The 56,399-nt window shown below is 65.8% G+C and carries 57 protein-coding genes, 3 tRNA genes and 1 pseudogene (1 of these 61 running past the window's edge); 30 read left to right on the top strand and 31 right to left on the bottom strand.

Going from position 1 to position 56,399, the window contains the following annotated elements:
- Window positions 1-71 precede the first annotated feature (71 nt).
- Window positions 72-3,572, top strand: a complete 3,501-nt coding sequence (locus tag AB0269_RS00585) for a DNA-directed RNA polymerase subunit beta (protein ID WP_366209256.1) — start codon at window positions 72-74, stop codon at window positions 3,570-3,572.
- Window positions 3,573-3,613: 41 nt separating this feature from the next.
- Complete coding sequence (gene rpoC, locus AB0269_RS00590; RefSeq protein WP_366209257.1) at window positions 3,614-7,489, top strand: DNA-directed RNA polymerase subunit beta'; 3,876 nt, start codon at window positions 3,614-3,616, stop codon at window positions 7,487-7,489.
- Between the two features lie 69 nt (window positions 7,490-7,558).
- Here rpoC and AB0269_RS00595 read toward each other — a convergent pair whose 3' ends face one another.
- On the bottom strand, window positions 7,559-8,152 hold the full coding sequence (locus tag AB0269_RS00595) for a hypothetical protein (RefSeq protein ID WP_366209258.1): 594 nt from the start codon (window positions 8,150-8,152) through the stop codon (window positions 7,559-7,561).
- Window positions 8,153-8,189: 37 nt separating this feature from the next.
- Here AB0269_RS00595 and AB0269_RS00600 point away from each other — a divergent pair, with 37 nt between their 5' ends.
- The 10 genes from AB0269_RS00600 (at window position 8,190) to AB0269_RS00645 (ending at window position 15,202) form a co-directional block, all read left to right on the top strand.
- A complete protein-coding gene (locus AB0269_RS00600; RefSeq protein ID WP_366209259.1) occupies window positions 8,190-9,107 on the top strand; it encodes a PfkB family carbohydrate kinase in 918 nt (305 codons plus the stop codon).
- 87 nt (window positions 9,108-9,194) lie between these two features.
- A tRNA-Tyr gene (locus AB0269_RS00605) sits at window positions 9,195-9,276 on the top strand.
- Between the two features lie 121 nt (window positions 9,277-9,397).
- Window positions 9,398-10,270 (top strand): bile acid:sodium symporter family protein, encoded by an 873-nt coding sequence (locus AB0269_RS00610; RefSeq protein ID WP_366209260.1) that lies wholly within the window; start codon window positions 9,398-9,400, stop codon window positions 10,268-10,270.
- A gap of 9 nt (window positions 10,271-10,279) precedes the next feature.
- Complete coding sequence (locus AB0269_RS00615; RefSeq protein WP_366209261.1) at window positions 10,280-10,774, top strand: FBP domain-containing protein; 495 nt, start codon at window positions 10,280-10,282, stop codon at window positions 10,772-10,774.
- A 50-nt stretch (window positions 10,775-10,824) separates the two neighbouring features.
- Window positions 10,825-11,622, top strand: coding sequence for an enoyl-CoA hydratase/isomerase family protein (locus tag AB0269_RS00620; protein WP_366209262.1), 798 nt, complete (start codon window positions 10,825-10,827; stop codon window positions 11,620-11,622).
- 100 nt (window positions 11,623-11,722) lie between these two features.
- Complete coding sequence (locus AB0269_RS00625) at window positions 11,723-12,919, top strand: hypothetical protein (protein ID WP_366209263.1); 1,197 nt, start codon at window positions 11,723-11,725, stop codon at window positions 12,917-12,919.
- Window positions 12,920-12,927: 8 nt separating this feature from the next.
- The gene (locus tag AB0269_RS00630; protein WP_366210468.1) at window positions 12,928-13,716 is read left to right on the top strand and encodes an inositol monophosphatase family protein; all 789 of its coding nucleotides are present in this window, start codon (window positions 12,928-12,930) and stop codon (window positions 13,714-13,716) included.
- Between the two features lie 201 nt (window positions 13,717-13,917).
- Entirely contained in the window at window positions 13,918-14,973 is a 1,056-nt protein-coding gene (locus AB0269_RS00635; RefSeq protein ID WP_366209264.1) for a M23 family metallopeptidase, read from the top strand.
- Between the two features lie 50 nt (window positions 14,974-15,023).
- Window positions 15,024-15,095, top strand: a tRNA-Thr gene (locus AB0269_RS00640).
- Between the two features lie 33 nt (window positions 15,096-15,128).
- Window positions 15,129-15,202, top strand: a tRNA-Met gene (locus AB0269_RS00645).
- Here AB0269_RS00645 and AB0269_RS00650 read toward each other — a convergent pair.
- From AB0269_RS00650 to AB0269_RS00660, 3 genes are all read right to left on the bottom strand, one after another.
- On the bottom strand, window positions 15,200-16,195 hold the full coding sequence (locus AB0269_RS00650) for a site-specific integrase (protein WP_366209265.1): 996 nt from the start codon (window positions 16,193-16,195) through the stop codon (window positions 15,200-15,202). The genes AB0269_RS00645 and AB0269_RS00650 overlap by 3 nt on opposite strands.
- A gap of 64 nt (window positions 16,196-16,259) precedes the next feature.
- On the bottom strand, window positions 16,260-16,637 hold the full coding sequence (locus tag AB0269_RS00655) for a hypothetical protein (protein WP_366209266.1): 378 nt from the start codon (window positions 16,635-16,637) through the stop codon (window positions 16,260-16,262).
- An 87-nt stretch (window positions 16,638-16,724) separates the two neighbouring features.
- Complete coding sequence (locus tag AB0269_RS00660; protein ID WP_366209267.1) at window positions 16,725-17,003, bottom strand: hypothetical protein; 279 nt, start codon at window positions 17,001-17,003, stop codon at window positions 16,725-16,727.
- A 30-nt stretch (window positions 17,004-17,033) separates the two neighbouring features.
- On the opposite strand from AB0269_RS00660, the gene AB0269_RS00665 reads away from it, so the two are divergent.
- Window positions 17,034-17,435, top strand: a complete 402-nt coding sequence (locus AB0269_RS00665) for a hypothetical protein (RefSeq protein ID WP_366209268.1) — start codon at window positions 17,034-17,036, stop codon at window positions 17,433-17,435.
- 399 nt (window positions 17,436-17,834) lie between these two features.
- Here the strand turns inward: AB0269_RS00665 and AB0269_RS00670 are convergent, their stop codons facing one another.
- Window positions 17,835-18,899: a replication initiator gene (locus AB0269_RS00670; protein ID WP_366209269.1), complete on the bottom strand. Its 1,065-nt coding sequence runs from the start codon at window positions 18,897-18,899 to the stop codon at window positions 17,835-17,837.
- 271 nt (window positions 18,900-19,170) lie between these two features.
- On the opposite strand from AB0269_RS00670, the gene AB0269_RS00675 reads away from it, so the two are divergent.
- The 6 genes from AB0269_RS00675 (at window position 19,171) to AB0269_RS00700 (ending at window position 22,618) form a co-directional block, all read left to right on the top strand.
- Window positions 19,171-19,386 carry a helix-turn-helix domain-containing protein gene (locus AB0269_RS00675; protein ID WP_366209270.1) on the top strand — a complete coding sequence of 72 codons (216 nt, stop codon included), beginning with the start codon at window positions 19,171-19,173 and terminating at the stop codon, window positions 19,384-19,386.
- 149 nt (window positions 19,387-19,535) lie between these two features.
- Window positions 19,536-20,633, top strand: a complete 1,098-nt coding sequence (locus tag AB0269_RS00680) for a tyrosine-type recombinase/integrase (RefSeq protein ID WP_366210469.1) — start codon at window positions 19,536-19,538, stop codon at window positions 20,631-20,633.
- The gene (locus AB0269_RS00685) at window positions 20,633-21,121 is read left to right on the top strand and encodes a helicase associated domain-containing protein (RefSeq protein ID WP_366209271.1); all 489 of its coding nucleotides are present in this window, start codon (window positions 20,633-20,635) and stop codon (window positions 21,119-21,121) included. Before AB0269_RS00680 ends, AB0269_RS00685 begins: the two co-directional genes overlap by 1 nt.
- Window positions 21,114-21,383, top strand: a complete 270-nt coding sequence (locus AB0269_RS00690) for a helix-turn-helix transcriptional regulator (RefSeq protein ID WP_366209272.1) — start codon at window positions 21,114-21,116, stop codon at window positions 21,381-21,383. The genes AB0269_RS00685 and AB0269_RS00690 overlap by 8 nt, the downstream gene beginning before the upstream one ends.
- A 345-nt stretch (window positions 21,384-21,728) precedes the next feature.
- Window positions 21,729-22,397 (top strand): DNA-processing protein DprA, encoded by a 669-nt coding sequence (locus AB0269_RS00695; RefSeq protein ID WP_366209273.1) that lies wholly within the window; start codon window positions 21,729-21,731, stop codon window positions 22,395-22,397.
- Window positions 22,394-22,618 carry a hypothetical protein gene (locus AB0269_RS00700; protein ID WP_366209274.1) on the top strand — a complete coding sequence of 75 codons (225 nt, stop codon included), beginning with the start codon at window positions 22,394-22,396 and terminating at the stop codon, window positions 22,616-22,618. Before AB0269_RS00695 ends, AB0269_RS00700 begins: the two co-directional genes overlap by 4 nt.
- Here the strand turns inward: AB0269_RS00700 and AB0269_RS00705 are convergent.
- On the bottom strand, window positions 22,609-22,908 hold the full coding sequence (locus AB0269_RS00705; protein ID WP_366209275.1) for a hypothetical protein: 300 nt from the start codon (window positions 22,906-22,908) through the stop codon (window positions 22,609-22,611). The two genes, AB0269_RS00700 and AB0269_RS00705, sit on opposite strands and share 10 nt — an antisense overlap.
- Here AB0269_RS00705 and AB0269_RS00710 point away from each other — a divergent pair.
- Genes AB0269_RS00710 through AB0269_RS00725 form a run of 4 tightly spaced genes read left to right on the top strand, consistent with a single transcriptional unit; the run spans window position 22,901 to window position 25,215 of the window.
- A complete protein-coding gene (locus AB0269_RS00710; RefSeq protein ID WP_366209276.1) occupies window positions 22,901-23,392 on the top strand; it encodes a hypothetical protein in 492 nt (163 codons plus the stop codon). The two genes, AB0269_RS00705 and AB0269_RS00710, sit on opposite strands and share 8 nt — an antisense overlap.
- Window positions 23,393-23,409: 17 nt before the next feature.
- Complete coding sequence (locus AB0269_RS00715; protein WP_366209277.1) at window positions 23,410-24,528, top strand: alpha/beta fold hydrolase; 1,119 nt, start codon at window positions 23,410-23,412, stop codon at window positions 24,526-24,528.
- A gap of 40 nt (window positions 24,529-24,568) precedes the next feature.
- Window positions 24,569-24,850, top strand: coding sequence for a hypothetical protein (locus AB0269_RS00720; RefSeq protein WP_366209278.1), 282 nt, complete (start codon window positions 24,569-24,571; stop codon window positions 24,848-24,850).
- Window positions 24,847-25,215 (top strand): hypothetical protein, encoded by a 369-nt coding sequence (locus tag AB0269_RS00725; RefSeq protein ID WP_366209279.1) that lies wholly within the window; start codon window positions 24,847-24,849, stop codon window positions 25,213-25,215. The genes AB0269_RS00720 and AB0269_RS00725 overlap by 4 nt, the downstream gene beginning before the upstream one ends.
- Window positions 25,216-25,439: 224 nt before the next feature.
- On the opposite strand, the gene AB0269_RS00730 is transcribed toward AB0269_RS00725, so the two are convergent.
- Genes AB0269_RS00730 through AB0269_RS00750 form a run of 5 tightly spaced genes read right to left on the bottom strand, consistent with a single transcriptional unit; the run spans window position 25,440 to window position 29,002 of the window.
- Window positions 25,440-25,751: a hypothetical protein gene (locus tag AB0269_RS00730; RefSeq protein WP_366209280.1), complete on the bottom strand. Its 312-nt coding sequence runs from the start codon at window positions 25,749-25,751 to the stop codon at window positions 25,440-25,442.
- Complete coding sequence (lspA, locus tag AB0269_RS00735; RefSeq protein ID WP_366209281.1) at window positions 25,748-26,308, bottom strand: signal peptidase II; 561 nt, start codon at window positions 26,306-26,308, stop codon at window positions 25,748-25,750. The genes AB0269_RS00730 and lspA (AB0269_RS00735) overlap by 4 nt, the downstream gene beginning before the upstream one ends.
- Window positions 26,305-28,218 carry a cation-translocating P-type ATPase gene (locus tag AB0269_RS00740; RefSeq protein ID WP_366209282.1) on the bottom strand — a complete coding sequence of 638 codons (1,914 nt, stop codon included), beginning with the start codon at window positions 28,216-28,218 and terminating at the stop codon, window positions 26,305-26,307. The genes lspA (AB0269_RS00735) and AB0269_RS00740 overlap by 4 nt, the downstream gene beginning before the upstream one ends.
- Window positions 28,215-28,574, bottom strand: a complete 360-nt coding sequence (locus tag AB0269_RS00745) for a metalloregulator ArsR/SmtB family transcription factor (RefSeq protein ID WP_366209283.1) — start codon at window positions 28,572-28,574, stop codon at window positions 28,215-28,217. Before AB0269_RS00745 ends, AB0269_RS00740 begins: the two co-directional genes overlap by 4 nt.
- A gap of 56 nt (window positions 28,575-28,630) precedes the next feature.
- On the bottom strand, window positions 28,631-29,002 hold the full coding sequence (locus tag AB0269_RS00750) for a metalloregulator ArsR/SmtB family transcription factor (RefSeq protein WP_366209284.1): 372 nt from the start codon (window positions 29,000-29,002) through the stop codon (window positions 28,631-28,633).
- A 40-nt stretch (window positions 29,003-29,042) separates the two neighbouring features.
- On the opposite strand from AB0269_RS00750, the gene AB0269_RS00755 reads away from it, so the two are divergent.
- The 3 genes from AB0269_RS00755 (at window position 29,043) to AB0269_RS00765 (ending at window position 33,710) form a co-directional block, all read left to right on the top strand.
- Window positions 29,043-31,076, top strand: coding sequence for a heavy metal translocating P-type ATPase (locus AB0269_RS00755; protein WP_366209285.1), 2,034 nt, complete (start codon window positions 29,043-29,045; stop codon window positions 31,074-31,076).
- A gap of 246 nt (window positions 31,077-31,322) precedes the next feature.
- Entirely contained in the window at window positions 31,323-32,189 is an 867-nt protein-coding gene (locus tag AB0269_RS00760) for a cytochrome c oxidase assembly protein (RefSeq protein WP_366210470.1), read from the top strand.
- Window positions 32,190-32,351: 162 nt separating this feature from the next.
- Window positions 32,352-33,710, top strand: a complete 1,359-nt coding sequence (locus AB0269_RS00765) for a M23 family metallopeptidase (protein ID WP_366209286.1) — start codon at window positions 32,352-32,354, stop codon at window positions 33,708-33,710.
- A 110-nt stretch (window positions 33,711-33,820) separates the two neighbouring features.
- Here AB0269_RS00765 and ccsB read toward each other — a convergent pair whose 3' ends face one another.
- The 10 genes from ccsB to lspA (AB0269_RS00815) all read right to left on the bottom strand — a co-directional run bounded on the left by ccsB (window position 33,821) and on the right by lspA (AB0269_RS00815) (window position 44,520).
- Entirely contained in the window at window positions 33,821-34,849 is a 1,029-nt protein-coding gene (ccsB, locus tag AB0269_RS00770) for a c-type cytochrome biogenesis protein CcsB (RefSeq protein ID WP_366209287.1), read from the bottom strand.
- Between the two features lie 68 nt (window positions 34,850-34,917).
- A complete protein-coding gene (locus AB0269_RS00775; protein ID WP_366209288.1) occupies window positions 34,918-35,544 on the bottom strand; it encodes a M23 family metallopeptidase in 627 nt (208 codons plus the stop codon).
- A 260-nt stretch (window positions 35,545-35,804) separates the two neighbouring features.
- On the bottom strand, window positions 35,805-37,484 hold the full coding sequence (locus AB0269_RS00780) for a cytochrome c biogenesis protein ResB (RefSeq protein ID WP_366209289.1): 1,680 nt from the start codon (window positions 37,482-37,484) through the stop codon (window positions 35,805-35,807).
- The gene (locus tag AB0269_RS00785; RefSeq protein WP_366209290.1) at window positions 37,465-38,229 is read right to left on the bottom strand and encodes a cytochrome c biogenesis CcdA family protein; all 765 of its coding nucleotides are present in this window, start codon (window positions 38,227-38,229) and stop codon (window positions 37,465-37,467) included. Before AB0269_RS00785 ends, AB0269_RS00780 begins: the two co-directional genes overlap by 20 nt.
- Window positions 38,226-38,885: a TlpA disulfide reductase family protein gene (locus tag AB0269_RS00790; RefSeq protein WP_366209291.1), complete on the bottom strand. Its 660-nt coding sequence runs from the start codon at window positions 38,883-38,885 to the stop codon at window positions 38,226-38,228. The genes AB0269_RS00785 and AB0269_RS00790 overlap by 4 nt, the downstream gene beginning before the upstream one ends.
- An 845-nt stretch (window positions 38,886-39,730) precedes the next feature.
- On the bottom strand, window positions 39,731-40,306 hold the full coding sequence (locus tag AB0269_RS00795) for a M23 family metallopeptidase (protein WP_175988809.1): 576 nt from the start codon (window positions 40,304-40,306) through the stop codon (window positions 39,731-39,733).
- A gap of 433 nt (window positions 40,307-40,739) precedes the next feature.
- The gene (lnt, locus tag AB0269_RS00800; RefSeq protein WP_175988807.1) at window positions 40,740-42,362 is read right to left on the bottom strand and encodes an apolipoprotein N-acyltransferase; all 1,623 of its coding nucleotides are present in this window, start codon (window positions 42,360-42,362) and stop codon (window positions 40,740-40,742) included.
- On the bottom strand, window positions 42,363-43,301 hold the full coding sequence (locus AB0269_RS00805; protein ID WP_175988805.1) for a cytochrome c oxidase assembly protein: 939 nt from the start codon (window positions 43,299-43,301) through the stop codon (window positions 42,363-42,365).
- Between the two features lie 206 nt (window positions 43,302-43,507).
- The gene (locus AB0269_RS00810; protein WP_175988803.1) at window positions 43,508-43,843 is read right to left on the bottom strand and encodes a DUF6804 family protein; all 336 of its coding nucleotides are present in this window, start codon (window positions 43,841-43,843) and stop codon (window positions 43,508-43,510) included.
- A complete protein-coding gene (lspA, locus tag AB0269_RS00815) occupies window positions 43,840-44,520 on the bottom strand; it encodes a signal peptidase II (protein ID WP_250646272.1) in 681 nt (226 codons plus the stop codon). Before lspA (AB0269_RS00815) ends, AB0269_RS00810 begins: the two co-directional genes overlap by 4 nt.
- Window positions 44,521-44,618: 98 nt before the next feature.
- Between lspA (AB0269_RS00815) and AB0269_RS00820 the strand changes: the two genes are divergently transcribed.
- A complete protein-coding gene (locus AB0269_RS00820; RefSeq protein WP_366210520.1) occupies window positions 44,619-44,924 on the top strand; it encodes a hypothetical protein in 306 nt (101 codons plus the stop codon).
- 21 nt (window positions 44,925-44,945) lie between these two features.
- Here the strand turns inward: AB0269_RS00820 and AB0269_RS00825 are convergent.
- The 9 genes and pseudogenes from AB0269_RS00825 to AB0269_RS00865 all read right to left on the bottom strand — a co-directional run.
- Window positions 44,946-45,017, bottom strand: a pseudogene (locus AB0269_RS00825) (zf-TFIIB domain-containing protein); the annotation flags it as partial.
- Between the two features lie 45 nt (window positions 45,018-45,062).
- Window positions 45,063-45,971, bottom strand: coding sequence for a cation diffusion facilitator family transporter (locus AB0269_RS00830; RefSeq protein WP_175988797.1), 909 nt, complete (start codon window positions 45,969-45,971; stop codon window positions 45,063-45,065).
- A gap of 16 nt (window positions 45,972-45,987) precedes the next feature.
- The gene (locus tag AB0269_RS00835; RefSeq protein WP_366209292.1) at window positions 45,988-47,001 is read right to left on the bottom strand and encodes an NAD(P)/FAD-dependent oxidoreductase; all 1,014 of its coding nucleotides are present in this window, start codon (window positions 46,999-47,001) and stop codon (window positions 45,988-45,990) included.
- Entirely contained in the window at window positions 46,998-47,663 is a 666-nt protein-coding gene (locus AB0269_RS00840; RefSeq protein ID WP_227531181.1) for a thioredoxin domain-containing protein, read from the bottom strand. The genes AB0269_RS00835 and AB0269_RS00840 overlap by 4 nt, the downstream gene beginning before the upstream one ends.
- Before the next feature lie 86 nt (window positions 47,664-47,749).
- Window positions 47,750-48,187, bottom strand: coding sequence for a hypothetical protein (locus AB0269_RS00845; protein WP_175988795.1), 438 nt, complete (start codon window positions 48,185-48,187; stop codon window positions 47,750-47,752).
- A 155-nt stretch (window positions 48,188-48,342) separates the two neighbouring features.
- Window positions 48,343-49,005 (bottom strand): copper resistance CopC family protein, encoded by a 663-nt coding sequence (locus AB0269_RS00850; RefSeq protein WP_175988793.1) that lies wholly within the window; start codon window positions 49,003-49,005, stop codon window positions 48,343-48,345.
- Between the two features lie 165 nt (window positions 49,006-49,170).
- On the bottom strand, window positions 49,171-51,015 hold the full coding sequence (locus tag AB0269_RS00855) for a cytochrome c oxidase assembly protein (protein ID WP_366209293.1): 1,845 nt from the start codon (window positions 51,013-51,015) through the stop codon (window positions 49,171-49,173).
- Window positions 51,012-51,581, bottom strand: a complete 570-nt coding sequence (locus AB0269_RS00860; protein WP_175988789.1) for a DUF3515 family protein — start codon at window positions 51,579-51,581, stop codon at window positions 51,012-51,014. Before AB0269_RS00860 ends, AB0269_RS00855 begins: the two co-directional genes overlap by 4 nt.
- 83 nt (window positions 51,582-51,664) lie before the next feature.
- A complete protein-coding gene (locus AB0269_RS00865; protein WP_366209294.1) occupies window positions 51,665-52,033 on the bottom strand; it encodes a hypothetical protein in 369 nt (122 codons plus the stop codon).
- A 743-nt stretch (window positions 52,034-52,776) separates the two neighbouring features.
- Between AB0269_RS00865 and AB0269_RS00870 the strand changes: the two genes are divergently transcribed.
- The 3 genes from AB0269_RS00870 to AB0269_RS00880 are packed head-to-tail and all read left to right on the top strand — an operon-like array spanning window position 52,777 to window position 55,206.
- Complete coding sequence (locus tag AB0269_RS00870; protein ID WP_366209295.1) at window positions 52,777-53,934, top strand: serine/threonine-protein kinase; 1,158 nt, start codon at window positions 52,777-52,779, stop codon at window positions 53,932-53,934.
- Window positions 53,931-54,404 carry a hypothetical protein gene (locus AB0269_RS00875; RefSeq protein WP_366209296.1) on the top strand — a complete coding sequence of 158 codons (474 nt, stop codon included), beginning with the start codon at window positions 53,931-53,933 and terminating at the stop codon, window positions 54,402-54,404. The genes AB0269_RS00870 and AB0269_RS00875 overlap by 4 nt, the downstream gene beginning before the upstream one ends.
- Window positions 54,397-55,206, top strand: a complete 810-nt coding sequence (locus AB0269_RS00880; RefSeq protein WP_366209297.1) for a DUF1206 domain-containing protein — start codon at window positions 54,397-54,399, stop codon at window positions 55,204-55,206. Before AB0269_RS00875 ends, AB0269_RS00880 begins: the two co-directional genes overlap by 8 nt.
- Window positions 55,207-55,222: 16 nt before the next feature.
- Here the strand turns inward: AB0269_RS00880 and AB0269_RS00885 are convergent, their stop codons facing one another.
- On the bottom strand, window positions 55,223-56,399 hold the 3' portion of the coding sequence (locus tag AB0269_RS00885) for a heavy metal translocating P-type ATPase (RefSeq protein ID WP_366209298.1). The gene runs 1,019 nt beyond the window's last position; the window shows 1,177 of its 2,196 coding nt (coding positions 1,020-2,196); the start codon falls outside the window, past its right edge — the gene reads right to left on this strand; the stop codon is at window positions 55,223-55,225.

The following is a 56,399-nucleotide window of genomic DNA, read 5'->3' on the forward strand; positions in this document are numbered from 1 at the left end:
ATCGTGAGCGCGCACTCCACCTGACGACAAAGGAATCGAGAAGCCCTGCGGGGCTCACGGAGGTTATTCCCTTGGCTGCTGCTCGCAACGCATCCACATCCACCACCAACAAGAACGGACGCGGAGCATCCCGCCTCTCGTTCGCCAAGATCTCCGACACGCTGACGGTCCCCGACCTTCTCGCGCTGCAGACCGAGTCCTTCGATTGGCTCGTCGGCAACGACACGTGGAAGGCACGCGTCGCCGACGCCAAGAAGGCCGGCCTCAAGGACGTCAACGAGGTCTCCGGTCTCGAGGAGATCTTCGAGGAGATCTCTCCGATCGAAGATCTCAGCGAGACGATGCAGCTGAGCTTCACGAACCCGTACCTCGAGCCCGAGAAGTACTCGATCGACGAATGCAAGGAGCGCGGCAAGACCTACGCCGCCCCGCTGTACGTCGAGGCCGAGTTCATGAACCACCAGACCGGTGAGATCAAGACGCAGACCGTCTTCATGGGCGACTTCCCGCTGCAGACCAGCAAGGGCACGTTCATCATCAACGGCACCGAGCGCGTCGTCGTCTCGCAGCTCGTCCGTTCGCCCGGCGTCTACTTCGACAAGACCCCCGACAAGACGTCCGACAAGGACATCGTCTCGGCCCGCGTCATCCCGAGCCGCGGTGCATGGCTCGAGTTCGAGATCGACAAGCGCGACCAGGTCGGGGTCCGCATCGACCGCAAGCGCAAGCAGTCGGTCACCGTGTTCCTCAAGGCCCTCGGCATGACCAGTGAGGAGATCCTCGCCGAGTTCGCCGGCTTCCCCTCCATCGAGGAGACCCTGGCCAAGGACACCATCCTCACCAAGGAAGACGCGCTGCGCGACATCTACCGCAAGCTCCGTCCGGGCGAGCAGGTCGCCGCCGAGGCCGCCCGCGCGCTGCTGGACAACTTCTACTTCAACGCCAAGCGCTACGACCTCGCCAAGGTCGGCCGCTACAAGATCAACCAGAAGCTGGGCCTGAACCAGCCGCTCGACTCCTCGGTGCTCACCGTCGAGGACATCGTGGCGACCATCAAGTACCTGGTGCGCCTGCACCGCGGCGACGAGACCTTCGAGGGCCTCCGCAGCGGCAAGAAGGCCGAGATCCGCATCGCGACCGACGACATCGACAACTTCGGCAACCGTCGTATCCGCGCCGTCGGCGAGCTCATCCAGAACCAGGTCCGCACGGGTCTGTCCCGCATGGAGCGCGTCGTCCGCGAGCGCATGACCACGCAGGACATCGAGGCCATCACGCCGCAGACCCTGATCAACGTGCGCCCCGTCGTCGCCGCGATCAAGGAGTTCTTCGGAACCTCGCAGCTGTCGCAGTTCATGGATCAGAACAACCCGCTCGCGGGCCTGACCCACAAGCGCCGCCTCTCGGCCCTCGGCCCCGGTGGTCTCTCCCGCGACCGCGCCGGCGTCGAGGTCCGCGACGTCCACCCGTCGCACTACGGCCGCATGTGCCCCATCGAGACGCCTGAAGGCCCGAACATCGGTCTGATCGGCTCGCTCGCGACGTTCGCGCGCATCAACTCGTTCGGCTTCATCGAGACCCCGTACCGTCGCGTCGTCGACGGCGTCGTCACCGATGACATCGACTACCTGACCGCCGCCGAGGAGAACGACTTCAACATCGCGCAGGCCAACGCGCCGCTCGACGAGAAGAAGCGCTTCGTCGACAGCCACGTGCTTGCGCGCCCGAAGGGCGGCAGCGGCGAGGTCGACATGTTCGAGCCCGCCGAGATCGGCTACATGGACGTCTCGCCGCGCCAGATGGTCTCGGTCGCGACCTCGCTCGTGCCGTTCCTCGAGCACGACGACGCTCAGCGCGCGCTCATGGGCGCCAACATGCAGCGTCAGGCCGTGCCGCTGCTGCGCAGCGACTCGCCGCTGGTCGGAACCGGTATGGAGGGCTACGCGGCCATCGACGCCGGTGACGTGCTCACCGCCGACAAGGCCGGTGTCGTCACCGAGGTCTCGGCAGACCGCGTGGTCGTGCAGCTCGACGAGGGCGGCACGCAGGAGTACCACCTGCGCAAGTTCGACCGCTCGAACCAGGGCACGTCCTACAACCAGAAGGTCGTCGTCTCGGCCGGTGAGCGCGTCGAGGCCGGCGAGGTCATCGCCGACGGCCCCGCCACCGAGAACGGCGAGCTCGCGCTCGGCAAGAACCTGCTCGTCGCGTTCATGACGTGGGAGGGCTACAACTTCGAGGACGCGATCATCCTCAGCCAGGACCTGGTGAAGGACGACACCCTCTCCTCGATCCACATCGAGGAGTACGAGGTCGACGCCCGCGACACCAAGCTCGGCAAGGAGGAGATCACCCGTGACCTCCCCAACGTCAGCCCTGAGCTGCTGAAGGACCTCGACGAGCGCGGCATCATCCGCATCGGCGCCGAGGTCCGCCCTGGCGACATCCTCGTCGGCAAGGTCACGCCGAAGGGCGAGACCGAGCTGTCGGCCGAGGAGCGCCTGCTCCGCGCGATCTTCAACGAGAAGAGCCGCGAGGTCCGCGACACCTCGCTGAAGGTTCCGCACGGCGAGCAGGGCACGATCATCGCCGTCAAGGAGTTCAACGCCGAAGAGGGCGACGACGAGCTCGGCTCGGGCGTCAACCGCCGCGTCGTGGTCTACATCGCCCAGAAGCGCAAGATCACCGAGGGCGACAAGCTCGCCGGCCGTCACGGCAACAAGGGCGTCATCGCCAAGATCCTTCCGGTCGAGGACATGCCGTTCCTCGCTGACGGAACTCCGGTCGACATCGTCCTGAACCCGCTCGGCATCCCGGGTCGAATGAACTTCGGCCAGGTGCTGGAGACCCACCTCGGGTGGATCGCCAAGCAGGGCTGGAAGGTCGAGGGCACCCCGGAGTGGGCCGTGCACCTGCCCGACGCCGCTCGCGAGGCAGCACCCGGCACGAAGGTCGCCACCCCCGTGTTCGACGGCGCAGAGGAGCAGGAGATCGCCGGTCTCCTCGACTCGACGCTGCCGACCCGCGACGGCGACCGCCTCATCGACCGCTCGGGCAAGACCCAGCTGTTCGATGGCCGCTCGGGTGAGCCGTTCCCGGCACCGATCTCGGTCGGCTACATGTACATCCTGAAGCTGCACCACCTGGTCGACGACAAGATCCACGCCCGTTCGACCGGTCCGTACTCGATGATCACCCAGCAGCCGCTCGGTGGTAAGGCGCAGTTCGGTGGACAGCGCTTCGGTGAGATGGAGGTGTGGGCCCTCGAGGCCTACGGTGCGGCATACGCGCTCCAGGAGCTCCTCACGATCAAGTCCGACGACATCCTCGGCCGCGTCAAGGTGTACGAGGCCATCGTCAAGGGCGAGAACATCCAGGAGCCCGGCATCCCCGAGTCGTTCAAGGTGCTCATGAAGGAGATGCAGTCGCTCTGCCTGAACGTCGAGGTCCTCTCGGCCGATGGCACGGCGGTCAACCTCCGCGACACCGACGATGAGGCGTTCCGCGCCGCCGAGGAGCTCGGTATCAACATCTCCAGCCGATTCGAGTCCGCCTCGATCGACGAGATCTGATCCGGCCGATAACGAATTCTTATTGAGACACAGGAGAACTAGTGCTCGAGTCAAACACCTTCGACGAGCTTCGCATCGGCCTGGCCACCGCAGAGGACATCCGCGGATGGTCCTACGGTGAGGTGAAGAAGCCCGAAACCATCAACTACCGCACCCTCAAGCCCGAGAAGGACGGTCTGTTCGGTGAGCAGATCTTCGGACCTTCCCGCGACTGGGAGTGCGCGTGCGGCAAGTACAAGCGCGTCCGCTTCAAGGGCATCGTCTGCGAGCGCTGCGGCGTGGAGGTCACCAAGAGCTCCGTCCGTCGTGAGCGCATGGGCCACATCGAGCTCGCCGCACCCGTCACCCACATCTGGTACTTCAAGGGCGTCCCGTCGCGCCTCGGGTACCTGCTCGACATGGCGCCGAAGGACCTCGAGAAGGTCATCTACTTCGCCGCGTACATGGTCATCTCGGTCGACGAGGATGCTCGTCACCGCGATCTGGCCACGCAGGAGAACAACATCCGCCTCGAGCTGAAGACGCTCGCGGACCGTCGCGACGCGAAGATCGCCGAGCGCATGTCCAAGCTGGAGGAGGAGCTCGCGGCGCTCGAGGCCGAGGGCGCCAAGGCTGACGCCAAGAAGAAGGTCAAGGACGCCGCCGAGAAGGAGATGTCGCAGCTGCGCAAGGGCGCAGACGACGCCATCGCCAAGCTCGAGCGCGTGTGGGAGGATTTCCGCACGCTCGAGGTCGGCGCCCTGCGCCCGGAGGACGACGTCTTCCACGAGCTGCAGGACCGCTTCGGTCAGTACTTCGAGGCTTACATGGGTGCGGAGTCGATCCAGCGCCGCCTGGCCGCGTTCGACCTGCAGGCTGAGGCCGAGAGCCTGCACCTGCAGATCTCCGAGGGCAAGGGCCAGCGCAAGATCCGTGCGATCAAGCGCCTCAAGGTCGTCAACTCGTTCCTCGAGACCGGCATGTCGCCGGCGTCCATGGTCCTCGACGTCGTCCCGGTGATCCCGCCGGAGCTGCGCCCGATGGTCCAGCTCGACGGTGGACGCTTCGCGACCAGTGACCTGAACGACCTGTACCGCCGCGTCATCAACCGGAACAACCGTCTTCGTCGCCTGATCGACCTCGGTGCGCCCGAGATCATCGTGAACAACGAGAAGCGGATGCTGCAGGAGGCCGTCGACGCACTGTTCGACAACGGCCGCCGCGGTCGCCCCGTCACCGGCACCGGAAACCGTGCTCTGAAGTCGCTCAGCGACATGCTCAAGGGCAAGCAGGGCCGCTTCCGTCAGAACCTGCTCGGAAAGCGTGTCGACTACTCGGGCCGTTCGGTCATCGTCGTCGGCCCGCAGCTGCAGCTGCACCAGTGCGGTCTTCCCAAGACCATGGCGATCGAGCTGTTCAAGCCGTTCGTGATCAAGCGTCTGATCGACCTGGGTCACTCGCAGAACATCAAGGCCGCGAAGCGCTCCGTCGAGCGCATGCGCCCTGAGGTCTGGGACGTGCTCGAGGAGATCATCCGCGAGCGCCCCGTGCTGCTCAACCGTGCACCCACCCTGCACCGCCTCGGCATCCAGGCGTTCGAGCCGCAGCTCGTCGAGGGCAAGGCCATCCAGCTGCACCCGCTCGTCTGCGCGGCGTTCAACGCCGACTTCGACGGCGACCAGATGGCCGTTCACCTGCCGCTGTCGGTCGAGGCTCAGGCCGAGGCTCGCGTGCTGATGCTCGCGTCGAACAACATCCTCAAGCCGTCGGACGGCCGCCCGGTCACCCTGCCCTCGCAGGACATGATCATCGGTCTCCACCACCTGACCACGGTCAAGGAGGGCGCTGCCGGTGAGGGTCGCGCGTTCGGCTCGGTCTCCGAGGCGATCCTGGCCAAGGACGAGGGAACCCTCGACCTGCAGGCGAAGATCCGCATCCGCATCCCGGGTCTGACCTTCCTCGAGGGTCAGGGTCCCGAGGGCTACGAGAAGCACGGCCTCGTCGATGCTTCGCTGGGTCAGGCGATCTTCAACGCCACGCTGCCGAAGGGCTACCCGTTCGTGCGCGAGCCCGCCGACAAGGGCAAGCTCTCGCAGATCGTCAACAAGCTGGCCGAGGAGTACCCGAAGGTCGAGACGGCTGCGACGCTGGACCGCATCAAGGACGCCGGTTTCTACTGGGCCACGCGCTCGGGTGTGACCGTCGCCCTGAGCGACATCCTCACTCCTCCGAACAAGAAGGAGATCGTCGCCGGCTACGAGAAGCAGGCCGCGAAGGTCCAGTCGCAGTACGAGAAGGGTCTCACCACCGACGCCGAGCGTCGTCAGGAGCTCATCAAGATCTGGACCGAGGCGACCGACGAGGTCCAGGCCGCGATGCGCGAGAACTTCCCGGCCGACAACACCATCAACCGCATGGTGTCCTCGGGTGCTCGTGGTAACTGGCTGCAGATCCGCAACATCGCGGGTATGCGAGGCCTGGTGAACAACCCCAAGGGTGAGATCATCCCCCGTCCGATCATCTCCTCGTACCGCGAGGGTCTGTCGGTGGCGGAGTACTTCATCGCGACGCACGGTACCCGTAAGGGTCTGGCTGACACCGCTCTGCGCACCGCCGACTCGGGTTACCTGACCCGTCGTCTGGTGGATGTCTCGCAGGACGTCATCATCCGTGAAGAGGACTGCGGCACGTCGAAGGGCCTCGCGCTCCCGATCGCCGCTCCGAACTCGCAGGGCGAGCTGGTGCGCGACGCGAACGTCGAGAACTCGGTGTTCGCCCGTACCCTGGCCGCTGACGTCGTCAGCGAGTCGGGCGAGGTCCTGGCTGCTGCCGGTGACGACGTGGGCGACGTGCTCATCGACAAGCTCGTCGAGCTCGGTGTCGAGGAGATCAAGGTTCGCTCCGTGCTGACCTGCGACTCGGCTGTCGGCGTCTGCGCGCAGTGCTACGGCCGCTCTCTTGCGACCGGCAAGACCGTGGACATCGGCGAGGCCGTCGGCATCATCGCCGCGCAGTCGATCGGTGAGCCCGGTACCCAGCTGACGATGCGTACCTTCCACACCGGTGGTTCGGCCTCGGCTGATGACATCACCCAGGGTCTGCCCCGTGTGCAGGAGCTCTTCGAGGCGCGTACCCCCAAGGGCGCGTCGCCGATCGCCGAGGCCGATGGCCGCATCACGATCGACGAGACCGAGAAGGCCAAGAAGGTCATCCTCACGCCCGACAACGGTGATGAAGAGGTCGTCTACCCGGTGCTGAAGCGTGCGACGCTCCTCGTCGAGGACGGCCAGCACGTCACGGTCGGTCAGCCCCTGCAGGTCGGCACGCTCGACCCCAAGGAGGTCATGCGCGTCATGGGTGCCCGCGAGGTGCAGAAGTACCTCGTCGGCGGCGTCCAGGGCGTCTACCGCTCGCAGGGTGTGCCGATCCACGACAAGCACATCGAGGTCATCGTCCGTCAGATGCTCCGCAAGGTCACCGTCGTCGACCACGCCGACACGACCCTGCTGCCGGGTGAGATGGTCGACCTCAAGCGCTACCAGCAGATCAACCGCGAGGCTGTGGCCGAGGGCAAGCGCCCTGCGTCCGGCCGCTCGGAGCTGATGGGTATCACCAAGGCGTCTCTGGCGACCGAGTCGTGGCTGTCGGCCGCCTCGTTCCAGGAGACGACCCGCGTGCTCACCGAGGCTGCGATGCAGGGCAAGCGCGACCCGCTGGTCGGTCTCAAGGAGAACGTCATCATCGGTAAGCTCATCCCCGCCGGAACCGGTCTGTCGAAGTACCGCAACGTCACGGTCGAGGCCACGGAAGAGGCCAAGAGCGAGCGCTACCCGAACCGGATCTTCGCATCCGACGGCGCGTACGCCGAGGGCGAGTTCGGCTACGTCGACTTCGACGCGTTCTCGACGGATGACGTGACTCCGGGAACCTATAACTGATCCCCCACGCCACGAAGGCCCCGCACCTCTTCGGAGGGGCGGGGCCTTCGCCGTACGTCGGCACCTCGGCTAGTCGAACAGGTGCGCGACGATGCTCGCGGTGTATCCGCTGGGGGCGAGGTTCGAGTACCGGGTGTCGATCATGACGTCCTCGCGCCAGAAGAGGGTGCGCCCGTCGGTGACCGGGTAGTTCTCATTGGGCCAGGTCTTCTCGCAGCGGGTGCCCTCGTCCGGGGTGAAGCAGACGAACCCCTCGTCGTCGGCGAGCTCGTTGAGCAGATCGAGCGCCGGACCCCGGTTCATGTGCGAGATGGTCGTCGTCAGCCCCGTGGTGTCGGCGGCCGGATCGCCCCAGGCGCAGATCAGCGAGCCGTCGGGCTGGATGCCCGTGGAGCCGAACGCCGGGTCGTTCAACGGGATGCCGTCGAGCTGGGCGAGCGCGTCGTCGGAGAGGATCGCACGGCAGTCATCGGGAATCGGGATCGCTTCGGCCGCCGGGGTCGCGGTCGGATCCGGGGTGGCGGATGCCGCAGGCGCAGGAGTCTCGGACGCGGGCGACTCCGATGGCGACGAGGACTCGCCGGAGGGCGTTCCGCCGCATCCGGCGAGGCCGGCGGCGAGCAGGAGCGCGGCGGCTGCGGTGACGATGCGTGTGGCGTCCATGGGTCACAAGGTAGCGCGGGTGCGACACAATGATGGGATGCCGCACGCATCCTCCGTCGTCGTCATCGGCGACGCGCTCATCGACGAGATCCACGACGCCGGGGGAGTGCGCGAGCTCGTCGGCGGGGCCGCGCTCAACGTCGCGGTCGGACTCCGGCGTCTCGGCATCCCGACGACGCTCATCGCGATGGTCGGCGACGACGAGCCCGGCGCGCACATCCGCGAGTACCTCGCCGACCACGGTGTGACTCTGGTGAGCAGCCCGTCTCCGCTCGGATCGTCGCGTGCGATCGTGCGCCGCAACCGCGACGGCGAGCCGACCTATGCGTTCAACGATGCGGCGCAGCAGCGCAGCATCCGATACGGCGAGGAGGCGCTGCAGGCGATCGGAACCGCTGATCTCGCCGTGATCAGCTGCTTCCCGTTCGACCGCGTCGCCGAGGTGGATGCTCTCGCGGATGCGCTCGCAGGGGTGCAGGTCGCCATCGATCCGAACCCGCGGGCCGGCATGCTCGCCGACCGGGCGGAGTTCGTGCGCGGGTTCGAGCGGATCGCCGCCGGCGCCGCGGTCGTCAAGGTCGGTGCCGATGACGCCCACCTTCTGTACGACGGCGATCTCGACGCGCTGCGGGCGCGACTGCGCGGGCTCGGCGCCGGGGCCGTGCTTGCCACGGCAGGCCGCGAGGGCGCGGTGCTCGAGGCGGATGCCGGGGCGTTCGCGGCCCCGATCTCAGTGCTGCCCGGACCCGTCGTCGACACGGTCGGAGCCGGTGATGCGACGCTCGCAGCCGTGGCCGCAGGCATCGTCGCCGCCCGCCCGGAGCATGCCGTCGAGTGGCAGCGGCTGCTCGAGAGGGCGATGGATGTGGCGGCCGCGACGTGCCGCGCCGAGGGCGGCCTGCTGCGGACTCCCGAGTCGCTCGACGGCGGGGAACGCGGCGTCCGCGGCAGCTGATCGTTCGATTTCTTCCACCTGCGTCGCGCAGGTATGATGGATACTCGCGCCCCCGGTTGGCTGTACAAGCTGGACGGGTGTGCACTCGGCAAGTTACCCAAGCGGCCAAAGGGAGCTGACTGTAAATCAGCCTGCATTGCATTCGGGGGTTCGAATCCCTCACTTGCCACCGAACGAATCGAGCGTCGCCCCGTACGGGGTGGCGCTCAATTCGTTTATCGAGCCGTGCGGGATTCGGGGCATGACACCGGGCTCCGGCGTCCGCCATACTCGGTCTCATGGGATCAGCGTTGACCACCATCGGATTGCCCGTCGCTCTCGGGATCATCATGCTCGGACTCGGCCTGAGTCTCACACCGGCGGATTTCGCGCGGGTGCTCAAGCAGCCGAAGGCGGTGCTCATCGCCCTGGTCTGCCAGCTCATCCTGCTGCCGGCGATCTGCTTCGGCCTCGTGCTGCTTTTCCAGCTCCCTCCGGTGCTCGCGGTGGGCATGATGATGCTCGCGGCATCCCCCGGCGGCACCACGGCGAACCTGTACAGCCACCTGTTCCGCGGTGACATCGCGTTGAACATCTCGCTCACGGCCGTGAACTCGGTCATCGCGGTGATCACGCTGCCGCTGATCACGAACTTCGCGATCGCGTTCTTCGAACCGTTCGACGATCAACTCGGGCTGCAGTGGTCGAAGGCGCTCGAGGTGTTCGCCATCGTGCTGCTCCCCGTCGCCGCGGGGATGATCATCCGCCGCTTCTGGCCGAAGTTCGCCGACCGGATGGATCGCCCGGTCCGGATCGCCAGCGTGATCATCCTCGTCGTCGTGATCGCGGGAGCGGTGGCGTCGAACTGGTCGCTGCTCGTCGACAACGTCGCCCGGCTCGCCCTGATCACGGTCCTCTTCTGCGTGATCAGTCTCACCGTCGGGTATCTCGTGCCACGGGCGATGAGGGTCGCGAGCAGGCAGGCGGTCGCGACGTCGTTCGAGATCGGCATCCACAACGCCACCCTGGCGATCGTGATCGCGCAGAGCGTTCTCGGCTCGGACGAGCTGAGCCTGCCGGCCGCCGTCTACGGCGTGTTGATGTTCTTCGTCGCATTCGGATTCGGCTTCCTCATCCGAGGACGCAGCGGAGAGCGCGAGCCGGAGGCTGTCGCGAGTTCATAGACTGGGACGATGCGAGCGCTCACCGAGTCCGACGTCCGCGCGGCGTTCATCAACGCGACCGACGACGAGCTGCGGATGATCGAGATGCCGCACGACTTCCTGCTCGTCGACTGGGACTTCCACGATTTCCTCGCCTGGCGGGATCCGGCATCCAGCAAGCGCGGCTGCATCCTCGTGCAATCCGGTGACGAGGTGATCGGCGTCGTCGTTCGCGCGAGCGACCCGGGTCGCAGCCGCAACGGCATGTGCAACATCTGCCACACGATGCAGCCGGGCAGCCAGGTCGCCCTGTTCACCGCGCGTAAGACCGGTGAGGCAGGTCGCCGAGGTGACGGCGTCGGCACCTACATCTGCGCCGACCTGTCCTGCCACGACAACGTGCGGCTGGCGCATCCGCTCGCCCCGAACGAGATCCGCGCCGCCGGTCAGGTGGACATGCGACTGGACGGAACCCGTCGGCGCATGGAGGGCTTTGTCGCGCGGGTACAACAGGAAACGGACTGAGTGCACGTTCTGGCTAGGCTGGCGAAGTCCGCGCTTCGAAGGAGATGCCCATGAGCGATGCCATCCAGTTCTCGGTCGATGAGGGGCTCGCCCGCCTCACGCTCAACCGTCCGACCCGCCTCAATGCCTTCGGGTCGGAGCTCGCCCACGCGTGGCGGGATGCCACAGCCGAGGCGACGTCCCGTGACGACGTGCGGGCGATCATCCTGGATGCCGCCGGCCCCGCCTTCTGCGCCGGCGGCGACGTGATCGAGATGGCCTCCACCATGGGAGACGGTTCGCCGCTGACCGAGTTGGCGGGTGTCATCAACGAGGGGATCCGATCGCTCACCGAGTCGGCGATCCCCGTGGTCGCCGCAGCTCACGGCACGACCGCAGGCGGCGGCCTCGGCATCCTGCTGAGCACCGACTACGCGGTCGTCGGCAGCCGGTCGAAGATCGGCAGCCTGTACGCGAACATCGGCCTCACCCCCGACCTGTCGGTGTCGGCCCAGCTCGCGGATGCCGTCGGCTCACGTCGCGCCCTGCAGCTCGTGCTGCAGGATCGCCTGCTCAGCGCCGAAGAAGCCCTCGAGTGGGGCCTGGTCGCCGAGATCGTGACCGGTGAGGATGCCGAGGACGAGGCGAGCCGCGTCCGCGCCCGTGCGGAGGAGATCGCACGGTTCTGGCTCGCCGGGGCCGCAGCCGCGTACGGCGAGGCCAAGCGCCTGGTGCGCTCGCAGCCTTCGCGCTCGTTCGCCGAGCAGCTCGCCGAGGAGGCGCGCTCGATCGGTGCCGCGTTCGACACCCCGGATGCCAGGGCGCGGGTCGCGGCATTCGCCGCGGCATCCGCGAAACGCGCACGCTGAGTCCGCACGAGGACTTACCCACAGAACCCGCGGCACCCCCGCACGAGACGGTCCTCACGTGCGAGGATGATTCCAACGTCGGCCGAAGAGGGGGACCACCATGTCAGAGGTCAAGGAGTCCGGGGCGAAGCCGAACGCTTCGCTGCTGATCCGCGGGGCGATCTGGATCGCCATCGGAGCACTGATCGCGGCGGCACTGGTGTGCGTCGTGTGGGTTCTGATCGGTGATCAGGACGGCATCATCGGCCGCGCGTTCCTGACGATCCTACTGCTCGCGGCGTTCGCCGGCATCGCGATCCTCGAGGCAGGGCTCGCCCCCCGGCGCCCCGACTGGCTGGCGCTGGCGAGCATGATCACCTGGATCGTGGCCCTCATCGCCGGCGCCATCAAGATCTGGCTTCCCGATGAGCCCGACGAGTACACCGGCGGCGTCGGAAGGTTCTTCCTGCTGCTCGTCATCGTCGGCGTCCTGCAGCTGGGGCTCCTGCATGTGCGGCTGTTCACGCCGGCCGCTCAGCGCTACGTGACCACCTTCACCCGCGTGATCTATTACGTCACGATCGCGATGCTCGTGCTGCTCGTCGCGATGCTCGTGATCTTCCTGACGTTCCCCGACACGTTCGAGTACTCCGACCTCTACTGGCGCATCGTCGTCGCACTCGCCATCCTCACCGCGGTGGGCACGACGCTCATCCCGCTGCTGAACGCTCTGTTCGCTCCGAAGAAGCAGGTGGGCCCGCTGGCGGCACAGCCGTACGGCGCCTTCGCCGGCTCGGCCGCCGCCCTGCCCGCAGCGCCGACCGACCAGGGCGCCCAGCAGTGGCCGACCTACGCCGACGGCAGGACCCCGCTTCCGGTGCTGCCCGACGGCTCGCCGGATTGGAACGCGTATTACACCGGCCATCCGACGCAGCAGACGCCAGTGCAGACCTACTACCCGACCCCCGAGACGACTCCGTCGTTCCCCACCGTTCCCGCGGACGGGCATGCGCAGCTGCTGGTCTCCTCTCCTGACGCGCCGATCGGAGCGGATGGATACCCGGTGCCGCCGGCCGGGGCGCCGGCCGCGCACGACGGCATCGCCGGTGAGGGGGCTGCAACGCCTGTTCCTGAGAAGTCACCTGCTCCCGAGCACGCACCAGTGCCCGAGCAGGCACCAGCGCCCGAGCAGGTGCAAGAGCCTGAGGAGCCGCCGGTGCCGGAGCAGCCGCAGGTTCCGCCGCACTCGGCGGAGCCGCCGACGCCTCCGGCCGCGCCCGGCGCATTCCCGCCTCCGCCTCCGGCGCCCCTCCGGTGAACGGCGACCTGCCCATCGAGGTCGAGCTGCAGGAACTCGCAGCCGGCATCGCCCGCGAGGCCGGCGAACTGGCTCGCGAGCGCCGGGCTGTCGGCGTCGCACTCGCGGCGACGAAGTCGACCCTCGCCGACATCGTCACCGAAGCGGACCGCGAGGTCGAGCAGCTCATCCGCGACCGGCTCAGCGCCGATCGGCCCGGCGACGGGTTCCTCGGCGAGGAGTCGGGCGCGGCGGACAGCGAGACGGGCATCACATGGGTCGTCGACCCGATCGACGGCACTGTGAACTACGCGTACGGCATCCCCTCCTACAACGTCAGCATCGCCGCCGTGCGGGGCGGTGACGCCCCTGACGCGTGGGAGGCGCTCGCCGCCGCAGTCTACGCGCCCGCCGTGGATGAGCTGTTCACGGCGGCCAGGGGCGGGGGAGCGTGGCTCGGCGGGCGGCGGCTCGGTGTGACGGGGCCCAACCCCGCCGGTGCGCTTCTGGCGACCGGGTTCGGATACGATCCGGCGACGCATGACGGTGACCTGGCGACCGTCCGCCGGGTGATGCCGCTCGCCCGCGATCTCCGGCGTATGGGCTCGGCGGCCCTCGACCTCGCGTACGTCGCGGCGGGGCGGCTCGATGGCTACTTCGAGCGCGGGCTGAAGCCGTGGGACTTCGCTGCGGGAGCGCTCCTCGTCGAAGAGGCGGGCGGGCTGGTCACGCGCATCGACACGGCATCCGCCCGTCCCATGATCATCGCTGCGGGGCCCGAGCTGCACGCCCGTCTGTCGGCTGTGCTCGAAATATGAATTTAACCGCGGCGCGCATGACTTTCCCAGTGGCGCCACGGTAGGGTTTTTCTGTTTGTTACCGGCGCAACCCGAATGCGCAGGTCCCCCCGAGTTCGACGAGTCACCCGAGAGACTGCATTGCCCTTCGACACCTCCCCGGCTGAGTCTGTGCCCACGCGCCGCTCCAGCCGTCACCGGAACGCGGATTCCGCGACCTCGGTGACCATCGAAGAGGCGTCGCCGGCAGCTCCCTCCGATGTTCCGGTTTCGCCGCTGTCCCGCCGCGCGCTGCGCGAGCGCATGCGCGCCGCCGAGACCGAGATCGTCGTCGAAACGCTCATCGAGGAGCCGGCCCAGATCGCGTCCGACTCCGTCGACGACCCAGCGCTCGCGGAGGACGCCTTCGTCGCGGCATCCAGGGCTTTCGCGGCCGTCACCAGCAGCCTCCCCGTCGCGCAGACGCCGTCGGCGCAGCGACTGCCTACCGCAGCCACCGCGATCCACACGGCCTCGCGTCGCGCCGGACGCCGCCGCAAGGTCTTCGCGGCCGGAGCCACCGTCGGCATCATGGGGATCGCGGGGATGCTCGCCGTCTCGATGACCCTTCCGGCCGAGGCGCTCGCCGCCGCTCAGGGCGGTCAGACCTCCGCCGCGATGTCGTTGGTCGCGGCATCCCAGAGCGTTTCCTCCTCCGAGACCGACGAGATCCAGGCGTACGTCGCATCGTCCGACGTCCAGAACGAGGCCATGCAGCGTTCGGAGGGCTTCTCAGCAGCATCGCTGATCGACCTCGCCGCCGAGCAGGGCATCTCGTACTCCAACCGGATCTACACCAACGACCCGACGGCGGCGATCCAGTGGCCGTTCATCGTCGGTGTCGGCATGAGCTACGGGTACGGCATGCGCAACGGCACGCTGCACGAGGGGCTCGATCTGCTCCCCGGCGACGGCGCCCCTGTGCAGTCGATCGCCGACGGCAAGGTCCGCATCGCGACCGAATCCGGCGGCAACTACGGCGTCACGGTCTACATCGATCACATGATCGACGGGAAGCTCATCACGAGCCACTACGCGCACATGCAGTACGGCTCGCTGCAGGTCGTGGCCGGTCAGACGGTCGAGGTCGGCGACATCATCGGCAAGGTCGGCAACACCGGCCGCTCGTACGGTGCGCACATGCATTTCGAGCTCATCGTCGACGGCTCGACGATCGATCCGCTTCCCTGGTTCAGCGAGAACGCCGGGAGGAACGATGGGGTCTCCCCGGTTTCGTGAGAACGCCGAAGTGATGGTATTCTCGTGTGGTTGCCTTCACGGGTGACAACGCCCCGATAGCTCAGTGGCAGAGCACTTCCATGGTAAGGAAGGGGTCGTCAGTTCAATCCTGACTCGGGGCTCGCAGCTTCCGCCTCACCGGCGGAAAGCCGTGCGGCAGGGTAGCTCAGTTGGTGAGAGCGCACGACTCATAATCGTGAGGTCGCGGGTTCAAGCCCCGCTCCTGCTACTGACCAGGACCCCCGGATTTCCGGGGGTTTTGTCGTATGTACCCGACGTCAGCCGCGTTCTCACCCCCTCGAAAAGTGACCTCACGATTCGCGCCGCTTACCGCTTCCCGTATTGCGAGGGCGGCTTCGGTGCCCGATACGTGCGTGTATCGCTCGGTCGTCGTGATGGATGAGTGGCCCGCGACCTTCTGAATGTGCGCCGGGGCGATGCCGTGGCGTGCGAGCCGGGATAGGAAGGTGTGCCGCAAGTCGTGAAACCGAAGCGGGTTTCCGTCGGCGAACGTGGCGATGTCATCACGTATCGCGTGCCAGCGGACGGCCCGCGCGAGGTTGCCGCTGTCGAACGGGCCGCCGAGCTTGCCGGTGAAGATGTGGGCGCGCCCGTATCGACGCGCGCCGTCGAGCCAGGGAGCGAGTTCCTCAAGGATCGGCACTTGTCGCGACTTGCCACTCTTTGGTGCGCGCTCAACCAGGCGACCATGCCCATCTGGCGAGAACGTGCGACGCACTGTTAGGAAGCCGCGCTCGTCGAGATCCTCCCACCGGAGCCCCACGAGCTCGCCGAGTCTAAGGCCCGTGAACGCCAGGCCAGCGAGTGCGCGTTGCCCGAACGGGTGGGAAGCCGTCAGGGCGAGCATGCGGCGCACCTGAAGCTCGTTCAATGCGCGAGAAGTCCACTCGGCCTCGCGTGCCTTACCACGCGCCCGCGGGAGTGATCGGCAGGGGTTGGACGGGAGAAGGTCGTCCATGACGGCGAGCCCGAGCAGTTTGGACAGCAGCGCGATCGCGTCGGCCTTGGTCGAATCCGCGCCCGACCACGTTGCACGAGCTTTAGCGATCGTGAGCGGGCGAATATCGGCGAGGGGGAGCGAGCCGAGGGAGGGCTCGAGGCGAAGCTTCCACGCGCGGGCATACGACTGTTGTGCGTTCGACGTCAGACCGTCCTCGACGAGCGCGCGGTACTCGCCGAGGAACTCGGCGAGCGTCGTCACGGTCGGATCTAGTCTCACATTTGGAGACTACATGGACCCGAGCGTCTAGTGCAACAATATGCGACTAGCTGTTCGGCTGTGGGGGATTTCTCTCCGACATGCCGACGGCGAACGCTGCGGGATCGATGGTGATGCCGGGGAACTCGTACACGTCCGGGTGTTCCCCGAACACTCGCCGGAAAAGCGCGATTCGACGGTAGAGCGACGAGCGGCTCATGCCGAACTGTTGCTGCATCCCGTCGAAGCCACCGACGAGTCGCCACGTGACCCAGAAGCCGAAAAGGTCGAACAGGTTCGAGGTCGTGTAGCCGCGCAGGGCGGACTTCACGAACGGTAGTGCGGCGTAGATCGCCTTATTAGCCTTCGCGTTCGTGTCGTAGTACGCGCCCCAGGCTTGTTCGAGCGCTTGCTTTGCCCGCCCCTCGCCTTCGGGGGATGGCATCCGTTCTGATCGGAAGTCCGTCACGATGACACGTCCTAGTCTCGAATCTTGGACTATCAGCGTAGCCGCAGCGTGCGACTTCAGCGCTCAGGGTTGCACGTCCACCACGACCCCTGATCCAACGACGCGGGTCCCGCCCTCCACAATGTCGAAGGCGACGCCTGGTTGCAGTTCGCCGTAGTTCACGGGGAAGACCGCGTGCAGGCTCACCTGGGTCGGCTCTCCCGGCGCAAGAATCGCTATGTCATCGTGCCGGAGAGTCACTCCTAGTAGTTCGCCGTCGCCGACGCGCACGTGGGGCCTGTACTCGCCGCGAAGTCCGGCTGGGTTCGACCTACCGCCCTGATCCGCTCGAAGCATCGTCACGGTGGCGCCTATCAGTAACACTTGCCCAGTATGGCTCTCGCCGGGGCATGCTCCCGAAATCTTCTACACAAGATCAAGTTCATGGTTGGGTCTCGTGATGAGATCAATGCCACCGCGACCCCGAACGGAGACGAGGGGCCCGCAGTCGCGTTGACCTTCCTCAACGAGTGGCTGGTTGAGTCTGTGGGGCGGTGGAACGGCATCTACACCGTGATCGGTCAAGTGGAAGCAGTATTGCCAGAAGGCGAGAGCTGGCAGGTGCTCAGGTTCATCGAAGACGCTCCGCTCACCCCACTCGAGAAGACGACTCTTCTAGGCGCGATTGAACCGTTCCGTGGCGCAATAAGCAACTTCGGGATTGACCTGGACGAGTCGCCGACTGAGCTTTCAGGCCCAGCGCTAGTGGTTCGGCCAATCGCGATGTTTAGATAGGCGGAAAACTGCTGCCGCCCTACGCGCTGCGCGCTTCGGTTGCCATCAAGCACGACTCTTCGGTCCTGAATGCGATGCCCCCAGGCGGCAGGGCCATGCTCGCCCGCGCCGGTCGGCGCTGGGCTGCGCCTGGCCCACGCCGCCTCACGAGCGCACGTACTCAGACCACGTCGGGAGGGCGCGAGATCGCACAGCGATCACCGAGGCCGATGCGTGCCATGGGCACTCGTGACGGAAGAACACCTCGGCGTCGCTTGCCGTGTCGCACAAGCCCGCGACTACGCCGAGCAATCGTCCGGGGCTGCCGAACGCGTTGCGTTCGTGCAGGTCCCAGTCCGGGCGCATTGCCGCTGCCTGGTTGTAGGAAGCTCCAAGGAAGTCCATTTCGATTCCAATCAATTAGGGCGCGGACGGTCCGCGCGTGACGACCTCACGACGCGCTCGCGCCGCGACGTTTTCGAGTGCGGTTGGAGCGGGCGCCGGCTTCGGCGCATCCGGGGTGTGTGACCGCATCTCCCACCAGGCCCGGCGCATCTGCCGCTGCACAGTGCGCGTGAGGCCCGTGAACGACCAGCCCACGCGGCTCCTGGTGCGCCGCGACGCCGACACCACCTGCGATCGTGAGCCGTATCGCTGGTGTACCAGGCCTGAACAGTTCTGCGGCTCGCACGTCACGCCGCACCGCATCCGGCGCGCGGCATCGTCGAGTGCGACCTGATGGTGCCACACCGCGACCGGCACGTCGTCGGCATCTGTCGCGACGTCCTTGAGGACGTAGTTCAGCGCCTTGGACAAGTACCAGATCGTCTTCGCGCCGTCGCCATCCGCTCGGAACGCATCGCATTTGGCTTGAGTGCCCCATTCAACGAGCGAACCGTCGACCCGCGATATTGCCGTTGCGGTGCGTGCCGCGTCACGTACTGAGGTCGCTGAGGGAGCTTCTCGGCGCGCGATTCGGATAATCGCATGAATGTGCAGCACACCGCGGTCCTGCCACTCTCGGACGATGAAGTACTCGAGCGTTGACCAACGATCCCGCAACCGTCGCCGAGTGCGATCCCAAAGCACACCGGCGTCCCGATTCCACGCGACCTGCCCGACGTAGTCGTATGTCGCAGCATTGAGAGGGACACCGCGCAGCCCCGCGTCTCGGGCGGAGTGTCGGCTGCCGCATCCGCAGCGCACGGGAACGCCCGAGCGGGGTACGCGGTGCACCTGTCCGAACGACGGCGCCGTCAGCGTCAGCAGGTAGAAGCTGAACTGTTCGACGGGTCCGTCGAAAACCCCTGATCTAGCGATCGCAGCCCAGTCGCCGCGATAGAGCTCAGCGCAGGACGCGCAACGCGACTTGATGCGCGAGCCGCACCGCACCCACACGCCGGTAGCCGTCTTGACGGGGGAGGAGCACCCGCGAGCGAGCACTTCGGCTGCGCCAGGGTCGATTGTTTCGGAGTCTGCTCGCATGGCGAGCGGCTACGGGTACAGGACTCATAATCGTGAGGTCGCGGGTTCAAGCCCCGCTCCTGCTACCAAGTTCCACCTTGATACACGCGGAATTCCGCGGAAATCGAGGACGTGTATGTGGAACACAGACGGGCCCCGACAAGGGGCCCGATCCGTTTTTGGTCCGTTTATCGCCGAGAACGAGGTCGATCGCGAACCTGCTGCGCAGGTGCTACCGGTTCGCACGAGAATCCCCGAACACGATCCGGTTGACACCGGGTATGTGCTCGTCATGACGGACATCACGATCGCTCGACTGCTCACCACCGATGAAGTCGCCGAGATCCTGCAGGTCTCGAAGCGCACGCTCGAAGCCTGGCGGATGACCGGAGACGGGCCTGCTTGCATCAAGGTCGGCAAGCACGCGCGGTACCGCGAGGCTGACGTCGCCGACTGGATCAACGCGCAAACCCCGATCTCTCCGATGGCGAACAAGGGCGCAGCCTGATGGGGCGCCGGCCGCTGAAGGTCGGTGAGCTCGGGAGCGTGACCTTCACCCCCGTTCGCGTCGGGTTTCGGGCGCGTTGCCGAACTCGAGACGCCGGTGGGAACGATCGTCGGCCGTCTGCGATCGGTGAGACCGAGGCCGTCGCCTTGATGGCGCTCAAGGCCGAGGTCCTCCGCATGGTGTTCGGGGCGGAGACCCTGAGCGAGGACACGCCCCTCTCCGTCCTCTTCGGGCTCTGGATCGAAGACCGCGACGGCGCGATCCGCAAGCAGTCCGTCCGGATCTACAAGAGCACGATCACATGGCTTGACCCCCTCATCGGCGCCATCCCGATCGGCGAAGCGCGGCAGCCTCTGCGAGTGAAGCGCATGCTGAAGGCCGTCGAGGAGGCGCGAGGAGAAGCCGCGCTGCAGCAGGCCCGAGTGGCGCTCAACGGAGCCTTCGTCATGGCGATCGAGAACGGAGTCATCGAGCACAACCCTATGAGGTCCCTTCGCCGTCAGCAGAAGAAGCGGAAGGTACCGAAGAGCCTCACGGTCGCGCAGGTGAAGGTGCTCCGTGAAGCGGTGGTGCGACGAGAAGCCCGTATCGCCAAGTGGTCCCGCGAGTCCCTGCACGTGCTCGGGTGGGTCATCGAGATCATGCTCGGCTCCGGACTGCGCATCAACGAGGTCCTCGGGCTACGCCACTGCGACATCTCCTGGGAACGCGGGCGCCTCGAGGTGACGGGAACGCTGATCGATGACCCGGACGACTGGCACCTGGTCCGGCAGGAAGAGCTCAAGGGCCGCGGGCAGGCGCGGATCATCGAACTGCCGAAGTACGCATTGAAGGCGCTTGCCGCGGCCAGACTCAACGCGAGCACGATTCCCGCGCGTCTACCGCACATGCCGGCCATCCAAGGACAGGCAACAGGGAAGTGGGTCTCCGCACGCAACGTGCGCCGATCCCTGCGCGACCTTCGCCAGGACGAGGAGTTCGTTAAAGCCCTCGCAGCTACAGGTCTTGTCCCGGACGACATCACACCGCACATCATCCGGAAGACGGCCGCGACGCTCATCGCGAAGGAGACCGGCGACATCCGAGACGCGCAGCATCTACTGGGTCACGCCGATCCCAGGACGACCTCTAACGACTACGTCGGCGAGGCCTACCGTGCAGTCGGCAATGCCGCGCTGCTGGATGCCCTGCTCGGCGACCCGACAGATGGCGGGCCGGCCGAGCCACCGCGCTCCATCGGATTCTGATGCCACGCACCGGGTATGTGGTGAGCGTGTCGACGACCGATGACCGATTCGAGCAGACCGTGGCGGAGTGCGCGCAATACGCCTCGAAGCACGGCCGGATGCCGACCCGGCATACTCCGGATGCGGAAGACCGTTCCCTCGGCCTCTTCCTCCAGCGGATCCGCCAGGCCGACCGCGGGACGACGAAGGACATCATCCTGACTCCAGACCGCGTCGCTGTGCTCGATGAGGTGCTTCCGGGCTGGCGCGGCCGCGGCGCACGCCGCGACGTCGACGAGCAGATTCGCGAGATCGCAGCGTTCGTCAAGAGGCACAAGCAGTACCCACACAACCGTGCCGTGATCGACGAGGCCGAACCGAGGCTCTACCGAATCCTCAACCACCTCCGACGCGCAGCCGACGGCAAAGGGAACGTCGCCCTGACCCCCGAGCGCCGTCAGCTGCTCGATACTCTGCTCCCCGACTGGAACCGGAAGACCGATGCCTGAGACCGCCTCGCCCATCACCGACGCCCTCCGACTCCCTGCCTCAGATAGAACGGGCCTCGGGAAAGCACTGGCTGCCGAGCGGCAGGCGCAGGGCATCACGCAGCGGCAGATGGAAGCCGCGACGACCGTCCCACAGGGACGGATCAGTCGGATCGAACGCGGAACAGCTCACGCAGCCCTCTGGGAGATCGCCGCGATCGGCGCCGTCCTGGGACTCGACGCCGAGATCGTCATCACCCGCAGGGAGGGACGAACGCCGTGAGCGGGAATCTAGATGCGGGCGAACTGCATCGGCCTTAGGCCATCGCAACAGGAGGAGTCGGTGTGCCCGCCAGAGACCCACTGGCGTGCGATGTCGGTATTGCGGGTCAGAGGATACATGGATCGAGGTGCGGCACGAAGTACTCGAGGGGAGCACTGCATACGCACTTGCCGGTGTGCAGGTGAAAGCCGCGATCCGCAGGTGGCCATCCGCGGTCTGCGACGGGTATGGGCACGAGAGCGGTGGCCGGAGGGACGAGACGCGGGCGTCCACGGCGTTGGAGTTCGACAGTGAGAACGCTGACGGCACCTTCGGTGAACGAGCATCGCAGGGTATGTGGAGGGCATGGACACAATCAACGAGATCACTCCTCAGCATCCGCACTGGCCCGCCGGTCTTCGCGACCTGAACGAGCGGATGCCGCAGAGGCTGTGGGTGCGCGGCGCGACCGCCGTGCTGGCTCTTCCTGGCGTTGCTCTTGTCGGCGCGCGTGCCAGTACATCGGTCGGGAATGTCAACGCACGCCAGATCGCAGACGAGTGCGGCGACGCGGGATTCGCGATCGTCTCCGGTCTCGCGTACGGAGTCGACGCGGCCGCGCACAGCGCCGCTGTCTCCCGACGGATGCCCACCGTCGCCTACCTCGCCGCTGGGGTCGACCGGGTCTATCCCGCCGCCCACCACGACCTCGCGCAGTCCATCGTCGACTCCGGAGGCGCGCTGGTTTCGGCATACTCGCCCGGGTCGACACCAACGCGTGAGCGATTTCTGGAACGGAACGGCCTCATCGTCACCCACTCGCGCGCCATCGCCGTCGTCGAAGCAGGGTTCCGGTCGGGCACGCTGAACGCCGCCCGCCAAGCGAGGGAAGCCGGACGTCCGGTTGGAGCGGTTCCTTGCTCTGAAGAGGTGGCTCAGCACGCAGGGTGCAACGCCCTGATCCGAGACGGGCATGCCACGCCGATCAGCTCCGGAGCCGAGCTGCTTGCTCTGATCCCACAGGAACGTGGATGAGCGCCGAGCGTCGGTGGAGGCAACGGATCACGGGCACACATGATCGCGGCCAGCGGATCCATGTCAGCATCGCCGCCTGGGGACGTCTGGTCGAGACGTCCGAGATCGTCTCGCTGATCTCGGCCGCGGAATCCGGTGATCTCACAGAGAGCGGCGGCGAGTATGCGGCCGGTCCGCGGCGGATCGCTTTCGCACCGATGACGGGCAGCGATCAGACGTAGTACGAGCCTTTCTCCCCCTGAGCTCGAGCCTGCTCGGCGCCTTCGGTGTCTCCGGTGGCTTCGAGGTGCTGAGCGAGCTCTTCAGCGCGCTGGCGGCGCTCCTGCCGGTACTGCTCTTCACGCTCCTGGTGGGCAGCGTTACGCCGAGCGGCCTCCTCGCGTGCGTCGCGCGCGAGCTGCTCACGAGCCTCGGGAGTCGGCTGAAGCTTCGCCCGGGTCAGGACGGTCTCCCAATCGCCGTCGTAGTCAGAGACCCGGTTCTCCTTCACCGTGCCGGAGGCGATGACCACGCGACTACCTGCATCGGGCGGGCACACCGCTCCCGGCCATCGTCTATTCCGCACCGGTGGAGCCGCGATCATCGCGGGTTGCCTCGTCGAGGCCATCACCATGACGCTGGATCATCTTCAACTCGGGAATCCGGCACTGGTGCAGATGGCGTATTGGGGCTTCGACGCCCTGTTCTACCCAGGGGTGACACTCATCGCCAGTGGAATGCTCTATTTCTCGATCAGACGTATCTCACGGGCGCGCCGGATTCGGCGGCGAGCAGACGGTCTCCGCAAGATCATCACTCGGAATGGGCTGCCATCGCTCGATGACGAGGTGGGACACCCGGCAGACACGTACACGGTCTACTCCCTGCTGATCCGCATCAATGACCACCGGATCCTCGGCAACCTCACCTTGAGTCCCATTGAGGCCACGTTGGTAGGCGATTCAGAAGTCTGGGTCGAAGCTGACCTCCCACAGATGATCGAGGCAGCCGGGTGATTGCGAAAGGGAAGCACATGGGATCAGGACTCCTCGTTTGGCTGACGGCAGTCACCTCTCTGATCGTGGCAGTCGGATTGCTCCTGGTGCTGGGCGTTGTATTGGCACGCAAGGCCGCTTCCTGGAAGATTCGACGGAACGAGGATGTTCTGGCATACGACGACACCACGATCACATTCAAGCGCACGCCCGAGAGCGCGCATCCGGGAACGTTTGTAGTGCACTATCCGAACGGTGCCGCTCAAGTCGGCGACATCGTTGATGCAGACCATTGTCGCGTCACTCGCACCATCATCCGTCAGCGAGGCAGCCTCGCAGGCGTTCGGGCGGTTAGGTGGGAAGGAGAGACGCACTTCAGCCCAGACGAAATCGGAGAGCACTCCGAGATCACAATCCATGGGCCGCTTGCGCCATGTCCTGCGTGGCAGTTCGGGCCGGACGGCGGCGACACGTGGTCAATCCACATCCACGGTATTCGGGCGGATCGGCACAACGCGGTGCGGAGCGTCCCCGCGGCGGCAGCCGCAGGCCATACAAGCCTGGTCGTTTCTTACAGAGGTGACGCCGACACTGGGGCAACCCGCGGTCGTGCGGCATCACTTGGAACATCGGAATGGGCTGACATAGATGCTGCCGTCAAGTACGCGGCCGCCCACGGTGCCAAGCGAGTCTTCCTCTTTGGCTGGTCAATGGGCGCATCCATCGCGCTCCTAGTCGCCGAGCGCAGTGCGGTCCGCGACGCGGTTGCGGGTCTCGTTCTCATCTCCCCGGCATCGGATTGGCGTGGGATCATCGCGCATGGCGCGGCGCGGCGACGACTCCCCGCCACGGCGGGACTTCTAGGGCACCTGATGCTTTCCAACCGGCCACTCAGCCAATTAGTCGGCCTCACGACTCCGGCCAACTTCCAGGATCTGGACTGGACCATCCCCGGACGCCTATCGATTCCGACCCTGGTCATTCACTCACCTGGGGACCGAACCGTGCCGTTCTCCATCACGAAGAAGTTCGTTGAGGCTGGTGGTGACAAGGTGACGCTCTACACGGCACCTGACGCGGACCATTCCTGGGAATACAACGTCGATCCAGAGGGCTTCGACGCTGCGATCGCGAGTTGGCTGACTACCGTCGCATAGTTCACTGGGGCTTCGGCGGCGCGCCGGGTATGTGACCGGCATGAACTGCAACGGCATGTGCTTGACCGGCAGCGACCTCGGCGAGCCAGGTGACCTTGTCGCGTATCCGCACCCGGAGTGTCCAGTTCACAACCGCATCTTTTCGGCGTTCATCGAATCCGGCGGTGACGCGGGCCTGTGGGCTGGAGAGCTCGAGCGATGGCAGCTCGGCCTTCCGTCGCCGTGGGCGGAATCCCACGGTCTCGCCCCGGTCACTGATTCGTTCATGGAAGCGACCATCCTGACGATCCGTCTTCACGCCCATCGGGAGCAGGCGGCATGAAACTTCCAGCCCTGACCCCTCGGATGATGACGGTCCTCACCTGGATCGCGGTCTTCACGGCTGCGGCGCCCGCGACCGTCATGGCCGCAGCGCCGACGGTGATCTGGCTGGAAGGCATAGCAGCCGACACCGGGCCAGGACTCGGCGCCTGGATGATCCTGCTCGCAGCCTCCCTGACGGCACTGGTCGGGTTGCTGGCGTATCTCATGGCCTGGGGGTGGCCGTTGGCCATCATCTTCCTCGCCGGGCGAGCAATTCGTGGCCTCAGACGGAGATTCCCGAGTGTGAAACAGGCAAGCGCCCACACAGACCGAGTCTCGCGTCAGCGAGGGGCACAGCACCCGAACCGGTCGAATGCGCGTTGAAACGGGCGCTACGGGACGGAGAGAGGCGCTTTCCGTCGGCTTGGGGATGCCCGGTACCAGCGAGATGACCCGAATCTGGATGGTCATCTGATGCACGCCCGGCAGACCGCCCTGAGCGGCCTTCTGTGCCCTGTTGGCATGGAACCCGGGTCAGCCTCCATCCATGCAAAGCGCCGTCGTGGTGCCGGGCCTATAACGAGGCAGTCATCACGCTGACCTGCATCTCAACGGCCAGTGGCCGCCACCAACGCAACTTCGAGCTGTTGGCGAGTAGGTGCGCCAGCGAATCCGTTCTCCGTCGTGTAGACGCGGCACGCGAGCGAGCGGGCTGGTGCTGTCGGGAATAGGTCGACGCCGTCGACGAGGAGTGTGGGTGAGCCTCCGAACCGGGTGCTCCTCGCTTCGGCCTCGGTTCGAATCGTCACAAGCTCGACGGCCACGTCCACAAGTCCGAGAGCATCCAGCGCCGTGCGTGCGTTCGCTTGGGCGATGTCTGTGTTCGGGCAGTCGACGATGTGCAGCAGTTCTACCTTCACGAGGCGCTTTCCGTTCTCTCACTGTTGGTCACCGTGCGAGTGCTCGGCAGGAGGAGGATCAGGCAGACCAGGCCGACACCGATCACGACGAAGACGTCGGCGATGTTCCCAACGAACAGATCTCCGTAAGCGAGGAAGTCGGTGACGTGTCCGCGTCCGAACGCGGGCGGGTTCACGATTCGGTCGATGAGGTTGCCGACCGCACCGCCGAGGACCAAGCCCAGCGCGAGGCCCCAGCGGGCGCCGCGCAGCCGCACGGCGAAGATGACCACCGCGGCGGAGGCGAGGACGCCGATGAGGGTGATGATCCAGGTGGCCCCGGAGCCGAGCGAGAACGCGGCTCCGGGGTTGTAGACCAGGGACAGGCCGAACAGGTCACCGACCAGCGGGATCCGTTTGCTCGGTGTCAGCTGCGTCACGGCGAGGGCCTTCGAGCCCTGGTCGAGCACCACAGCGAGCACGGCCACGACCAAGGCGACGCCGAGGGCTCTCCTCGCCTGTGGCCGTTGGCCCGCACTGTCTTCGCCGACCGTCGCGGCGACGTCCTGCACGGTCACGCGCTGGCCTTCCGTGTCCGGGCGGCGCGTAGGCCGTTAAGGATAACGATCACCTCGGCGATCTCGTGGACGAGCACCACCGCGGCGAGCCCGAGGATGCCGAACAGGGCGAGTGGGAGCAGGGCGGTGATGATCAGCAGCGACAGGATGATGTTCTGGTTGATGATGTGGCGTCCGCGGCGGGCGTGGTCGAACGCGCGCGGGAGCAGGCGCAGGTCGTGGCCGGTGAATGCGACGTCGGCGGACTCGATCGCGGCATCCGAGCCGGTGGCGCCCATCGCGATGCCAATGTCGGCGGCGGCGAGGGCGGGGGCATCGTTGATACCGTCGCCGATCATCGCCACAGCCCCCTTCGTACTGAGCTCGCCGATCGCGGCGGCCTTGTCCGCGGGGCGCAGCTCGGCGCGCACGTCCTCGATCCCGGCCTGGGCGGCGAGGGCGCGGGCGGTGCGGGCGTTGTCGCCGGTGAGCATCGTCACCCCGATGCCCTGGGCGGCGAGGGTGCCGACGACTTCGGGCACCTCGGGTCGCAGCTCGTCCCGGACCCCGATCGCGGCGACCGGGCCACCGTCGCGGTGCACGATGACGACCGTCATACCCTGCTCCTCCAGCCCCGCAACCCGGTCACCCAGGGTCCCAGCGTCGAGCCAGCGCGGGCTGCCGACCGTGATCCGGGCCCCGTCGAGGGTGCCCTCGATGCCGTGGCCGGCCTGCTCGGTCACACTCTCCGCCGCAGCAGCGCCCGGCGCGGCGGCGGTGATCGCGGCGGCGAGGGGGTGGGTGCTGTGCTGCTCGAGCGCGGCCGCCCAGGCGAGCGCCTCCGCCTCGGTCACGCCGTCAGCGGTGAGGACCGCGGTGACGGCGGGCTCGTTGCGGGTCAGGGTGCCGGTCTTGTCGACGGCGACGTGACGGATCACGCCGAACCGCTCGAACACGGCCCCGGACTTGATGATCACGCCGAACTTGCTCGCCGACCCGATCGCGGCCACCACGGTCAGCGGCACCGAGATCGCCAGCGCGCACGGCGATGCCGCGACGAGGACGACGAGGGCGCGGGTGATCCACAGCTCTGGGTCGCCGAGCAGCGACCCGACGATCGCGACGAGCGCGGCGAGGATCAGCACGCCGGGGACGAGGGGGCGGGCGATGCGGTCGGCGAGACGGGCGCGATCGCCCTTCTCGGCCTGAGCCTTCTCCACCAGGTCGACGATCGTGGTCAGTGAGTTGTCGGTGCCTGCCGCGGTCGTCTCGACCTCCAACGCCCCAGCGGTGTTGATCGCACCGGCCGAGACGGCGTCGCCGGGTTCGACTTCGACCGGGATCGACTCCCCGGTGATCGCGGAGGTGTCCAGGCTGGAGCGTCCCGTGCGGACGATGCCGTCGGTCGCGATCCGCTCACCCGGCCGCACCAACATCAGCTGGCCCGCCTGGAGGTCTTTCGCCGGGACCTCGACCGATGCGCCGTCGCGGCGGATGGTCGCGGTCTCCGGGACGAGCTTGAGCAGCGCCCGCAGCCCGCCGCGGGCGCGATCCATAGCCTTGTCCTCCAGCGCCTCGGCGATCGAGTACAGGAACGCCAGCGCTGCGGCCTCCTCGACATACCCGAGGATCACCGCGCCGATCGCGCTGATCGTCATCAGCAGGCCGATGCCGAGCTTGCCCTTGAGCAGCTTCCGGATCGCACCAGGGGTGAAGGTCGACGCGCCCAGCAGCAGGCCGATCCAGAACAGCACCAGCGCCGGGATCTCCATCCCGGACCACTCCAGGACCAGGCCGGTGAGGAACGCGATACCGGAGAAGACCGGGACCATGATCCCGCGGTCACGCCACCAAGGGCGCTCCGCCTCCTCAGCTTCCTCGCCGACCGCGGCCTCAGGCTCGTCGTGCTCGCAGCCGCACGCCGCGCTCACTCGCCCGCTCCCGTCCCGCAGCAACCCGGCACGGTGCACGAAGAGTCCACGCAGGGAGCGTGCTCGTCCACGGCGAGGGTCACGTCCACCAGCGCGGTCAGCGCCGCCGTCAAGTGCGGGTCAGCGATCTCGTAGCGCGTCTGACGACCCTCGGGCTCCGCGACCACGATTCCGCAGTCCCGCAGGCAGGTCAGGTGGTTCGAGACGTTCGAGCGGGTCAGCTCCAACTCGCGCGAGAGTACGGCCGGATAGCTAGGACCACCGAGCAGGGTCATCAGGATCCGGGAACGTGTCGGGTCCGCCATCGCCCGGCCGAGCCGATTCATGACGTCGAGGCGCGAAGTAATAGTCAGCATTCACTGACTATACATCACCTAATGTACAGTGGCAACGCCTGAATCGAGGGGTGGTGCTACTGGACCTGAGGGAGATGCTTCAGGTGGCCTATAGCTTCGTCGAGCAACTCGCTGACGTGTTCATCGAACAATGTGTAGTGCACGTGGCGTCCGTGTCTGTCTCCGTTGACCAGACCGAGATGGCGAAGTAGTCGAAGGTGATTCGACACGGTGGTCTGGCCCGCGTTCAGGAGTTCGCCGAGCTCGGTTACGCTTCTCTGCTCGGTACGCAAAGAGCTGAGAATGCGCAGCCTAAGGGGAGAGGCGAGCGCCTGCATGATCTCGGCTAACTGTTCTGCTTCGGCGTTCGTCAGCTCGGCACTGCCTCGCGTCGAGGGAGCCGGGTCCGTGATCTCTGGGCCCGCCATTCGAACATGAGAATCATTCACAATTCCAACATATCACAATATTATGATGTATTTTGAGGGCATGTCCTCCACCGAAACCGTAGTGAGATCTTCCGACGAGACACATGAGCACGCCCACGGGTCTGCACGCTGGGAGCTGTGGTTCGCTATTGCCTCCGGCGTCACCTACGCCGGCGGCATGATCTCCGAGTACGCTCTCGGACTGCCTCTGGTCGGGTGGCCGCTGGCCTTCTTCCTCGCTACCTACTTCTTCGGCGGGTTCTTCACGATCCGCACGGCGATCTCGTCCACGTTGCGGGGGAAGTTCGAAGTCGACTTCCTCATGCTGGTGGCCGCGATCGGCGCCGCGCTCATCGGGCGGTGGGCGGAGGGCGCGGTTCTCCTCTTCCTGTTCAGTCTCGGTCACGCGCTCGAGGAATACGCGCTCAGCCGGGCCAGTAAGTCGATCGAGGCTCTGGCCGAACTCGCACCACGCAGTGCACTGGTGCGACGAGGTGCGAACGAGCCTGTCGAGGTGCCGGTGGAGGAGGTCGTGGTTGGTGACATCGTCGTCATTCGACCGAATTCTCGAGTTCCCTCGGACGGGTTCGTGATCGCGGGTGTGTCCGCCGTGGATCAGTCGGCGGTGACGGGGGAGTCGATCCCGGTCGAGAAGGAACCGGTGGCAGACGCTGAGCGTGCGATGCGGATGGTCGACACACTGCCGTCCGCGAACCGGGTCTTCGCCGGCACGGTCAATGGGTCGGGTGTCCTGGAGATCAAGGTCACGGCGACGTCCGCGGATTCCACGCTGAGCAAGGTCGTCGAGCTCGTCCGCAATGCGGACCAGGCAGCATCTCCCACGCAACAGTTCATCGACCGGTTCCAGCGCTGGTACGTTCCCGGTGTGATCGTCGGCGTCGTCGTGACGCTGCTGGTCGCGATGCTGGCGTTCTCGCAGCCTTTCCCGGACGCGTTCTACCTGGCGATGACCGTGCTCGTGGCTGCTAGCCCGTGTGCGCTTGCCATCGCGACGCCTGCCGCCGTGCTAGCCGGTGTGGCGCGAGCCGCTCGTGCCGGTGTTCTCGTCAAGGGTGGAGGCCCCCTGGAGACGCTGGGACGGGTCAAGGCGATGGCCTTCGACAAGACCGGAACGCTGACCTGGGGCGCACCTCGTGTCACCTCTCTCGTCCACGCAGACGATACGACGGAAGGGGACCTGATCGCCACGCTCGTCGCCGTTGAATCACTCAGCGATCACCCCCTGGCCACCGCCATCGTCCGCGACCTCGCCCCACGCCTCGCCGACGGCGCTCAGCTCTCCGCCGACGACCTGAACGCTGTCATCGGACGTGGGGTCATCGCCACCATCAACGGGCAGCGTGTCGAGGTCGGAAACCTCCGCATGTACGAGGAGCAGCAGCTGCGGCTGCCGGCCGCACTGGAAGATGCATACCAGACCGCCCGCGACTCCGGCCAGACGCTGATGATTGTCCGGCGAGGCGATACGTTCCTCGGCATCGTCGGCGTCATGGACGCCTCCCGCGCAGAGTCCGCACAGGTCCTCCGCGCCCTCCGAGGCGCGAACGTAGGAAAGCTGGTCATGATCTCCGGTGACAACCAGCGCGTCGCCGACGCCGTCGGCCGGGAGGTCGGAGTCGACACCGCCATCGGTGAACTGCTTCCCGAAGATAAGGTGACCGAGATCATCAGTCTCGCCGAAGCGCACCGCCCCATCGCGATGGTCGGAGACGGTGTCAACGACGCACCGGCGATGGCGCGCGCCGACATCGGAATCGCGATGGGGGCCGCCGGATCGACAGTCGCGCTGGAGACCTGCGATATCGCACTGATGAGCGACGATCTCGGACGGGTGCCGTTCGCCGTTCGCCTGAGCCGGGCGACCAGCCGGATCATCCGGCAGAATCTCATCGCCAGCCTTGCGATCGTGGCGTTCCTGATCCTGGCCACGTTCCTGGGGCTCAACATCGGCGCGGTGGTTCTCATCCACGAGGGATCCACGCTGATCGTCGTCGTCAACGCCCTGCGCCTTCTCGGATTCGAGAAGGGCAAAGAGCATGCCGGTATCGATCACGAGGACAAGCCCGCAGCCTGAGAGTGAGAAAATCGCGCCGCGCCGGGTAGCGTGGACAGTGTGCCTGCGGACTCCTGTTCTGACAGGGGAACGTCATCGCGCCGGCACTCCGGACGCGAGTGAGGCTCTACACCCGATGTCCCGGTGCCGACCATCACGACCATTCAAGGAGCCTGCGTGTCGACAGACGCGATCCTTCCATTCTTCTCGGACTGGTTCCGGTTCGATCTTGCGGGTGCGTCACCGATCGTGACGCTCACAGCCGTGGTGTTGTGCTGCTGGTATCTGCACGGCGCGATTCGGCTGTGGTTGAACGGCCGAAGCTGGTCGATCCCGCGGACCATTTCGTTCGTCCTCGCCTGCGCGTTGATGTTCTGTATCGCGACCTTCGGTGTGAACAGGTATGCGCAGATGTCCATCACCGCGTTGATGTTCCAGCAGATCACTGCGATGACGGTCATCCCGCCGTTGCTCATCGCCGGCTCTCCGGGGCGTCTTCTGCTCCGTAGCACCCCGCACCGCGGCATGGGTCGGGTGCTTCTGAAAGCAGCTCTGGCCGGGCTACGGTCCACCTGGGCTCGCGTGCTGCTGCATCCGCTCATGCCCATCGCGATCGCGCTGGTGGTATTCCCCGGTCTCTACCTCACCGATGGCATCAGCTTTGTGATGGGCAGCCGCGTCAGTGCGGATCTCCTGCTCGCCTTCTTCCTGGTCGCAGGCGTGGTCGCAGCGGTGCCGCTCTGGTCCTCCGATCCGCTTCCACGCGCACCGTCGTTCCCTGCCCGGCTGATCGACATCTTCGTGGAGATCCAGATCCACGCCATCCTCGGCCTCATCCTGATCCGTGCCGGCGCGCCGCTGCTCACCGACTACGCGAGTGACCACCAGGGTGCGGACCCGATGTACGACCAGGCTGTCGCCGGCATGCTCCTGTGGACCTACGCGGAGTTGCCGCTTCTCATCGTGCTCATCGTCTGCCTGTCACGATGGCATTCCCGTGATCGCCGACGGGCACGCCTGAACGAATCCCGCGAAGACGCAGAGCTGGAAGAGTACAACGCCTACCTCGCGCAGATCGATCAACGAGAACGGCCCGGGCGGAGCGCGCGCATCGAGCCGCCCTCGTCTCTGTGAACAAGTTATCGATCACCTGGGAGAGTGGGAGTCTCGGTGCGCCGATGGCGTGACCAGATGGATACCGCGCGAGCATGGGAGAGACAGAAATCTCCGGATGCGAGATCTCCGCAGTCCCGCACGATCCTGCCCGGTGGAACACGACGACCCTGAAGGATCACCGTGAACGAACGGCTCGCAACGGACGCGGCAGCCGCGGCCGCTCAGGACTGCAGTTGCGCCCCCACCGCCGCGGAGCGTGACTCCCTCTGGGGGAGGACAATCACGCGGCGCAGTGCCTTCGCGCTCGGCGCGCTCGGAGTCGTCGCCCTCGCCGCATTCGGTGTCGCCTCTGGAGTGTCCGCTGCGTATGCGGACTCCTATCCGAGCTGGGACGATGTGCAACGCGCCAAGAACAACGAGGCCGCCAAAGCGGCTGAGGTGACGCGCATCGAAAGCCTGATCCAGTCCCTGACCCAGAACGTCGCCGAGACGGAAGCGGCCGCGAAGACGGCGTCCGACGAGTTCTTTGCAGCACAACAGGAGTACTTCGCTGCGATCACCGAAGCCGAATCCCTGCAAGCTCAGGCGGACGAACAAGCCAAGATCGCCGATGAATCCGCTCGCCGAGCCGGCCAGGTCGCCGCCCAGCTATACCGGAGCGGGGGCGACGACACCGCCCTCGAGCTGTTCTTCTCCGGCTCCGGCGCGAACGCCGACGAACTCCTGTCTCGGCTCGGCACGATGGAGAAATTCCTCGAGTACAACCAGTCGATCTTCGACAAGGCCGCCTCGTCACGCAATGCTGCGCAGTCCCTCTCCGATCAGGCACAGGTAGCACGTGACGAGCGTGACCGTCTTCAGCGGATCGCTGAACAGAAAATGGAAGCTGCTCAGCAGGCGGCAGAAGCAGCGCGGATTGCGCTCGACGAACAGACTGCGAATCTCGACACGATGAAGGCCCAGCTGGCCGCTCTCACAGACACCACCACGCAAACCGTTGCCGGGTACCAGGCTGGTGTCGCGGCACGAGAGGCTGAGGAGAGGGCGCGCCGCGAGCGGGAAGCTGCGGAAGCCGCCGCCAACGGAGGAGGCAACGGGGGAGGCGGTGGAACCGCAGGCAGCGGCGGATGGGTCCGTCCCCACGGAGGAGCTCGCAGCTCGAGCTACGGTCCTCGAACGCCGATGTGCGGGCCGCAGGGCTGTTCGTCGAGCTACCACTACGGCGCCGACCTTGCCAACGGATGCGGCGCGGCGATCTACGCTGCCAATTCGGGGACCGTGGACTATGCCGGCGCCAACGGTGGCTACGGAAACTACGTTCGCATCCAGCATGGCGGGGGAGTCGGCACCGGCTACGCGCACATCAGACCCGGGGGGATCATTGTGCGACAAGGGCAGTGGGTGAACTCGGGGCAAGTGATCGCATATGCAGGTGATACGGGACGTTCCTTCGGATGCCACCTGCACTTCGAGGTCTACATCAACGGCGGATACACCAACCCCGTGAGGTTCATGGAGGAGCGCGGCGTTTACGTCTGATAACGCCGCCCGACCGCCTGCTCATCGGAGGTCTTGCACTCCTGTGGGACCGAGCTCGAGTGCACGCCCTTTCAGCGCCTAATGGCCATCGTCTCGTCGGAACCTCAAGGTCACGAGAGACCGGAGTAAGAGTGCAGGCCCTGAAAGTACATGTTGACGATCGTGAAATTGAACAGCACGGCGACGAAGCCGACGATGGACAACCACGCCGAGGGGGATCCGCGCCAACCGCGAGTAGCTCGGGCGTGGATGTAGCCGGCGTAGAGCACCCAGATCACGAACGTCCAGACCTCCTTGACGTCAAAGCCCCAGTAGCGGCCCCACGAGTCGTTCGCCCAGATCGCGCCGGCGATCAGGGTAAAGGTCCAGAACATGAACCCTACGATCGCGAACCGGTACGCGAGAGTTTCCAGCGCATCTGCCGCGGGCAGCGTGTTCAGGACGCTCGACCGGGGAGTTCGGCGAGCGTCGGTCGACGTTCGTGCGAGTCGGCGTGCCTTCCGGTTCTGCAGCAGTTGTGTGATGGATATGCCGCACGCGATGGCAAACAACGCGGTGGCGAGGGATGCGACGAAGACGTGGATGACGAGCCAGATGCTCTTGAGGGGATCCATGAGCGGGACGACCTCGACGTAGAAGCTGATCGTGGCGCCACCGAGAAGGAGCACGATCATGCCGATGAGGAACGCGCCGAGGAAGCGGAGGTCGTAACGTCGCAGTACGGCGAGGTAGACGGCGACGATCAGGACGGTGCCGGTGAGGGCGAACTCATACATGTTCGCCCAGGGGACGCGTTCGGCGGCGATGCCGCGGGTGACGGTACCGGCCAGATGGAACACGAAGGCGAGCGCCGTCAGCGAGGTCCCGATTCTCGCCCACAACAGACGCGGCCTCTGCGACGGCGGAACTCGGATACTGTCCGGTGACTCCGGCGGATCCTGAAGGTCCGGAGGCGCTGGAGTGCGTACGGGACCGCCTGCTCCGGCGAGCTCCCGTTCACGTTGCGGCGCGGTTGTGCGGGCGGCGCGTTGGGCGAGGTCGATGGTGAAGGCGACGAACGCCAACACATATGTGGCGATGGCGGTCCAGACGAGCAGCAAGGAAATGCTGTCTAGGGAGAGCGGGTCGACGTCATTCATTGCGAATCATCCTCCAGATCAAGGGGGCGGCTGCGGGCGAGTGTGTGGTGGGCCGGCGGGAAGACATATCAGCCTGCGTTCGCTTCGAGCCAGCTCAGCGAGTCAACGGCTTGCCCGTCGATGTACACCTCGAAATGGAGGTGGTTTGCAGTAGACCGACCGGTGCTGCCGACGAGGCCGATCAGCTGCCCCGCCGACACGGTCTGGCCGACGCCGACCTGACGGCTTCCGGTGCGCATGTGCGGGTACACAGTGCTGACGCGCCGTCCGTTCACGACCGATTCCAGGACGATCGCCACGCCATACGCGGAGTAGCTGTCCTGCGAAATCCTGACGACCCCGTCGAGAGCCGCAAAGATTGGTGTCCCGCCCTCGGCCAGCATGTCGGTGCCCATGTGCGCACCCCCGCGTGCCCCGAACCGGTCGCCGACCGTGAAGGGCCCGCTTAAGGGCCAGCGCACGAGGCCGCTCCCTGGCGACACCATGCTGAAGTCGAAGCGGCTCGAAGCGACCTGGGCGTTGGCGGTCGCTCTGGCAGCAGCCTCGGCTGCCTTCTTCTTCGCGATCTCATCTGGTGTCGTCGCCGAGAAGGTTCCCCGTTGAGGTGGAGGTGGCGACACTTCGGAGGCGACGACCAGGGATTGTGAGTCGTCCGCGGCGACCTGTTGAAGAGTCAGCGAATCTGCGGCATCCACGGGAGGGCTCGCATACGCGGGAAGAGTGAAGGCGGCGACAAGCGCGCCCACCACAGCAAGAATCGTCGCCTTTTGCGCTGATCGGTTGACGCCTGACTTCTGGCGGGATCGCCGCAGCACAGTGTACTGTCTCGATCTTGGACGGGCGGGGTGCTGATCGTTGCAGCGGAGAGCTCGTCGCGTCGTCGTGTGCTCCTGGGGTTGGGTCGACGGTTCTGAGCCGCTATCGACGTGAGCGCCATTTCGTGGGCGGGTGATCTTCACAGTGACTTCTCCGATGTCTCGTTTCGCAGCTCAGCCGTGTGACGCAACGCGAGGTCATCGACGGCGCGCTGCAGAGCCGGGTCTTCCCCTCTTGCAAGGCCGGCATACTCGATGCGCACGCCAGACGCGCTCGTTCGGGCCTTGACCCAGAGGCGGCGGCGAGGAACGAAGAGTCCGGCGAAGAGCCCCAGCGTTGCGAGCAGGGAGAATCCCAGCACCCAGCCGCTGCTGGGATCGTGCTGTATCTGAAGCGAGGCGAAACGCTTCACAGGCTTTTCTTCGGAGACGGACTCCCATGTCACCGTGCCCCAGCCCTTCGGCAGATCGAGCGTTGCGCCAGGGGTGAGCTCGAGGGAGTCCTGACTGCTCTCGCCGCCGGTGTGCTGGGTGAGCCCACTCACGTCGAGCGTGTACACGGACCGTGGCGTGCCGTCATCGATGCCGAGATCACCGCTGAAGACGTTGAACGTCAGTACTGGCTTGACGACGTCCGGGTAGATCGAGGTGTATGCGCCCGAGTCCAGCACGCCGCGTGTGGGATAGAAGAACCCGACGAGCCCGACTTGCTCGGGCAGACCATCCGGAACCTTGATGATGCCAAGCGACGTCATGTTCGAGTCCTGAGGTAGGAAGGGCTGCGATTCGCTGTAGACGACCTCTCCGTCGGCATTGCGGACAGTGATCGTGGGGGCGTAGCCGTTCCCGAGCAAGAAGATTCGGTCGCCTTCGACAGTGATCGGGTAGTTCACGATCACGTTCTGCTTGCGGTCTTCCCTGCCGAACTGGCGGATCGTGACCTGCGCGTCGAAATCTCCGGCTTGTCCTGCTCCTGCGCTCCCCGGAAGTCGGTACGAGACTCCGAACGTGTCGAGTGTCAGTGAGTAGGGGGCAAGGTCTGTGCCGTCGACGAAGCGTCCCGGGTTGAAGGAGGAGTAGTCGCTGAGCGCGTTGACGAAGGTCGTGCCTTCCACGACGACGCGTTGCCCGGTGTAGGCGAACGATCCTCCGATCGCGACGGAGGCGAGAACACCGACGAGGGCGAGGTGGAAGATCAGGTTGCCCGTCTCTCGCAGATATCCCCGTTCGGCGGACACGGAGAAGGTGCCGCGCGCGTCATAGCGCTCCACCCGGTATCCGGCTTTCCGCAACTGTTCTGCGGCGAGGTCGACCGCGGTCGTCGCCGTGACGTCGCCGGCGCCCGGGAGGGTAGTCTCGGCGAATGCTGGCAGCCGATTGAGTCTGGCCGGGGTGCGGGGAGGGCGCGAGCGCAGCGCTTTGTAGTGGTACTTTGCGCGCGGAATGACACACCCGATCAGCGAGGTGAACAACAACAAGTAGATCGCGGAGAACCAGGGCGAGAGGTACACGTCGAACAGTCCGACGGCATCTGCGATCGGGAAAGCATCTGGATTGTTTCTCTCCCATTGGGTGACGCCGTTCGGATCGGCACTGCGCTGCGGGAACAGCGACCCGGGGACCGCGGCGATGGCGAGCAGGAGGAGCAGAAGGAGCGCGGTGCGCATGCTGGTCAACTGGCGCCATGCCCAGCGGAGCCATCCGATGAACCCTAAATGTGGTTGGGCGATCTCGCTAGGAACGGCAGCGTCGGCATGATCGCTGGGGCGCAGCGGATCTGTCGTCGTTTCCGTTCGGAGATCAGATCGGGAGGGGGACATTGATCACCACCTGTTGCAGTTGGGACATCAGCGTGGTCCACGCCCCGGTCACCATGAGCACGCCGAGGGCGATAAGCATTGATCCGCCGACTATGTTCAAAGCGCGGACATGACGACGCAGGAATGTCACGGACCGAGATGCCCAGCCCCATCCAGCAGCGAGGACAAGGAAAGGGATGCCTAGGCCCAGCGAGTACGCGAGTCCCAACAGCCCCGCGCGGGCTGGGTCGCCGAGATTCCACGACATCGAGATGATTGCGGCGAGAGTCGGGCCGATGCATGGAGTCCACCCGACTCCGAGAGCGAATCCGAGCAGCGGTGCCCCGATCAGGCCGGTTCTGTTCTGAATTCGTGGGCGAACGTTCCGCTGGGCGATGCCGAAGAAACCGATGAAGACGAAACCGAGAACGATGATGACAACGCCGAATGCCCGGGTGAGGATGTTGGCGTATTGCAGGAGCACGAGACCGAAGGCGCCCCCAAGCACCGTCACTGCGACGAAGACGACCGTGAAACCGGCAATGAAGAGCACAACACCCGCAAGAAGTCGGGCACGTTCGGGCGCCACTGCTCGGTCCCGCCTAGACTGGCCCACCGGTGCGATCGTCGCGCTTCCCAGATATCCGAGGTACCCCGGGACAAGCGGTAAGACGCACGGGGAGACGAACGACACCAGGCCCGCCAGGATTGCGACCGGAATGGCGACCCAGAGGGCGCCGTCGACGATCATTGCTCCGGGACTCACGGTACATCCTCATCGAGGGTGTCACTGACCAAGGTCGACAGAATCGACGCACTGGCCAGCTGCCCGATGATCCGCGCGGCCACCCGTCCTTGCCTGTCGATGACGAGGGTCGTCGGAGTCGCCTGAATCGGCGTGGCCTGGGCAAAGGCAAGCTTGACTCTTCCGTCAACGACGTCGATCACACTCGGGTATGTGACACCGTTGTCTTTGGCGAATGAGAGCGCCGTGGCTGGCTGGTCGTAGGTGTTGACTCCGAGGAAGGATACGTCATCGTTCTGGTACTCCTGCCAGACCTGCTCGAGGAGGGGCGCTTCGACGATGCACGGACCACATGCCGCGTACCAGAAGTTGACTACCAGCACCTCGCCGCGGTAGCCGTCACTGGAAACCGACGTGCCTATCTCCGTGACACCATCGAACACGACCGGCTCGCCGCGTTCGGATTCGGGGATCTCCACGACCTGGAAGTCGCCGGCTATGTATCCCTTCTCATCGCCGGCGCGGTACTGCTGGGCGAGGGAGTCATTCGAGGTGCAGGCGGTGAGCACGCTGAGGACGAGCACCGCCGTCACAGCGGTGAGCGCCCGGCGGTGATACGCAATGCGTCGGTTGGCTCCGTGGAGGCGGGCGGGGGAATCTGTTTGTTCTGAGCTCATGTGAAGTCCAGGGATTGGTCCGGTTCACGGACGACGAGAGAATCGTGCGATGAGGGAAGTGGCTCTATGAGCGAGCGCATCGGAGTGCCTCCGGCTCGCAGCGAGGTGAGCGAGATGCGTCCGATCGGCTACGAGGGCGGCGCCTCGCAAGGCGGCACGGTCTACGACTGGGATCGCAGTGACCGCAATGGCAGCAGCGACAGCAGTGACAGCAGTGACAGCGAGACTGGCGGGTACCGCGAGCTCAGGTTCGCGACACGCTCAACTGTGTCAGCGACGGCGCGATCGTCCGAAATCGGGAGGGTGCCACCACTGCGCATGGCGGGGCAATAAGGCTGGGCACGCGATCACGCACCTGCGGACGGTTCCACAAGCGGCGCGCGAGAATCGTGACAAGAAGTCCGCACAGTAGGCCGAGGGCGCACAGGGCGGACCCGGTGGAGGCGCGTGACCACCCGGAGTGCGTGCCCACCATAAGATCGGTGTTCGCGGGAGCGTCTGCCGTGGTGGTCTCTTCTTCTGTTGCGGCGTCCGTCAACGAGCCGTGAAGTGCAATGTTCGAGCCGGTGTTGTAGGCGTCCGTGGCTCTTTCAGCGCTCGCGCATGCGAGACCGAGGGCGAAGAGTAAAGCCGTGCACACTGTGAGAATGAGACCCGTTATCAGGGCACGCGCGGGTGACCGCCCGAGAGCGGGGAAGCGTGCCGGTGATGCCATCACTGCGAGCATATCCCGGCGATCGCGTCGCGCTCGAACTCGCGAGTGACAATTGATTGACCCCAGAGAGAGGCGAGGGTCCGCAGTACCCGCGGCGCGGGGGCATCCATCCATCGATCACGCACCCCGACTACCTACCGGTCTTCTCCTGCAGCCATGCCACAGGGTCGACCTTCTCGTTCTCAGCCGTGATCTCCAGGTGTAGGTGTGCCCCGAAGCTCCTGCCTGTATTGCCGACGAGACCGACCTTCTGTCCTGCGCTGACCTGCTGTCCCTCGGACACCATCAACGAACCGTACTGCATGTGGGCGTAGCGGCTGAAGACGGTACGACCATCGACAACGTGTTCGATGTACACGGTCACGCCGAAGGCGCCGCCTTGTTCCGTGGCGATGGGTACCACTCCATCGGCGATCGTCTGGATCTCCGCTCCCTCCCCGGGAGCAAAATCGGCGCCCTCATGCTGCCGACCCCCACGGGGACCGTAATTGGACGAGGTGGGAACGCCGACCGGGAACGGCCACTGCACTGCGGCGCTCGGGTCGGCGAGGATGGCGCCGGTGAAGTGTCTGGTTCCCGCCACGGCGGCGAGATCCGGGACCGAAGCGACGCTGAAGCCGCCTTGTCTGTCCAACTGTTCGGTGCGTATCTCGCCCGGAGTGACGAAGGCTCGGATCTGATCATCCGAAACCTGCGTCGTCTCCACGGGGTGCGGTACCGGCTTGCGGTATCCAAGCTTGGGCCACCTGCGACGGTGGCGGGGATGGTCATCCCGACCGCGAACGATCCTGCCACCGCCAGAACGCCGATGGCCAACAGCTTCCTGCCGACGCGATTACCGGCAAGGGTAGACATTGTCAACTGCCTCGACCGCACAGGGGTGCGTGGGGAGACGGAGGGCGCCAGCGGGGTCTCGGGGCCGGTCTCCCGGTTAGGGGAGGTCCTGGTCCGCGCCTCGTCCGACTGGAGGGGCGATTGCTCGCTCACACTCGGGACGGATACCGCACGCTGCCGCCGGAGGGCGGCACGGGTGAGTGGATGTTCCTCGTCCGCCGGCTCAGCGGCGTGCGTATCCGGTCTGCCGGTGCGATCACGACGCAGACGCTTCTCGGGACTCGAGAGGTGGGGTCGGGGCGAAGTCAAGGTGCGGGTCTCCTCTCCAGCGGGTGGGGTCGACGATCGGGTTGACGTCGACGAAAATCGATGAATCCTGCGATGGCGACGAGCGCGAGCGCCGCCGCGGGCACGAGCAAGGACAGCCAAGGGCCGAGGGTTACGCCGGCCGTCAGCCCCGTGCGCAGCGGAACCGTGGTGATGTTGGCAGCCGCGACGTCGACGCCGATCGTGTCGACGGTTTTCCCTGCAGGATCGATGACTTGGCTGGTTCCGACCGTGGAGACATTGATCACCGACCTGCCTGTCTCGATCGCCCGCATTCGCGCGAAGGCGAGCTGCTGCAGGTTCTCGTCGGAGCCGCGGAAGTCGGCGTTGTTCGTCTGGAACACGTAAAGCCCCGCGCCGCCCTCGACGCCGGCGCGGATCACGTCGTCGAAGATCACGTCGAAGCAGATCGCCAGGCCCACACGTGTTGTGCCCACGGTCACGACGGGTGGGTTCGTCCCGGGGGTGTATTCGCGTTGGATGAGACCGACCAGATCTGGCGCGATCTTCTCATACAGCCATCGGTCGGGCACGTACTCGCCGAAGGGCACCGGGTTCACCTTGTCGTGAAGCTGAGGTTTGTCTGCTCCGGGCGTCCACAGGATCGAGGTGTTGAAGGTCTTCTCTCCGCGGGCGGTTGCAGCGTTGACCAGGAGCGGTGCTCCGGCAGCAGTGGCGATCTGGTCCAACTTCGTGGCGGTGTCGCGGTCGCGGAGCGGATCGGAGTCGATGGCTCCCTCCGGCCACACGATGAGATCCATCGGCTCCCCATACAGTGGCTCGGTGGCCGAGGAATATGTCCGGAGGATGTCTCCGGGTGCCTTTTCGTCGAAGTATCCGGACGGGCCGTTGCCTTGCACCCACCCGACGGTGAAGGTCCCGGCGCTGGTGGTCGGGAACTGCGGTGTCACGGCGAGGACGCCGATGATGACGACCGGGAAGATGGATCCTTGTGGGAATGTCAGGCCGCCGGCGCGAATCCACTGCACCAACGCGGCAGAAACCACAGCAACGAGGAACGACAGCCCGGTGACGCCGATCCAGGAAGCCGCTTCCGGAAACGGGCCGTTCACCTGTGTCATCCCCAGGCGCGCCCACGGGAACCCGCTGTACGGCCAGGAGCCGACGGCGACTTCGCGGGCGGTCCACAGCCCACCGATCATCACCGAAACGACGACGATCTGGATCGCGCCACGACGCGGGAAACGGCGCGTCCACCGGTAGGCGAGAGCAAGGGGGATGGCCCCGAGGCCCAGTAAGAGCGTCTCCAGGCCGGAGAGAGCAAGGCGGGGCACGGGGCCTAAGAATTGGCCCACCCAGGCGAGGTGGAGGGTGTAGAAGCCGGCGCCGAACAGGAGCCCGACCGCGACGGCACCGCCGATGCTTCGTCCGATAAGGGTCGCGAGGGAGAGCGAGACACTGATGAACGCGAGCGGCCACCATCCGACGTCGGGAGTGGACAGGTCGAGGAGCACGCCGGCGACGAGGGCGAGGGGCAGTGCGATGCGCAGGCGCAGCATCGGCGCGTCGGAGAGCCTCACGGCGTGGGCTTTGAGACCGGTTGCCGGTGGCTGGGAGCGGGGGAGCTCGGTGGTCGTCATTCAGGCGTCCTTCTTATGCAGCGTCTCAAGGTAGGCGTTGTACGCATCTAACTCGGTCGTGCCGTGCACGTCTGCGTACCGGTCTTCCGCTGCAGCACGGGCTGTGTCCTCGCGGAACCATCGATGCATCACGTACACGAGCATCAGCAAGGTGGGTGCCTCCCCGTATGACCATGCCAGTCCTCCGGCGAGGCGCTGGTCCTCGAGCGGGTCGAGACCGAGAGCCTCTGTGGGTGAGACGAACTGGGTGACGAGCATGGTGGTCGCCATCATCAGGAAGACGCCGAAGAACGCGTGCAGAGCAGCTTCGGCGAAGACATCGATCGCACGCCCGCCGTGGCTGAGCCGCATTGGTAGCGGGTCTGAGCTGAGCACGGGGATGGTGAACAGGACCCCGGCGACGAGGAATGCGACCTCGAGTGCCATATGGCCCCCGATGGTGGCGAGGATGCGGTCAGCGAGGCCTGCCAGATACAGGCCGTAGAACGCCGCCAGATAGATCGGCAGGGCCAACCAGGGGCTGAGTACCCACCGGGCTGCACGGCTACGCAACCCGGCGTGTGCTGCTCGAAGAACAACCCGTCCCACCCCGCGGTGAGGGGTGGCGCGCAGAAGGAGGGTCCCGGGGGAGCCGAGCACCAGCAGAGGAGGGATCGCCATCATCAGCGTCAACTGCTGGAACATGAACACCGACAGCAGCGCATGTCCGTAGGCCTCGACGCCAAGGCCGGTGGTACCGGCAAGTAGCACGCATCCCAGGAGGAAGCTGGCCGTGCGCCACACGGGCCACCGTCGCCCGTGGCGCCATAGACGGATCGCACCCGCCAGGTACACCACGGCCAGGACCGTCGCCAGCATCGGCAACACAGGAAGGGGGCCAGGAAGCACAGCGAAGTAGTCGGCGAGCGTCGGAGGAGATTCCGGGATCCAGGGGCTCATCGAACAGACCTCACAGCCTGGATATCGACGAGCTCCGCAGGCATCGTCGATGGACACCACCGGGCACAGCGGACGTCGCCACGGCAGCGGGCAGCTCCGGTGACGTGCACGGGTGGGCGAGCCGGGATCATCGCGGTGTTATTGCCTCCTTCTTGGCGCACCTTGCACGGGGCGCAGCACGACGCAGCAGACGATGTTGTCGACTGTCACGGCCTCGGGACCTTGACCAAACTCCCCGCAACGAGGAAGAGCACCGCAGCGGCGGGCTGCACCCCGATCCAGACGGGCCCCGTGAACGGGAACGGAAGCACAGGGTTCCAGATCACCGCTACGGCGACGAACACGGGGATCCACCACCATTGCCGTGCCTGGAACGCGAACCAACTGACTATGATCGCGAGGATCGAGGTCACGAACAGCACGACCGTCGACCAACTAGTGGTCAGCAGGACTGGTGCGAGGAAGAGCACTGCGGCAGCGATCAGGCTCGGAGCGAGCGCATTACGCTGATAGACGGATGGGGCGCGTTTCTTCTGCGTCATGATCCGTACACCTGGGCATCCTCGGCCGGTACGGACGTGGCGCCGGGCTCTTGTGATGCGGCCCGCCGGCGAATCCAGAGCCCGAGACCGAGGATGACGGCCCCAATTCCGAGGGCTATGTCGGCGAGATTGCCGATGAACCAGTTCCCGTAGGCCAGGAAGTCAGTCACATGTCCGCGTCCGAATCCGGGCGGGGAGAACAAGCGATCCAGGACGTTGCCGATGGCGCCGCCGAGGATGAATCCGATTCCGGTAGCCCACCAGATGCTTCGCGAGCGCTTCGCTGCGACGAACAGCGTGACCGTGATTCCCACGCCGAGGACGGTCAACACCCATGTCACCTCGGATCCGAACGACAGGAGCGCACCTGGATTGAACGCGAGTTGCAAGCCGAGCAGGTCGCCCAGCAGTGGGATGCGCTCCGACTCGCTCAGCTCGGCAAGCGCGGCGGCCTTGCTCGCCTGATCAATGAGCACGACCAGCCCAGCGACGATGAACGCGACGGCGTATGGTGGCGTCTTCTTCTTATCCATCGGTTGAGCGCCCCTCTTTCGATGCGGCCTCGGCTCGATCTCGACGGCGCCGTTCGCGGGCAACCAACAGGGCACCGACCGCTCCCGCGGCGAGAATAAATCCAAGACCCGCCACAAAGACAACGCCAAGGAATCCGAGATCACCGCGCTCCGATCCCTGTTCATCAACCAGTTCCTGGTGCGGCTTGTCCGTGGATTCGGTCGGGGTCGGGGTCGGCGATAGCGTTTCTGTGGGAGCTGGCGTGGAACTGGCAGACCAGTTGGACGACGACGCCGCCGCGGCTTCAGCTCCGATGAACAGCAACCCGGCGCTGAGTGCCGCAACTACGACGGCCAGACGAAACGTCGACTTCCGTCTGGACGCGGTCGAGTGGGGCGTACGTGATTCGTGGGATTCAAAAGTCGAAGAGGTCACCAAGGAACCCTTCACGGCCACGACCACGCTTATGGCCACCATGGTTGTCGCGGCGGCGGTCTCGACAACTCGCATCAGGCGTCAGCGAACCCGCGCTGCGGTCGATGATCTTGTCGAGTTCGCCGCGGTCTAGCCACACGCCACGGCATTGTGGACAGTAGTCGATCTCAACGTCGGATCGGTCGGCGACCACCAGATCAGCGCCGTCAACAGGGCATTTCATCATGATTCTCCTTGGGTAGGTCTTCGGACATTGGGTGCTTCGAACTCGTCACGCGTGAGTCGCGTGCTCGTCGGGGTGAGATCTTGGCTCGATCTGGAAGGTGGAATGCTCGACGCTGACCGCGAAGTGCTCCGCAACACACTCCTGAAGCGAACGGAGAAGCGCAGACGACGCCTCCTGCGAGAGTTCATCGTCGACCACGACGTGTGCACTCAGGGTGGGCAGGTCGGTGGACACCTGTGAGGCGTGCAGATCGTGCACGTCGACGACGTGAGGCAACTCGCGCAGATGCCGGCGGACGTCCTCGAGGTCCAGCCCAGGTGGCGTGGACTCGAGAAGAACGCTCCCGGATGCACGCAGCAGAATAAGGGTGCGCGGAATGATCAGCAGTGCGATCACGATGCCCGCAACCGCATCCGCTCGGTACCAGCCGAGCGTCGCTATCAGGATCGCGCTGACGATCACTCCGACGGATCCGAGTGCATCATTTAAGACCTCGAGGAACGCCGCACGCATGTTGAGATTCGCCTTGCGTCCACTCATGAGGACAAACAGGGAAGCGATGTTGGCGAGTAAGCCGACGATCCCGAAGAACAGCAAGCTGCCGGATGCGATCTCCGGGGGCTCGAACAGGCGCCGCACTCCTTCGACCAGTGCGAAGATCCCGACGCCGAGAAGGAGCGCCGCCTGAGCAAGTGCACCGAGGACCTCCGCTCGGCGCAGGCCCCAGGTATGCCGGGCGGACGGTTCCCGATTCATCAGGTGTGCCGCGGTGACGGCAAGGGCAAGGCCGATCACGTCGGTCAGCATATGGGCAGCATCAACAAGCAGCGCAAGGCTGCCGGTGATGACTGCTCCAACGACTTCGATGATAAAGACCATCGACGTGATGGCGAACGCGATCAGCAGACGCCGCCGAGGTGTCCCGACCGACGCGTGATCATGTTGGACGCCCATATGCTTCTCCTCTTGCCTAGGGGCGATTCATAATGCGCCGTGCGATCGAGACTGCGTCCCGCTGCGCACCGGCAAAGCTGTCTGACCCCGGTCTGCTGTAACCGGGGATGCCCGCCACGAACAAGCCCGGCATGGAAGTCGTTCCGAATCGCCCGCGGCTGGCTCCTGAGCCACGGACTACTGGAGGAAGCCAATCATCACCGGGTAGATACCCGGTGGCGAAGACCACGGACTGCGGCTTCGCTCGCATGCCGTCCTCGAAGATGACGTATCCCCCGTCAGCGCCATGAGCGGGCGGCGCTATCGACACTCCGTGTTGTTGCAACTCTGCGTGCACAGCTCCGTCCAGTGGCGTGGAGCGCCGGTGCGCAAGCCACGACCAACGTCTCGTGTCCTGTTCGCGATTTGGGCGGCCCCGGGATCGGGTCGACAGCGTGACGCTGTGTGAGTGGGCGAGTTCCCGTGCGATCTGCACTCCGCTGTCCCCACCGCCGATGATCAGCACGTCGCCGTGGGGAATCTGTCGAGGAAACCGATAGTCGGCACTGTGTATTGCCGCGCCTGGAACAGCGAGGTCCGCAGCCCAGGCCGGGATCCAAGGTCGGGATGAAGAACCCGTCGCGCACACCACGTTGCGGGTTTGAACCTGCCCCTCGCTAGTCGAAAGCAGGAGAGTCGAGCCGCTGCCACGAGGATCTACGCTAGCGGCGCGGATACCCCACATCACGGCCACGCCGAGCGAAGCTTCGACCGCGGCGAGGTACTCCTCCATTTCGTCCGCACGTGGACGTCGGGATGGGTCGCCGGGAAGCGGTCGGCCGGCGATCGCGCTGTGGTGCGCATCGCTGAGGAGCACCATGGAATGCCAGCGTGCGGCCCACGAGCGTTGGCCGTTCGTGTTCGCGTCGATGACGGTGAAATCCTTCTGCGGGATCAGACCACTGCTTCTGAGCGCGCCCGCGACTGCCAGCCCGGTATGTCCGGCGCCGACAATGATCACACGACGGTGTGACAGTCCCAGAATCGTCACTGCGTCTCCAACGCGGCCTTGATGGCGTTCTCCAGGTCGTCGAACTGCTGCAACTGGAGCTTCTCTCCATCGACGTAGAACGTCGGGGTGCTGTCGACTCCGAGGGCCTGGCCGTCGTTGAAGTCCACATCGATGCGTGCGGTCGTAGCCGGGTCAGCGACGGCCTTGTCGTATGCGGGCATGTCTAGGCCCAATTGTTCAGCGAACCCGCGGAAAACATCTGCACGTGATTCCTGGGCTTCGCCCCATTCCGCTTGGGTTTCGAACAATTCGCGGTACATGTCATCGAGTCGTCCCTGTTGCGCGGCGGCTTCGGCGGCGAGGGCAGCGTTCCTCGAGTTCAGGTGACCCGGGAGGGGAAAGTAACGGACGACGTAGGTGATCTTCCCGTCGTACTTTGCCCTCAGATCCTCCACGATCGGGTAGAAGGCGCCGCAGGCTTCACACTCGAAGTCCAGGAACTCGACCACGGTGATGGCACCTTCACCGCCGTCGTCGAGCACATGCGAGTTCTCGCGCTGGACGGGCGCGGAGGGGGCGGAACCGTCGGAGGTGGGCGGCTCCTTTCCGTTCTGATTGACGATGACGACGACGAACACGATGAGCATCAGCACTACGACGACTGCAGCAGTGACGATGCCGGCTTTCACACCAGGTTTCAACGGGTACTCCAATGACACGACGAGGACGAACGACAAGATGAGCGTGAGCTCGTGGAATCGCCGCCGTGAAGGCGGCGCATCGGACGTCAGGTTCGCGAGAGGCCGAGCTGGGTGAGGGACAATGCAGTAGTGCGCAGGGGCGAGGTGAACACCGATGCGCGGGCTAAGGGGCGCGGTCCGGCGCGGAGAGGGGAAGCCAGTTGAGGAGACCAGAACAGCCTCAGGACCAGGATGATTGCCGTAAGTCCGCAGAGGATGCCCAGGGCGCACAGAGCGACTCCTAGAGATGCGTTCACGTCTCCCGGGACAGTGACGATCTGCTGTGTACTGGGATCGACGCCGGCACCGTCGAACTCTGTCATGGCGAAGGGAACCTTCTCGCCGTTCTGGGTGTCCGTATGCCCCGTCGTGGCGGCGACACTGAAGAGCAGGAGCAGCGATAGCCCGATACTGGTAATGAGCCGCATTATCAATAACTGCTTGTGCGTTCGCGTGGGATCGGGGATCCGCAACGAACGGTGCATCCTCCGCATTGTACTCGTCCCGTGTTTGCGCTTTCTTTGAGCGGGCAGGGAACTGTCGGCCCAATGAGGCACGGGCAGGGATCACGATTGACGATGCTAGGCGTCGAGTGATGAGCAGAGACGTCTGAGAGCCCTTTGACCGCCGCCAGCCATGCCTATTCGGTGCGGCGGCGACGTGCTCGGATGAGCCAGAACGCCGCCGCAATCACGGCGGCGAGAACGAACACTCCTCCAAGCATGAAGAGAACGACAACGCCCTCGGAGGATCCGTCGGATGCGCTGTCCGTCTTCGCGGGAGTGGGGGTGGTTGCTTCGTCCTGCGCGCTCTGAGTGGGCGTGGGGGACGCCGCCACGACTGCTCCGGGTTGGGCGCGGATCCGCTCGTTCTCGCAGGCCGGCAGATCCCATCCGAGTGCAGACTCGGTGCCTTCTTCTGGTGCGTACTGGAACTCGAAGGACTCCGAGATCGGGTGGCCATCGCTGGAGACCGCGTTCCAGAGGATCGTGTAGGTCCCCGCCTCGCCGAGCGCGACCGGGGTGGTCAGTACATTCAGGTCGATGGTCGAGCACGACGTCTCGTAGTACAGGCCGTCGGGCCCCTGGACCTGAGCGAAGCTCGCCTGCCCGAAGTCGATCAGCTCGCCGCTGAAGGTAAGCGAGACCGCTTCCAGGGTTGTGACCGTATCGCCGGCGGACGGTGCGGAGTCGAGAAGGTTGTCATGGGCGGCGGCCGGGGCGGCGAACAGCAAGGTCGTGATGGCAGAGGTGATGACGGCAATCGCGGTCAGGCGTATCGAGCGTGTGAGTTTCGTGGGCATGGCTTAATCCTTAGGGATGTCGTGAGACACGGCGAGGTCTGGAGGAAGGGGAATGTGGGCGAAAGTGACGGGATGAGCGCGCGGGAGGTGCTCGTCGAGGCCTGGCAGCGGGATGGTGGACGATCGTGGCGCCCAGCAGACCAGCCCGGTCGGGATCCGAGATGCTCATGGCTTCCGCGTTCGTTGACGGTGCCCGAAAAGAGCTGCCAGCACAAGACCGACAGCACCTGTCGCGAGCACGAATCCGGCTGTGCGCTGGTCGGCAAGAGGATCAGGACCCCAGGTGCGTCCCATCGCCCCGAACCAGTTAGCTGCGATAAGGCCGTTCTGGATGACGACCCACGCACCCAGAACAGCGGGTGTCAAGATGGCTGACGCGATGATGATCACGCGCAGAACTCGAGACCGCACCTGTCGGGCGGAGATCAGCGAGTGCACCAGGACACTGCCTGCGACGAGCAGCGCCACGACACGGAGTTCGTGGGCGAGGGGGTCGACCAGTGTCCATCGAAGAGTCCCGGTTGCGCTCGTCGCCCACAGCACCACCGCGAACAGGCAGGTTGCGACGATGGGATGCATGAGGAGTCTCACTGGCCGTGCCCGGGCGATTACCTGCATCCACTCGCGCACGCCTCGGCTCTGATCGGTGCGGCTGGTGATTGCTGGCATCGCGAGCGTGAACGGGGCGCCGAGCACGAGAAGCAGCGGGACGACAGCGGCCAGCAGTACTCGGCTGAGCGCATCCACGCTGTGCAGATAATCCGCATACACCGAGATCGGACCGGAGCTCACCCAGACCAGCAGAAGCATCCCGGCGACCCAGGAGAGCGTACGTGACGCGGGCCATAGCTCGCCGCGTCGCCGGAGACGGCGGACACCGACAAGATAGAAGAAGATCCCGAAGCCGGCAATCAGAATCCAAAGAAGATCGATGTCCCAGCTGACGAACCATCGCTCGGCCGTGAGTTCTGCCGGGAGCGGGGCTTCGGTGAGGATCTCGGCAGGCGTCGTCAGTGGGGGCGCGCTGGTATCGGCGGGCGCGGGGGTACGCGCCAATGCTGTGGCCGCACCGCTGGCCAACCCCATGACCGCGAACTCGACGGCGATGAACGCCCAGAAGGCGCCCCGCTCACCTACGCCGCGACGGATGAACCTCCGTCGGTGCGCGGTCCCCAGCGCCCCGAGCGCGGCCAGAGCTAGGACTTTGAGAGCGAGTACCGCCCCATAAGCGCTGATCAGGTCGCCCCAGTCCGTGATCGACGTGAGCGCTCTCGCGATGCCGGACACGAATACGACGATGAACGCGACCAGCGCGAGAGTCGAATATCTTTCGACGATGACGCGCATCCTCGTCTCCTGCATGCAGGAACGCAGGAACACCAAAGTCACGAGTCCACCGAGCCACACCGCGGCACCGATGATGTGCAGGACCAGGGCCATGACGGCAGCGTCGTGGTTTGCGAGACTGCCCGAATGACCCTGCGTCGCCATCGGGACCAAGCTCATCAAGGAAAACACTCCGATGAGCGCCGCTGCACCCCAGCGGCGGAACGCGTAAGCGAGCACCGTGATCGTGGCCGCGGCGACCGTCGTGATCAACCACACGCGTCCGAGCTCGGTCTCCAACAGGAATCGTCCCAGCTGCTGGCCGAACTCCGCTCCCAACGACACCTGCGGATTGAACGAGGACAGAAAGGTAAGGAACCCGGTGGCGCCGCTGCTGACCGTGAGGACAGCCGCTCCGGCCGACGCCAGATCCAGTGCCGTGTCGTACTCCTTCTTACCGGCGCGAAGCGCAAACAACGTGAGCACGGCAGAACCCGACATGACTGCGGCGGACAAGTTCACGAAGAGCTTGGCAGTCGGCAGCCCCCAACGAACCAGAGCCCCTGGATCGCTGGTTACCCGAGGCGCCGCACCGCCACCGATGATCAAACAGACAACCAGAGTGAAAGCTCCCGCGGCGATCAGGATCGCGGGCCCTGCCATTCGCAAGCTCGCCGGCTTCACGAACGGCTCTCGGTTTCATCGGGTAGAGCCTGCGGGGCCGACATCGTGTCCGTATCAATATCAGGAGCGGTGCACGCTCCCGTCTTGGGCAGCTTCTGCATTGCTGGTGCAAGGGCCTCCAGTGCCTTGTCCGCCGAGAGTCGGGTGGTGTCGACATAAACCTGAGCCGCCGGTTCTCGCCCATAGGTCGTCATGCGCAGATTCGGGGAGTCGGAGTCATCGATGATCCAGTCCACCGCCCCGATGGTGACGCACTGCAACGTGGTGGGAGCGGGCGATTCGAGCCCGCATCTGACGACCACGGCCGTGGGGTCGCCCCACGCAGCCGTCGCCTGCGCGTCCGTCGTTCGGGTGGGAAGCTCGCCGATAACATCCGGTAGACGGACCGTAAGATCCGCACACTCCGGGGCGTTCGCATGGTCAGCAGGCTTCAGCTCGACGGTTGGCGCGCACCCTCCGACGAGAAGGAGAACAACCAAGGTGCTTGCGAACACGGCAATGCCTCGCGGTGAACGCGGGTGTGGGGTGGCCTTAATCGGGGTGGGCTGGGCATCAGGACGTGGCATCGAGGTTCTCCAAGTGTGGCATCGGCACGGCAACGGATCTCTCGGGGAATGCCTGCGAGAGGTTCGTAAGACGGCTCAGAGAATCAGGTCCGGGACAGCGCCAGTTGCGTCAATGACGGTCGAAGACCCCGAAAACGTGTCGAGCGTGAAAACTGAGTCATGTCGCGCATCAGCTCGCGGCCGCGCCCACGCGTGCATCCGATGAGCGTCGGGCCTGTGAGGATCCGCCAGAGCATCACGAAGCTGAACAGCGCTCCTGCAAGGCACAGTGCAGCGCCACCGACCGCTTCAGGAGCCGCGTCATTGCTAGCCAGAAGTCCCCGATCAGCACTAACGATGCTCGACTGCGCTGCAGTTGATGGCAGCTCATCGCTGCTGCGCTCCATGTGGACCGTGGAGGCCACACCGAAAGCAAGCAAGACGATCACCGCGAGACTGAGAATGATGTTCATTATCAGTCCCTGATGATCTTTCACCTTTGCTTGACGCACGGTGAGACTAGTAACCATCTTGACTAGCCTATCGGCGCCGACATCACCTCATCGGCAAAGCGAGGCAAGGTTGGGTGCTAGATCGACGCTTCACCTTCGCCGAGAGCTTCGCGACATCCGTTGATGAGGTCGCAGCGTCGACACCGCCATCAAAGACCAGATCGCTAGGAGCCTGCGTGCGGGGGTGACCTGGCAGGATCGTGATGCTCACCGGACTGGGTCGAAGCGCGAAATGACGCCTCCGCCCGGCCCTCCTACGTCGAGCAGAAGGCCGCATCGCCGCCATGCCTCCACTTCTGGACGATGCTCGCTGGGCGATCGAACGGGCCGCGTGGTCCTCAACCACGACTACCGGATCTGAGCCTGGACAGTTCTCAGAAAGTCGTCCGTTTTGTGTCCGCAAATCCACTTTGTGACCGTGTACATACCCGTAGGAACTCGTAGGAACAGCGAGTTGGTGCCATAGAATCAGGGTTATCAGGTGGAAAGAGGACCTCGCGCCATTAGCGTGAGGTCGCGGGTTCAAGCCCCGCTCCTGCTACAGACGAAAACCCCCGGGATTCCGGGGGTTTTGTCGTATTCGGAACCGTCCCGCAATGGTGGTGGGGGACCGGGCCGCCGCCTGAATTCTCCCGGCGCGCTGCCGATCGCCCGTATCCTGGATCGGGTGACCACGTCGGCGATCGTCGGGAGGAGCGCAGTCGATGACCGAGTCCACAGCGCGCCATGACGGCGAACTGATCGGAACGCTCCTCGATGAGCGCTACGCGATCGAGGAGCGCCTCGGTGAGGGCGGCATGGGCGTGGTCTATCGCGCCCGTGACCGGCAGCTGGGGCGTGTCGTCGCCGTGAAGGTCTTTCGCAGCGGCGCGACCGAGACGGAGCGCACAGCATCCGAGACGCGGCTGCTCGCAGGACTCAACCACCCTGCTCTCGTCACCCTCCATGACGCGCACATCGGGGCACGAGAGCCGCGTTACATCGTGATGGAGCATGTCGACGGGCCCACCCTGCGCGCACGTCTGGACGTCGGTCCGCTCTCGCCGCGCGCGGCGATCCGGCTCGCCGACGACCTGGCCGACGCCCTGCACGCGGTTCACGCGGCAGGCATCGTGCATCGCGACGTCAAGCCCGCCAATGTACTGCTGCGACGTTCCGAGGTGCCCGGCGAAGAGTTCCGGGCGAAACTCGCGGACTTCGGCATCGCCCACCTGGTCGACACCACGCGTCTGACCACACCGGGAACCATCATCGGCTCTGCGGGATACCTCAGCCCGGAGCAGGTCACGGGGTCCGCTCCGGTTCCGGCGTCGGACGTCTACGCGCTCGGGCTCGTGCTGCTGGAGTCGCTGACCGGCGAGCGCGCCTTCGCTCAGGACGGAATCCGTGAAGCGGTTGTTGCGCGGCTGACAACGGATCCTGACATCCCCGCATCCGTCGGCGAGGGCTGGATGAGTCTGCTGCGGGCCATGACGGCGCGCGAGCCGGCCGACCGACCGACCGCTCTCGAGGTCGTGATCCGCGTGCGCGACATGGCGGCGACCGTACCGATGGACGGCGCGAACGACTCTGACGCGACGAACGTCGCCGATACGATCCCCGATCCCGACGCGACGAACGCGCGCACCGCGGTTCTGGAACCCGAGCTCGCGCGCACAGCGGTCCTGGAACCCGAGACGGGTCGTTCTCGTCGCTGGCGGATACCGATGCTCGTGGCCGTCGTCGCGGCCGTCGTCGCGATCGCGGGCGTGGCGCTGTGGAATTCCTGGCCCGGCGAACAGACTCCGCCACCGTCGCTTCCGACCCTCGAGGAACCGCTGGCCGCGCACCTCGAACAGCTCATGGACGCGGTGACGCCGTGATTCGCGCCGCACGCAGCCTTGCCGCCGCTGCCGCAGTCGCGCTGGTCGTCCTGATCGCCGGATGCTCCGGTGGTTCCGCCGCCCTCGACGCGCAGACCAGCCAGGATTGGCAGGCCAGGGTGGTCACGATTGCGGAGTCCGCCGAAACGGAGGACTTCACGGCAGGGCTGGCCGACCTCGCCGCACTCGAGACCCGGGTGGTAGCCGCGCGCGAAGCCGGCGAGATCACCGCAGAGCGGGCCGCCATCATCTTGCAGTCCATCGCTGTCGTCCGCGCCGACTTCGAGTCGGCCGACGCCGAGCAGACCGAACCCGAACCCGTGCAGACGGACCCGGGCACCGACGCGGGCGACGACGTCGGCAATACCGATGACAAGGGCAAGAGCGACGAGAAGAAGGACAAGACCAACGAGAAGAAGGACAAGAACAACGGGAAGAAGGGCAAGGGGGAGAAGGGCGACGATGGCTGACAAGAGCGCTGATCGGGCCGCGCGAGCGGCGCAGGACTCCACCGTGTTCGAGGTGCTCGCTCGCGTCGGCTACGCCGTCCTCGGCATCCTGCACCTGCTGATCGGGGCCATTGCGATCTCGATCGCGACCGGTGCCGGCGGCGGGGAGGCCGACCAGGGTGGCGCCCTGGCGCAGATTCAGAAGTCTCCGTTCGGTGTCGTTCTGCTGTGGGGCATCGTCATCGGGCTCGCAGCGCTCGCCGTCTGGCAGGTCGCGGAGACCCTCCTCGAACGCGACCCCGACAGCCGGAAGAGATGGGCGCATCGGGTGAAGTTCATCGGGACCGCGATCACCTACCTCGCCATCTCAGGCACCGCGCTGGTCTACGCCCTCGGCGGCCGGTCCGACTCCTCGGAGTCCTCGCAATCGCTCAGTGCGCGCCTGCTCGCGGTGCCGGCGGGCGTCGCACTGCTCGTCGCGATCGGACTCGTGGTGACAGGTATCGGCATCGCCTTCGTCGTGCGCGGAATCGCGCGCGCGTTCGAGGAGGACCTCGACCTTCCGGCCGGCGCGGGCCGCACGGGCATCCTGACGCTCGGCGTCGTCGGATACGTCGCCAAGGGGATCGCCGTCGGCGTGACCGGTATCCTCTTCGTCGTCGCGGCGCTCATGCACGACCCCGAAGCTGCCGGAGGCCTGGATGCCGCACTCCGAGCGCTCGCCGGACTCCCGTTCGGCGTCGTCATCCTCTGGGGCGTCGGGGCCGGCCTGATCCTGTACGGGCTGTTCTGCTTTGCCCGCGCCCGCTACGCGCGGATGTGACCCGGGTCGCGGACGGTCACCGGAACGCGCGCAGTCGCAGGCTGTTGCCGACGACGAAGACGCTCGAGAACGCCATGGCGGCTCCGGCGAGCATCGGGTTCAGCATCCCGAGGGCGGCGACCGGAATGGCGGCGACGTTGTAGGCGAAGGCCCAGAAGAGGTTCGTCTTGATGGTGCCGAGCGTTCGGCGCGACAGGCGGATCGCGTCGACCGCGCTGCGCAGGTCGCCGCGGACGAGCGCGATGTCGGATGCCTCGATAGCGACATCCGTGCCGGTTCCCATCGCCAGTCCCAAGTCGGACTGCGCGAGCGCCGGGGCGTCGTTGACGCCGTCGCCGACCATCGCGACCACTCGGCCCTCGGACTGCAGGCGCTGCACGACGGCGACCTTGTCCTGAGGCAGCACCTCGGCGATCACCTCGTCGATCCCGACTTCGGCGGCGATGTGACGAGCGGCGGCGGCGTTGTCGCCGGTCAGCAGGATCGGGCGGAGACCGAGTGCGCGCAGGCCTCTGATCGCTTCCGCGCTGGTGGGCTTCACGGTGTCGGCGACGACGAGGATGCCGCGGGCTGCGCCGTCCCAACCGGCGGCGACCACGGTCTTGCCCTCGCTCTCGGACCGCTCCTTCGCGACCGCGACCTCGGGGGAGAGCGCCAGGCCCCAGTCGGCGAGCAGCGACTCGCGGCCGACGACGATGCTGTGGCCGTCTGCGACGCCCTGCACGCCCTTGCCCTCGACGTTCGTGAAGTCGGTGACGGCCGGGAGCTGGGTGGATGCCGCGGCGATCGCCTTCGCGATGGGATGCTCGGACGCGTGCTCGACCGCTCCGGCCAGTCGCACGAGCTCCGCGGCATCCACGCCGTCCTCGGCGATGACGCCTGTGAGGGCCATGCGACCGGATGTGACCGTGCCCGTCTTGTCGAGGACGACAGTGTCGACCTTGCGCGTGGACTCGAGGACCTCGGGCCCCTTGATGAGGATGCCCAGCTGTGCGCCGCGGCCGGTGCCGACCAGCAGGGCGGTGGGTGTCGCGAGCCCGAGCGCGCACGGGCAGGCGATCACGAGCACGGCGACGGCGGCGGTGAAGGCCGCGGACAACCCGAATCCGGCGACGATCCAGCCGACGAGAGCCGCGAGCGCGATCACGAGGACGATCGGGACGAAGACGCCCGAGATGCGGTCCGCCAGGCGC

Origin of the sequence: Microbacterium sp. NPDC077644 (assembly GCF_040702785.1) — a bacterium.
Classification (GTDB): Bacteria; Actinomycetota; Actinomycetes; order Actinomycetales; family Microbacteriaceae; genus Microbacterium.

Excerpts from the sequence above, each read along its gene's own strand:
- AB0269_RS00695 (WP_366209273.1), top strand. The coding sequence starts at position 21,729 with ATGGACACAATCAACGAGATCACTCCTCAGCATCCGCACTGGCCCGCC.
- AB0269_RS00850 (WP_175988793.1), bottom strand. The coding sequence starts at position 49,005 with ATGCCCACGAAACTCACACGCTCGATACGCCTGACCGCGATTGCCGTC.
- AB0269_RS00830 (WP_175988797.1), bottom strand. The coding sequence starts at position 45,971 with ATGGGCGTCCAACATGATCACGCGTCGGTCGGGACACCTCGGCGGCGT.
- AB0269_RS00600 (WP_366209259.1), top strand. The coding sequence starts at position 8,190 with ATGCCGCACGCATCCTCCGTCGTCGTCATCGGCGACGCGCTCATCGAC.
- AB0269_RS00780 (WP_366209289.1), bottom strand. The coding sequence starts at position 37,484 with ATGTCCCCCTCCCGATCTGATCTCCGAACGGAAACGACGACAGATCCG.
- AB0269_RS00755 (WP_366209285.1), top strand. The coding sequence starts at position 29,043 with ATGTCCTCCACCGAAACCGTAGTGAGATCTTCCGACGAGACACATGAG.
- AB0269_RS00685 (WP_366209271.1), top strand. The coding sequence starts at position 20,633 with ATGCCACGCACCGGGTATGTGGTGAGCGTGTCGACGACCGATGACCGA.
- AB0269_RS00880 (WP_366209297.1), top strand. The coding sequence starts at position 54,397 with ATGGCTGACAAGAGCGCTGATCGGGCCGCGCGAGCGGCGCAGGACTCC.
- AB0269_RS00675 (WP_366209270.1), top strand. The coding sequence starts at position 19,171 with ATGACGGACATCACGATCGCTCGACTGCTCACCACCGATGAAGTCGCC.
- AB0269_RS00865 (WP_366209294.1), bottom strand. The coding sequence starts at position 52,033 with ATGAACATCATTCTCAGTCTCGCGGTGATCGTCTTGCTTGCTTTCGGT.
- AB0269_RS00745 (WP_366209283.1), bottom strand. The coding sequence starts at position 28,574 with ATGCTGACTATTACTTCGCGCCTCGACGTCATGAATCGGCTCGGCCGG.
- AB0269_RS00615 (WP_366209261.1), top strand. The coding sequence starts at position 10,280 with ATGCGAGCGCTCACCGAGTCCGACGTCCGCGCGGCGTTCATCAACGCG.
- AB0269_RS00680 (WP_366210469.1), top strand. The coding sequence starts at position 19,536 with ATGGCGCTCAAGGCCGAGGTCCTCCGCATGGTGTTCGGGGCGGAGACC.
- AB0269_RS00860 (WP_175988789.1), bottom strand. The coding sequence starts at position 51,581 with ATGCCACGTCCTGATGCCCAGCCCACCCCGATTAAGGCCACCCCACAC.
- AB0269_RS00595 (WP_366209258.1), bottom strand. The coding sequence starts at position 8,152 with ATGGACGCCACACGCATCGTCACCGCAGCCGCCGCGCTCCTGCTCGCC.
- AB0269_RS00665 (WP_366209268.1), top strand. The coding sequence starts at position 17,034 with ATGGCTCTCGCCGGGGCATGCTCCCGAAATCTTCTACACAAGATCAAG.
- AB0269_RS00870 (WP_366209295.1), top strand. The coding sequence starts at position 52,777 with ATGACCGAGTCCACAGCGCGCCATGACGGCGAACTGATCGGAACGCTC.
- AB0269_RS00810 (WP_175988803.1), bottom strand. The coding sequence starts at position 43,843 with ATGACGCAGAAGAAACGCGCCCCATCCGTCTATCAGCGTAATGCGCTC.
- AB0269_RS00845 (WP_175988795.1), bottom strand. The coding sequence starts at position 48,187 with ATGCACCGTTCGTTGCGGATCCCCGATCCCACGCGAACGCACAAGCAG.
- AB0269_RS00725 (WP_366209279.1), top strand. The coding sequence starts at position 24,847 with ATGAAACTTCCAGCCCTGACCCCTCGGATGATGACGGTCCTCACCTGG.
- AB0269_RS00715 (WP_366209277.1), top strand. The coding sequence starts at position 23,410 with ATGGGATCAGGACTCCTCGTTTGGCTGACGGCAGTCACCTCTCTGATC.
- ccsB (WP_366209287.1), bottom strand. The coding sequence starts at position 34,849 with ATGAATGACGTCGACCCGCTCTCCCTAGACAGCATTTCCTTGCTGCTC.
- AB0269_RS00620 (WP_366209262.1), top strand. The coding sequence starts at position 10,825 with ATGAGCGATGCCATCCAGTTCTCGGTCGATGAGGGGCTCGCCCGCCTC.
- AB0269_RS00625 (WP_366209263.1), top strand. The coding sequence starts at position 11,723 with ATGTCAGAGGTCAAGGAGTCCGGGGCGAAGCCGAACGCTTCGCTGCTG.
- AB0269_RS00670 (WP_366209269.1), bottom strand. The coding sequence starts at position 18,899 with ATGCGAGCAGACTCCGAAACAATCGACCCTGGCGCAGCCGAAGTGCTC.
- AB0269_RS00805 (WP_175988805.1), bottom strand. The coding sequence starts at position 43,301 with ATGAGCCCCTGGATCCCGGAATCTCCTCCGACGCTCGCCGACTACTTC.
- AB0269_RS00790 (WP_366209291.1), bottom strand. The coding sequence starts at position 38,885 with ATGAGCTCAGAACAAACAGATTCCCCCGCCCGCCTCCACGGAGCCAAC.
- AB0269_RS00720 (WP_366209278.1), top strand. The coding sequence starts at position 24,569 with ATGAACTGCAACGGCATGTGCTTGACCGGCAGCGACCTCGGCGAGCCA.
- AB0269_RS00655 (WP_366209266.1), bottom strand. The coding sequence starts at position 16,637 with ATGCCATCCCCCGAAGGCGAGGGGCGGGCAAAGCAAGCGCTCGAACAA.
- AB0269_RS00710 (WP_366209276.1), top strand. The coding sequence starts at position 22,901 with ATGACCACGCGACTACCTGCATCGGGCGGGCACACCGCTCCCGGCCAT.
- lnt (WP_175988807.1), bottom strand. The coding sequence starts at position 42,362 with ATGACGACCACCGAGCTCCCCCGCTCCCAGCCACCGGCAACCGGTCTC.
- AB0269_RS00700 (WP_366209274.1), top strand. The coding sequence starts at position 22,394 with ATGAGCGCCGAGCGTCGGTGGAGGCAACGGATCACGGGCACACATGAT.
- AB0269_RS00690 (WP_366209272.1), top strand. The coding sequence starts at position 21,114 with ATGCCTGAGACCGCCTCGCCCATCACCGACGCCCTCCGACTCCCTGCC.